This is a genomic window from Pseudomonas sp. FW305-25 (genome assembly GCF_017351415.1).
In the GTDB taxonomy this organism is placed as follows: Bacteria; Pseudomonadota; Gammaproteobacteria; order Pseudomonadales; family Pseudomonadaceae; genus Aquipseudomonas; species Aquipseudomonas chlororaphis.
In genome coordinates, this window is sequence record NZ_JACNDE010000018.1 from 1 (window position 1) to 57671 (window position 57671).

Here is a 57671-nt window from a genome sequence, read left to right on the forward strand (position 1 = left end):
CTTTAAGCAAAATCGCCAGGGCTTTTCTTTCTTTGGCAGAAAGCGTGCCTACCGAGTCGATTAAAGCTTGCATGTACTACCTCTCCTAAGAAATTATTTTTTCAAGATCATCAGGAGATAAACGTTTGAGGGCCTCCAAAGATTTAGCCAATTCATCCTGCAGCGAAGAGGTTGTTTCCCGCAGGGCCTGAACCTTCTCGACAAAGGCCGACAGGCTCTCCGCGCCGAACAGCGACTTGATGGGAATATCCACCCCGAACTGCTGCTTGACCCGGGTCACGACCTGGGCCACCAGCAAGGAATGGCCGCCCAATTCGAAGAAGTTGTCGCTCAGGCCCACCCGGTCCAGTTTCAGCACATCGGCCCAGATCGCCGCGACCTGCTGCTCCAGCTCGCTCTGCGGCGCCACATACACCTGCTGCATCAACTGCGCGTCGACCTTGGGCAAGGCCTTGCGGTCGAGCTTGCCATTCGGCGTCAGCGGCAACGCTTCGAGGAACAGCAGATAGGTCGGCACCATGTAGTCCGGCAGATGTTCTTTCAGGGCAGCCTTGATGTTTTCCCGGAGCGCGGCCTGCGCTTCGATAGCCTCGGTGGTTTCGCTCGGCACGATATAGGCCACCAGTTGCTGGCCGTTTTCACCGTCATGGGCCAGGACGAAGGCCTCGCGCACCGCCGCCTGCTGCACCAGACGCGCTTCGATTTCACCCAGCTCGATACGGAAACCACGGATCTTCACCTGATGGTCGATGCGGCCGATGTACTCGATCACCCCATCGGCGCGGTAACGGGTCAGGTCGCCGGTGCGGTACAGGCGGCCGCCGTCGTTGGAGAATGGATTGGGCACGAACTTCTCGGCGGTCAGCCCGGGGCGCGCCAGGTAGCCGCGGGTCACCCCGGCGCCGGCCAGATAGAGTTCGCCGGCGCTGCCCACCGGTACCGGCTGCAAATCAGGGCTCACGATATAGCTCTGGGTATTGCTGATGGCCCGGCCGATATTGGCCTGGCCGCCGGCCTCGCGCCGGGTGTAGGTCGAGTAGGTGGTGTCTTCCGAAGGGCCGTACAGGTCGTAGACGTGCACCAGACCCGGCTGCTGGTAGAGGCTATCCACCAGCGCCTGTTTCAGCGGCTCGCCCGCCAGGTTGATGATCCGCACACTGGCCGGAATCTGCCCGCTGCGCTGCAACGCGGCAATCGCCGACGGCACGGTGTTGATCAGCCGCACCCGGTCGCGGTCCGCCAGTTCCGGCAGTTCCAGGGCGTTACGCGCCAGGACGATGGAGCCACCGCTGGACAGGGTCACGAACAGCTCCCACACCGACAGGTCGAAGCAGATCGAGGTCGAGGCCAGCACCCCTTGCAAGTCGTCGGCCGAATACACCCGGCTGGACCAGTCGATCAGCGCCAGCACGTTGCGATGGGCAATTGCCACGCCCTTGGGTAAGCCCGTGGAGCCCGAGGTGTAGATCACATAGGACAGGTTGTCCGCGGTCGCTCGCGGCGCCGGGTTTTCTAGTGAATAAGCGTCCAGCCAGCCCGGCTGGGCATCCAGTTGCAGGGTCTGCAAAGACTCCACCGCAGGCAGCAGCGACAGCAACGCGCTCTCGGTCAGGAGGATCTGCGCCTGGCTGTCGCGCAGCATATGAGCCAGGCGGTCCTGCGGATAATCCGGGTCCAGCGGCACATAGGCGCCACCGGCCTTGAGCACCGCCAATAGGGCCACGACCATTTCCGGGGTGCGCTGCATGGCCACGCCGACCCGCACTTCCGGCCCGACACCCAACTCGATCAGCTTGTGCGCCAGGCGGTTGGCCCGGGCATTGAGTTCCCGGTAGCTCAGACTTTGCCCGGCAAACAGCAGGGCTTCGGCCTCGGGGGTTTTCCGCGCCTGGGCCTCGACCCACTGATGCACACAGTGATCGCCCGGGAACTCGACAGACGCCGGGGTCCACTCGTGCAGCAGCTGGTTCTGCTCGGAGGCCGCTAGCAGCGGCAGGTCCCCCAGGCGCTGGCGCGGCTGCTCGACAATGCCCTGCAGCAACTGCACCCAGGATTGGGCCAGGCGCTCGATGGTCGAAGGTTCGAACAGGTCGGTGGCGTAGGTCATGGACGCCCAGAGGCCGTCCTCGGACTCGAAGGTATCCAGGCTCAGGTCGAACTGGGTACTGCTCTCCTCGCCACTGAGCATCTCCACCTGCAAGCCGGGCACCACCAGGCCCCGGGCGCCCTGACGGGCAGCGGCCTGGTGGTTGAACAGCACCTGGAACAGCGGGCTGTAGCTCAGGCTGCGTTCCGGGTTCAGGGCCTCCACCAATTGCTCGAAAGGCAGGTCCTGGTGCTCCTGGGCTTCCAGGGCACGGCCTTTGACCTGGGCGAGGAAATCGCTGAAGTTCGATTGCCCGTCAACCTCGGCCTTGAGCACCTGGGTGTTGACGAAGAAGCCGATCAGGCGCTCGGTCTCGACCCGGTTGCGGTTGGCGGTGGGTACACCAACGCGGATATCCGCTTGGCCGCTGTAGCGGTGCAGCAGCACCTGGAACGAGGCCAGCAACAGCATGAACAGGGTCACCCCTTCGCGCTGCGCCAGTTGTTTCAAGGCGCCCGGCAACGCGCCGTCCAGGCTGATGCCCAGGCGCGCGCCGCGGTGGCTTTGCTGCAACGGACGGGGATGGTCCAGTGGCAGGTCCAGCACCTGGGTGCCGCCTTCCAGTTGCCGCAGCCAGTAGCCCAATTGACGTTCACGCTCGCCGGCGTCCATCCATTGCCGTTGCCAGGCCGCGTAGTCCGCGTACTGCAGCGCCAGCGCCGGCAGCTGTGCCGGCTGCCCCTGGGCATGGGCGCCATACAGCTGGATCAGCTCCTCGACCATCAGTTGCATCGACCAGCCATCGGAGACGATATGGTGCTGCACCAGCACCAGCACATGCTCGTCCGCCGCCAGACGTACCAGGGTGGCCCGCAGCAAAGGCCCCTGGCGCAGGTCGAAGGCCTGGCGTACCTGGGCCTCGATCACCTGCTGGATCAATTGCTCGGCGTTGCCGGCTTGCACCAGCAGCGACAGATCCTGTCGCTCGATCCGCAAGCGGGCCTGGGCCTCGATCACCTGGGTCAGGCCCTGGGAGCCCTCGACAAAGCGTGTGCGCAGGGTTTCATGGCGAGCGATCAGGGCATCGAAGCTGCTCTGCAACGCCGCATCATCCAGGGCACCGCGCAGGCGCAAGGCCATGGGGATGTGGTAGGCGCTGCTGTCGGCATCCAGTTGCCAGAGGAACCACTGGCGTTCCTGGGCATAGGAGACCGCCAGGGGCTGCTGGCGATCCACCAGGGGAATCGGCTGGAGGGGCTGGGCAGTTTCCGGCCCAATCAGGCGGACGAAATCTTCCAGCGACTCGCCTTCGAACAACAGCTTGAGCGGTGCCTCGATGCCCAGCTCCTGACGGATGCGGGACATCACCTGAGTGGCCAGCAGCGAATGGCCACCGAGCTCGAAGAAGTTATCGCTCAAGCCGACCTTTTCCAGTTTCAGCACCTGGGCCCAGATCCCGGCCACTTGCTGTTCGCGCTCGCTGCGCGGGGCCACATGGACCTGCTGTAACAGGCTGCCGTCAATGGCCGGCAAGGCAGCGCGATTGAGCTTGCCGTTGGCGGTCAGGGGCAGCGCCTGGAGGAACAGCACATGGGCCGGAACCATGTAGCCCGGCAGGTGCTCGCGCAGCCCGGCCTTGATGCCGTCGCGCAGTGGCAGTTGCTCGGCAACCGGGTCCTGGCTGTGCCAGTCCAGGCCGGTGGGCACCACATAGGCCACCAGTTGCGGACCGTCCGGCCCTTCCTGGGCCAGGACCACCGCCTCGCGCACCGCCGGCAGTTCCAGCAGGCGTGCTTCGATCTCGCCCAGTTCGATGCGGAAACCGCGGATCTTCACCTGATGGTCGATGCGGCCGATGTAGCCGATCGAACCATCGGCCTGGTAACGCGCCAGGTCGCCGGTACGGTACAGGCGCGCGCCAGGTTCGCCGAAGGGGTCCGGGACAAACCGCGCGGCGCTCAGGTCGCCGCGGTTCAGGTAGCCCCAGGCCAGCCCGGCGCGCCCGACATACAGCTCACCGATGCAGCCCTTGGGCACCGGTTGCAGATTGCCGTCCAGCAGGTACCAGGACATGTCGGGGATCAGCTCGCCGATCGGGCTGGCCCCCGCCAGCGTCACGTCCGCCCGGGACAGCGGGCGGTAGGTCACGTGCACCGTGGTTTCGGTGATGCCGTACATGTTCACCAGCTGCGGCTGGCAGTCGCCGAAACGCTGGAACCAGGGTTGCAGGGTATTGACCTCCAGGGCCTCGCCGCCGAACACGATGTAGCGCAGCGCATGCCCCTGCTCGGCGGCGCAGGCCACGTGCATCAACTGGCGGAAGGCCGACGGCGTCTGGTTGAGCACCGTGACCCCTTCGGCGCAGAGCAGCGGGTAGAAGTCCTGGGCCGAGCGCGCCACCTCCTGGGGCACGATCAACAGGCGCCCGCCATGCATCAGGGCACCAAAGATCTCCCATACGGAGAAGTCGAAGGCATAGGAATGGAACAGGCTCCAGACATCCCGCGGGCCGAAGCGGAACCAGTCGGCGGTCGCCGCGAACAGCCGCAGCACGTTGTGATGGGGCTGCAAGGTGCCCTTGGGCTTGCCGGTGGAGCCGGAGGTATAGATCACATAGGCCAGGTCCTGCGGGGTCACCCCGACCTCGGGGTTGTGCACCCCGTAGTCCTCGAGCGGCTGCTCGAGCAACAGGGTGCTGCCGGCAAATGCCGGCAGCCCCTGCCGCAGAGACGCCTGGGTCAGCAGCAGCCTGATGCCGCTGTCCTGCATCATGTGTTGCAGACGGTCCTGGGGATAGGCCGGGTCCAGCGGCACATAGGCACCGCCGGCCTTGAGGATCGCCAGCAGGCCGATCAGCATCTCCAGGCCACGCTCCGCCGCCAGCCCCACCAACACATTGGGCCCCACGCCCTGCTCGATGAGTTTGTGCGCCAGGCGGTTGGCCCGTTCATTGAGCTGCCGGTAGTCCAGGTGCTGCCCCTGGAACGTCAGGGCGATGGCCTCGGGCGCCTGCGCCGCCTGCGCCTCGATCAGCTGGTGCACGCAGGCCGTCGAGGGGAATGCCTGCGGCTGCGGATTCCACTGGGCCACGATCCGCGCCTGCTCCCCGGCGTCGAGCATCGGCAACAGGCCAATGCGCTGCTCTGGCTGGCGGACCATGCCCTGCAGCAACTGGCGCCAGTGGCCGGCCATCTGCTCGATGGTCGCGGCATCGAATACATCGGTCGCATAGATCAGCGCGGCGGCGATCCGGCCCTGGGTCTCCACGGTGTCCAGGGTCAGGTCGAACTGCGCCGACTGCCCCGCCGAGTCCAGGGCTTCGATGCTCAGGCCCGGCAGGTTGAGGGCGCCGGCTGGAGCCGCGGCCTCGACCTGATGGTTGAACATCACCTGGAACAGCGGGTTGTGGCTCAGGCTGCGCTCCGGTTGCAGCGCCTCCACCAATTGCTCGAAAGGCAGGTCCTGATGCGCCTGGGCCGCCAGGGCGGTTTGCCGCACCTGCTGCAACAGTTGGCTTACGGACATCTGCCCGTCGATCTCGGCCTTGAGCACCTGGGTATTGACGAAGAAGCCGATCAGGCCCTCGGTCTCGACCCGGTTGCGGTTGGCGATGGGCACCCCGACGCGGATATCCGCCTGGCCGCTGTAGCGGTGCAGTAGAACCTGGAACGAGGCCAGCAACAGCATGAACAGGGTCACCCCCTCACGCTGGGCCAGGCTGCCCAGGGCTTCACTCAACGGCTGCTCCAGGATCAGCTCCAGGCGCGCGCCGCGATGGCTCTGGACGGCCGGGCGCGGACGGTCCAGCGGCAGTTCCAGCAGGGGCTGCTCGCCCCCCAGCTGGGCGGTCCAGTAGGCCAGTTGCCGCTCCTTCTCACCGGCTTCCATCCAGTTGCGCTGCCAGATGGCGTAGTCGGCGTAGTGGATCGGCAGCGGCGGCAGCTGGGGCTGTTGCCCCTGGCTGTAGCCGATGTAGAGGCTCATCAGCTCATCCACCATGACCTGCATCGACCAGCCATCGGAAACGATATGGTGCTGGGTCAGGACCAGCACATGGTCATCCTCGGCCACCCGCAACAAGCCGACCCTGAGCAGAGGCCCTTGCAACAGATCGAACAACTGCCGGGTCTGGGCCTGCACGAAGCCCTGCACCGCGGTGTCGATCTCACATTCATCGGCCATGGCCGGCAACGACTGGCGGGCGATTTCCAGGCGCACCTCGGGCAGCACCATTTGCACCGCCGCGTCGGCGTCCTCGACGAAATGCGTGCGCAGGCTTTCATGGCGGGCAATCAGTGTGTCGAAGCTGCGCTGCAAGGCCTCTACGTCCAGCCGGCCACGCAGGCGCAGGGCCTTCGGGATGTGATAGGCGGTGCTGTCTGGCGCCAGTTGCCAGAGAAACCACTGGCGTTGCTGGGCATAGGAAAGCGGCAGGCGCGCCTGGCCCAGGCGCACCTGCGGAATCGGCAGGTTGGCCGGGGAAATGCCCTGCTCCAGCATCTTCTGCAGGTAGACCTTGCGCTTCTCCAGCGGCAGCAGGATGAAGCCTTTGACAATCTTCAGCGCGGTGGCGTTATCCATTACACAGCCTCCATTTCGTCGAGCAACAGCTCGAGCGCACTCAGGTCGGCGCCCTGCGCCTGGCCCGGGGCCTGCTGCAACTGGCTGACGAACAGCCCCAGGGTTGGAAATTCGAACGCCATCTGCACACTGACTTGACGCCCAAGCTTGAGCTGGACTCGAGAGACCATCGCGGTTACCAACAAGGAATGCCCACCTGATTCAAAGAAGTTATCGTTCATGCCCACTCGCTCGACTTCGAGCACCTCGGCCCAGATCGCCGCGACCTGTTGTTCCAGCTCGCTCTGCGGCGCGACATAGGCCTGCTGCAGCAGGCTGGCGTCGGCCTTGGGCAGGGCCTTGCGGTCCAGCTTGCCGTTGGGGCTCAGCGGCAGCGTCTCCAGGAACAGCAGGTGCGCCGGCAGCATGTAGTCCGGCAGCACTGCCTTGAGCGCCGCTTTCAACTCGTCGCGCAACCGGGCCTGGTCGTCCTGGCTGTTTTGTTCCGAGTGCTGCGCCAACACGCCCTCGGCGGCGACCAGATAGGCCACCAACTGCGGACCACCGGCCGCCTCCTGGGCCAGCACCACGGCTTCACGCACCTGGGGCAGTTCCAGCAGGCGGGCTTCGATCTCGCCCATCTCGATCCGGAAACCGCGGATCTTCACCTGATGGTCGATACGCCCGGCGTAATCGATCACGCCCTCGGCGTCGTAGCGCGCCAGGTCACCGGAGCGATACAGGCGCCCGCCGTCCTGGCTGAACGGGTCGGGGATGAAACGCTCCGCCGTGAGACCTGGGCGATCGTGGTAACCCCGGGCCAGCAGCTCGCCGCCGATCATCAGCTCGCCGGTGGCGCCCTTGAGGGTCAGGTTGCCGCTGTTGTCCAGCAGGTAGATGGAACGGCCCGGCAGGCCCTTGCCCAGGGGGATCTGGCTCGGCAGGGTTGCGTCGTCCCGCAGGTAGCGGCTGCAGTCATGGGCGGTGACACTCACCGTGGCCTCGGTGGGCCCGTAGGTATTGAGCAGGCAAACGTCCTTCAACCCGGCCTTTTTCCAGGCGGCCACGCCTTCCGCCGCCATGGCTTCGCCGCCCAGGTTGAGCTGGCGCAGGCGCCCGAAGTCCCGGGGTTCGCGGCTGGCGTAATCCTTGCCGAGCATGAACCAGTAGGCGGTGCTCAAGTCGACGATGCTGATGCCCTGCCCGATCAGCTCACGGTAGAAGGTCTCGCTGTCCCACAGGTCCTTGCCACGGATCACCACCGAGGCGCCGCAGATCAGCGCCGGGTACAACTGCTCGACGAAGGCGTCGAAGTTGAAGGTGGAGAACTGCAGCCCGCGGTCCTCGGCGGTCATCTTGAAATAATCCCGGGAAACCTGGGCGTGCCGGCTCAAGGCAGCGTGGCTGATATCCACGCCCTTGGGCCGCCCGGTGGAACCGGAGGTGTACATCACGTACGCCAGGTTGCCGGCCTCGGCCCGCGAGCGCGGATTGTCCAGGGGGTAGCCGCGCAGGCTGTGCTCATGCGAGTCCAGGCACAGGTGCGGCACCGCTACGCCGTCCCTCAAGCGTTCAAGCAGTGGCGCCTGGGTCAGCAAGAGCTGGATGCCGCTGTCCTGCATCATGTAGTGCAGGCGGTCCTGGGGGTATTCAGGGTCCAGCGGCACGTAGGCGCCACCGGCCTTGAGCACCGCCAGCAGGCCGACAATCATGTCCAGCCCGCGCTCCACGGCGATACCGACCCGGACATCCGGACCGATGCCCTGCTCGATCAGCTTGTGCGCCAGCTGGTTGGCCCGCTGGTTGAACTGGCCGTAGCTCAGTTGCTGGCCATCACACAGCAGTGCCACGGCATCCGGGGTGCGCTGGGCCTGGGCCTCGATCAACTGATGGACAGACTGCGACGCCAGATCCCGCGCCGGGGTCCGGCCGCGCTGCTCGTCGATCAGCCGACGCTCGGTGGCGCCAAGCAACGACAGCTCGCCGAGGCTGCCCTGCGGGCTCGCCAGCATGCCCATGAGCAGTTGCTCCAGGTAGCCGGCCAGTTGCTGGATGTCCGCCTGGGCAAAATGCTCGCGGGCATAGCTGTAGTCGAAGGCCAGGGTCTGCCCCAGGTAGACCGACAGGGTCAACGGGTAGTTGGTCTGCTCGTGGTTGGCCGCCACGCCGAAGCTCAACTGCGCCGGAGCGCCTTGGGCCAGGGCTTCGGACACCGGGTAGTTCTCGAACACCAGGATGTTGTCGAACAGGGCTTCGCCCCCCAGGCCGGCCCAGCGCTGCACGTCATACAACGGCGTGTGCTCGAAATCGCGCAGGGCCAGGTTGCGTTCCTGCACCAGCTGCAGCCAGGCGCTGGCGGCCATGTCCGGACGCGGCGAGGCCAGCACCGGCAGGGTGTTGATAAACAGGCCGATCTGCTGCTCCACGCCTTTGAGTTCCGCGGGACGCCCGGACACCGTGGCGCCGAACACCACCGTGTCCTGCCCGGTGTAGCGTTGCAGCAACAACAGCCAGGCGGCTTGCACCAGGGTGTTGACCGTGACCTTCTGCTGGCGGGCGAACTCGCTCAAGCGCTGGGTCTGCTGCTCGTCCAACTGCTGCTGGTAAGCCCCATGGCCTTTGTCCAGGGTGCTCGACCCGTTGCGGTGGATGGCCTGGGCCAAGCGGGTCGGCTCGTCCAGGGCCGCCAGCTGCTCTTTCCAGAAGGCCTCGCCGACCTGGGCGTCCTGGCGCTGCAACCAGGCGATGTAGTCGCGATAGCGGCCAGGCGCCGCCCCCGCCGATTGCCCCGAGTAACGTTGCAGCACTTCGCCCAACAGCCGCGAGTTGCTCCAGCCGTCCATGAGGATGTGATGGTTGGTGTAGATCAGGTGATAACGCTGGTCGTCGATCCGTACCAGGGTCAGGCGCAGCAACGGCGCCGCCGCCAGGTCGAAACCGCGCTGGCGCTCCTGCTCGGCCAGGGCGTCCAGGTCCTCGGCCGCCGATGCCACGGCACGCCAGTCATGCTCGACAAAATCCAGGGCGATGCGCTTGTGCACCACCTGGATCGGCGCCGGCAACTCGCCCTGCCAGAGGAAACCGCTGCGCAGGATATCGTGACGGTCGATGGCCTCTTGCCAAGCCTGCTGGAAGCGCTCGGGATCGAGCCCGCCCACATCCACCCGCAACTGGTTGATGTAGTCGCCGCCCTGCTGCTCGTACAGGGTATGGAACAGCATGCCCTGCTGCATCGGCGACAGCGGGTAGAGGTCCTCGACCTGGGCCAGGGACAGCGGCAGGCGATCCAGTTGCTGCTGGCTCAGGCCCGCCAGCGGGAAGTCCGACGGCGTCACGCCACGATGCTGCGGCTGGCTGCAATGCTCGATCAGCGCCTTGAGTTCCTCGGCATAGTCATCCGCCAGGCGCTGGATGGTCGAGCGCTCGAACATTGTCTGGCTGAAGCTCCAGCCCAGCTTCAACTGACCACCATAGACCTGGCCATTGATGCTTAGCCAGTTGCCCAGCGGCGCCTCGGCACTCTGGTCTGCGCCCTTGGCTTCGGCGCTTGGGGCAAACCAGGCATCCGGCTCGTCGAAGCTGGCGTCGAACTGGCCCAGGTAGTTGAAGGTGATGCGCGGTACCGCCAGGGCCGCGAGGGTTGCCTGGGCATTGGCATCCCCCAGGTAACGCAGGGCGCCGAAGCCGATGCCTTTGTTCGGCACCGCGCGCAGTTGTTCCTTGATCTGCTTGATCGAGTCGGCCAGGGCCGCCTGCGGTGTCAGCTTGACCGGGAACACGCTGGTGAACCAACCCACAGTGCGGCTCAGGTCGATGCTGTCGAACAGCTCCTCGCGGCCATGGCCTTCCAGTTGCACCAGGGCGTTGGCCTCGCCGGTCCAGCGGGTGATGACCCGCGCCAATGCCGTCAGCAACAGGTCGTTGATCTGGGTGCGGTAGGCCGCCGGGGCATCCTGCAGCAAGCGCTGGGTATAGGCCTGATCCAGCTCGGTGCTGACGTCCAGGGCATCCTTGATCGCCACCCGGTCCGTTACCCGGTCACAGGGCATGCCCGACTCGACGCCCTGCAACTGCGCCTGCCAGTAACCCAGCTCCTGCTGCAGCGCCGTGCTGCTGGCATAGGCTTGCAACTGCCCGGCCCAGGCCTGGGTCGAGCTGGTCTTGGCCGGCAGCCGGATGGCTTGCCCGGCCGCTTGCTGCACCAGGGCCCGATGCAGGTCTTCCAGCAGCACCCGCCAGGACACGCCGTCCACCACCAGGTGATGGATCGCCAGCAGCAGACGCTGGCTGCCGTCCTGCAAAGTGAAGAGCACGGCGCGCAGCAAAGGCCCCTGCTGCAGATTGAGGCTGCGTTGTGCTGTATCGCACAGGGCTTGCAGCGAATCTTCAGTGGCGTCGTCCACCAGCCACAGCAGCGCATCGGCTTGCATCGCGGCCAACGGTGCCGAAGTCACCGGCGCCGACGGCATATAAGTCGCGCTCCAGGCTGCGCCCGCTTCGACAAAATTCAGGCGCAGGCCGTCATGGTGTTCGAGCAAGGCGTGCAAGGCGGGCTCCAGCGCCTTGGCACTCAGGGCTTTCAGCGGCTTGAGCAGCACCGACTGGTTCCAGTGCTGACGCTCCGGCACCGGGGTGTCGAAGAACCATTGCTGGATCGGCAGCAGCGCCATCTGGCCACGCACCGGGCCCTGGTCGATCTGCAACCCGCCCTCGCCCTGCTCCGCCACCGTGGCCAGCCCCTGCACCGTCTGGTGCTGGAACAGGTCTTTCGGGGTGAAACGGATACCGGCCTGACGCGCGCGGCTGACCACCTGGATCGAGATGATCGAGTCGCCGCCCAGCTCGAAGAAGTTGTCGGTGACGCCCACCTGCTCCAGCTTCAGCACATCGGCCCAGATCGCCGCGATCTGCTGCTCCAGCGCGTTTTGCGGCGCCACGTAGGTCTGCTGCATCAACTGTGCATCGACCTTGGGCAATGACTTGCGGTCCAGCTTGCCGTTCGGTGTCAGCGGCAGTGCTTCGAGGAACAGCAGGTAGGTCGGCACCATATAGTCCGGCAGGTTTTCCCGCAGGCGCGCCTTGATGCTCTCGCGCAGTTGCGCCTGACGTTCGGCGCTGTGCGCCACGTCGGCGTCCACCGGCACGATGTAGCCCACCAGCTGCTGGCCGCTCGGCCCGGGCTGGGCAATCACCGCCACTTCCAGTACCGGCTCCTGTTCCAACAGTCGGGCTTCGATTTCACCCAGCTCGATACGGAAGCCACGCACCTTGACCTGATGGTCGACACGGCCGACATATTCCACCAGACCGTCGGTGCGATAGCGGGTCAGGTCGCCGCTGCGATACAGCCGCGCCCCGCTGGTGCTGTAGGGATCGGGAATAAAGCGTTCCGCTGTCAGCCCTGGCCGATCCAGGTAACCCCGGGCCACGCCCAGGCCGCCCAGGTACAGTTCGCCCGCCACCCCAACCGGCAACAGGTTGAGGTTGGCATCGGCCACGTAGGCGCTGCGATTGCCGACGATATTGCCGATAGGCGCATAGGCCGCATCGCACGGATCGCCGGCACGGGCCTTCCAGATCAACGGCGTGACCACCGTCTCGGTTGGGCCATAACCATTGAAAATGTACTTCGGCCGCAGCACGCGCCAGGCCAGGTCGTAGCTGGCCTGCGGCACCGCATCGCCGCCGAAGCAATAGACCCGCACCGCCGGCGGGTTGCCGTCGCGTTCGGCGTGCACCGCCAGTTGTTGCAGGTACACCGGCGGGAATACGCCCACGGTGACGCCATAACGGTGCATCTGTTCGTAGGTGAATTCCGGCGACCATAGGCTGTCGTCGCGGATCAATACGCTGGCACCGTAGATCAGCGGGTGCATCCAGCCTTCATGGGAACCGTCGAAGGCGAAGGACATAAAGTGCAGCTCGCAATCCGCCGGGCTCATTTCATAGCGTTCGCCGGTAGCCAGGCTGTGCATGGCCAACGGACCATGGGACACCGCCACACCCTTGGGCAAGCCGGTGGAGCCGGAGGTGTAGATCACGTAGGCCAGGTTTTCCTCGGCCAGGGTCACCTCCGGGCTGGTCACCGGGTAAGCCGCGAAGTCAGCCGCGCCTTCGACGCTGAGGGTCGGCAAACCGTCGGGGATCGGCAAGCGGTCCAGCAGATGGCTCTGGGTCAACAGCAGCCACGCACCACTGTCCTGCATCATGTAGCGCAGGCGATCCTGGGGGTATTCGATATCCAGTGGCACATAAACCCCACCGGCCTTGAGCACCGCCAGGAAGGCCACCATGATTTCCGCGCAACGCGGCATGGCGATGGCCACCCGCACTTCCGGGCCGACGCCCAGCTCGATCAGCTTGTGCGCCAGCTGGTTGGCCTGAATGTCCAGCTCGCGATAGCTCAGGCGCTGCTCGGCGAACAACACCGCCGGCGCCTCCGGGGCCCTGGCCGCCTGGTCGGCGAACAGCTGGTGGACAAAACGCTGGGTCGGATAGACCGCATCAGTGTGATCCCAGTCCTGGCGAATCCGCCCCTGCTCCTCCCGGCCCAGCATCGGCAATTCGCCAATCGCCTGTTGCGGTTCGAGCATGCCTTGCAGCAGGTTGCGCCAGTGATCGGCAAAACCCTCGATGGTCGACACCTCGAACAACTCAGCGGCATAGATGAACGACGCGTTGATCCCGGCGTCGGTTTCCAGGGTTTCCAGGGTCAGGTCGAATTGCGCGGTACCGCCCTGCAGGACCATTTCCTCGGCGTGCAGGCCCGGCAGGCTGGCGCCGTCGGCGCTTTCCCCGGCAATGCTCAGGTGGTTGTACATCACCTGGAACAGCGGGTTCTGGTCCAGCGCGCGCTGGGGCTTGAGCGCATCCACCAGGCGATCGAACGGCAGGTCCTGATGGGCCTGGGCAGCCAGGGCCGTGGCCTTGACCTGACGCAGCAACTGCCCCACCGCCAGGTTCGGCGCCAGGTCGACGCGCATCACCAGGGTGTTGACGAAGAAGCCCATCACGCCTTCCATTTCCTGGTGCCGACGGTTGCTGACCGGCACGCCGATACGGATATCGGGCTGATCGCAATAGCGGTGCAGCAACAGGGCGAACGAGCCGAGGAACAGCTGGAACAGGGTCATGTCATGCTCGCGCGCCAGGCGCCGCAGGCCCTGCTCCAGGTCCAGCGGCAGGCGCAAACCCAGGCGCTCCTGGCGATGGCTCACCAGGGCCTGGCGCGGATGGTCCACCGGCAGTTCCAGCACCGGGTGCTCCAGCCCCAGCTGCTCGCGCCAGTAATCCAGTTGCCGCTGCTGCTCGCCCTGCTCGAGCCAGGCCCGGTGCCAGCTGGCGTAGTCGGCGTACTGCACGCTCAGTTCATCGAACCGCGGCGCCTGCCCCTGGATGAACCCCCGGTAGAGGGCGACGAATTCCCGGGCCAGCACACTCATGGAGGCGCCATCGGAAATGATGTGGTGCAGGGTCACCACCAGCAGGCAGTCCTGCTCGGCGATCTGCAGCACCCGGGCCCGGCACAGGGGGCCGTGCTCCAGGTCGAACAGCACCTGGGTTTCTTCCAGGGCCCTGGCCTCGACCGCCTCGCGGGACAGTCCCGGGGCCAGGCGTTCCCAGGCCAGGGTAATTTCACCCTGGGGGTGCACTACCTGGCACAGGCTGTCCCGGTGCTGGGTAAAGGTGGTGCGGAAGGCTTCATGGCGTCGGGCCAGGGCGTCGAAGCTGTGCTGCAGCGCCTGCCGGTCCAGCGCCCCCTGGAGCCGGACCACGATCGGCGTGTGGTAGGCGGTGCTCTGGGGATGCATCTGCCAGAACAGCCACTGCCGCTGCTGGGCATGGGACGCCGGCAATGGCTCGTCGCGCCCTAGCGCCTCGATCAACGACAACGAACCCGTGCCGGCGCAAGCCTGCACCTGCTCGACGAACTCATCCAGGCGCGCGGTCTCGAACAGCACCCGCAGCGGCACCTCCGCCGCCAGCAGCCGGCGGACCCGGGAAATGATCTGGGTGGCCAGCAACGAATGCCCGCCCAGGGCGAAGAAGTTGTCGCTCAGGCCCACCCGCTCGACCTTGAGCACGTCCTGCCAGATCGCCGCGATACCCCGCTGCAGCTCGCTGACCGGCGCGACATGCGCCGCCACCGGCGCCTGCTGCTGCAACGGTGGCAAGGCCCGCAGGTCGAGCTTGCCGTTGGCGGTCAACGGCATGCCTTCCAGAGCCATGAAATGCATCGGCAGCATGTAGTCGGGCAACGCCACCGCCAGCTGCCGGCGAATCTCCTGCCAGGCCGCTTCCGGCTCCTGGACACTGGCTTTGGCCAGCACCACATAAGCCGCCACTTGCGGCTCATCCGCCACGCTGACCACCTGGGCCACGGCATCCTCGACCTGCGGCAACTGCTTGAGCGCCGCGGTGATTTCCCCCAGCTCGATGCGGTAGCCGCGAATCTTCACCTGGTGATCGATGCGCCCCAGGTAATCGATGACCCCGCCATCGAGGTAGCGCGCCAGGTCACCGGTGCGGTACAGCCGCTGCCCGTCGGCGCTGAAAGGGTCGGGAACGAAACGCTCGGCGGTCAAGGCCGGCCGGCGGTGGTAGCCCCGCGCCAGGCCGGCGCCCCCCAGGTACAACTCGGCCGGGGTGCCAGGCGCCACGGGCTGCAACGAGGCATCCAGCACTCGGGCGCGAACGTTGGCCAGCGGCTGGCCCAGGGGCACCACCGCCAGGGCCTGATCCACGGCAGCGGCGGCCAGGGTCAGGGCGCCGACCGTGGTTTCCGTCGGGCCGTAGTGGTTGAACACCGCGCACTGCGGCGCCAGGGCCGCGATCTTTCTGACCAGCGCCGCCGGGCAGGCTTCGCCGCCCAGCACCAGGCACTGCCTTGGCAGGGAACGGGCCGGCTCCGCGCCGCTCATCAGCGCCTGCAAATGCGAAGGGACAATCTTCAGCACATCGATTTGCCGGGCGTCCAGGTAGGCCGAAAAGGCCTCGGCGTCCAGGCCGGTATCCAGGTCGATCACATGCAGGCAACTGCCGGAGCACAGGGCGCCAAATAGCGTGGTATGCCCCAGGTCGGCGGCAATGGTGGAGACCACCGCCATGTTGCGCGCGGCCCCCAGCGGCAGGCGCGCCAGGATCGCCTGCACGTAGTTGGCCAGGGCTGCGTGGGTGATGGTGACGCCCTTGGAGGCCCCGGTGGAACCGGAGGTGTAGATCGAATAGGCCAGGTGCCCGGCCTCGACCCGCGGCAGTGGTACCTGCGAGCCGGTGGCCGGCGCCCAGCTGTCCGGCTGGTCCAGCAACAACACGCTGACCCCGGCCGCCAGCGGCAGTCGCGCCTGCACCGCGGTTTCGCTCAGCAGCAGGGTAACGCCGCTGTCTTGCAGCATGTAGCGCAAGCGTTGCTCGGGATACTGGACATCCAGCGGCACATAGGCACCGCCGGCCTTGAGCACCGCCAGCAAGCCCACCACCATCTCCAGGGAGCGCTCCACGGCGATCCCCACCAGCACCTCGGGCCCCACGCCACGCAGTACCAGGGCCGCCGCCAGGCGCGCGGCGCGCTGATCCAGCTGGCGGTAACTCAGGCATTGCTCGCCGAACACCAGGGCCGGGGCCTCGGGCCGTACGCGCACCTGCTCGGCGAACAGCTCGAGCACCGAAACGGCGGCGAACGCCTCATGCGCACCGACGCCCTGGGCCAGGGTGGCCTGGCGTTGCTCGGGGCTGAGCAGCGGCAGTTCGGCGATCGCCGACCGCGGCTCACGCACCATCGCCCACAGCAGGTTCTGCCAGTGGCCGGCCATGCGCTCGACGGTCTGTTCCTCGAACAGCTGGCAGTCGTAGGTGAAGGCGGCCTGCAGCCGGCCACCGCGCTCGAAGGTGTCCAGGGTCAGGTCGAACTGCACCGTGCGCTCGTTGCGCGCCAGGGCCTGCACCTCAAGACCGGAGCGGCTGCGCAGGGTGGTCAGCTCGGTGACCTGCGGCTGGTGGTTGTAGAGCACCTGGAACAGCGGGCTGTGGCTCAGGCTGCGCTCGAGTTGCAGGGCCTCCACCAGCCGCTCGAAAGGCAGCTCCTGGTGGGCCTGCGCGCCCAGGGTGGTCTCGCGGATATCCGCCAGCAGTTGCTCCACCGTCAAGTGCGGGCTCAACTCGCTGCGCAGCACCTGGGTGTTGACGAAGAAGCCGATCAGCCCTTCGGCTTCCTGGCGCGTGCGGTTGGCGATAGGCACGCCCACGCGGATATCCTGCTGGCCGCTGTAGCGCGCCAGCAGCAGCTTGAAACCTGCCAGCAGTACGGCGAACAGAGTCACCCCCTGCTGTCGCGCCAGGGCGCCCAGTTGCTGGGCCAAATCCGGCGCCAGTTCGAAGTCCAGGCGCCGCCCCTGGCGGCTGGAATGGGCCTGGCGCGGATGATCGGTGGGCAGCCTGAGCACCGGATGCTCGTCCCCGAGCTTGGCCCGCCAGTACGCCAGCTGCCGCTCCTGCTCCCCCGCCTCCAGCCAGCTGCGCTGCCACAGGGCGTAGTCGCGGTACTGGATCGGCAGGGCCGGCGCACTCGGCGCCGCGCCCTGGAGCAGCGCGTCGTAGGCTTGCAGGAACTCCTCGATCAGCACGCCCATGGACCAGCCGTCGGCGACGATATGGTGCAAGGTCAGCAGCATGACGTGCTCCTGCTCCCCCAATCCCAGCACACAGCCCCGCAACAGCGGCCCCTGCTGCAGATCGAAGGGCCGGCGCGCCTCGGCGTCGGCCCGCTGCCGTACGCTGGCTTCGCGCAGCGCAGGGTCAAGGTCGCTCAGGTCCTGGTAATCGATGTTCACCTGGGTCGTCAGGATGACCTGCCGCGGCTCGTCCTGCTCCAGGCGGAACACCGTGCGCAGGCTTTCATGGCGCTCCAGCAGCCAGTCGAAGGCCCGGGCCAGCACCGCCCGATCCAGCGGCCCGCTCAGGCGTACCGCGTTGGGCAGGTTGTAGGCCGCGCTCTGCGGGTCCAGCTGCCAGAGAAACCACATGCGCTGCTGCGCGTAGGACAACACCTGGCGGTCAGGCACTGCGACCCCCGCGGGAATAGGCAGCAGAGAGAAGTCGACGCCTTCCTTGTCCAGAGCCTTCAAGAACAGCCGGCGCTTTTCCAGCGGCAGTTCAATGAATCTACGGGCGAGCTTCAAGGAGTCTTCGGCATTCATCGGGGGTCATCCGTACTTGCGTGTGGGGTATCGAGCATTGGCTCGGTCATCCCTACGGAACGGATGAAGGCCCGGGAAAATTAACCCCGCGCGCCACGCCGGCCGCCAACCCCAGGGCCGCGCAGGACAGGCCGACCAGCGGCCCCGACGGTAAATCGGACCCACCCCCCTTCGTTCCTTGCTTATCCCCCCTTGCAACAGGTACCCGCCCATGTCCTCCGCTCAATCGCTGACCGACATCCTCACCCAAGGCTTGCGCAAACTGACGGGCATCGACCGGCCCAGACCCAAGGGCTACCGGGTGATCAACGTCGAGCTCAAGCGGCGCATCGTCCTCAGCCCGTCCCTGGTGCGCCTGGTGTTCGCCGGCGAGGACATCGCCCAGGCCCGCACCCTGGCCCCGGACCAGCGCATCAAGCTGCTGTTCCCCGGCGCCGACGGCAGCGTCCCGCAACTGCCGGTGGAAGGTGACTGGCACGCCTCCCGGCGCAAGCTGCCGGCCGAGCAGCAGCCGCCGATGCGCACCTACACTATCCGCGCCCTGCGCCTGCTACCGGCGGAGCTGGATGTGGACTTCGTGCTGCACGGGGTCAACGGCCCCGCGTCCAGCTGGGCCACCCACGCCCGGCCCGGCGACCGCCTGCAGATGGTGGTACCGAACAAGGCCTACAGCGGCGATCCCGGCGGTTATGAATGGATGCCGCCGGCAGATATCCGCAAAGTGCTGCTGATGGGCGATGAAACCGCCCTGCCGGCCATTGCCGGGATTCTCGAGGAGCTGCAGGAGTATCCGGATTACCCGGATGTGCAGGCGTTTATCGAAGTGCCCCACGAAAGCGACTGCATCGACTTGCGCTGCAACCCCCAGACCCGGCTCAACTGGCTGCCGCGGGACCTGTTGGGCGCCCAGCACGGCGAAACCCTGATCCATGCCGCCCGGGAACTGGCCGAGCTGCCGCCGCCCCACACCGCGCACCGGTCGATCAAGGTCCGCGAGGGCGACGAGGAACAACGCCCCTGGGAGACCGCCACACCGGCCGACAACAGCTTCTACGCCTGGGTGGCCGGCGAGTCCGCCACGGTGATGAGCATCCGCCGCCACCTGATCAACGAACGCGGCCAGGAACGCCGTAACCTGACCCTGATGGGCTACTGGCGCCTGGGCACGTCGTTGGGCTGATAAATCTGCCTGGGCCTTGAGAACGCCGCGGCAGCGGCTACACCCACTCCTGTAGCCGCTGCCGAGCCTGCGAGGCTGCGATAAGGCCCGCAGGGCCTTGCTTGACGATCTTGCGATGGGGCCACCGAGAGCGCCGCGGCCGTGCCGGCCGTTCGCAGCCTGCGGCAGCGGCTACAGGGCCGCCGCGGTTTCCGGTTGCTGGTGACGCCGACGATGCACCTCAAGGTGGCCCTTGATCAGGCTCAGGACCCTGGCTTCGTGTTCGTGGATGAAGAAGTGCCCGCCCGCCAGCATGTCCACGGAGAAGCTGCCCTGGGTCTCCTTCCTCCAGCCAATCAACTGTTCGGTGGTGGCCCGGTCGGCCTTGCCTCCCAGGACATGCACCGGGCAGTTCAGCAACGGTCGCTGCAGCGGGCGAAAACAACCGCACAAAAGAAAGTCGGCGCGCAGGATCGGCAGGGTCAGGCTCATCAACTCCTGGTTGGCCAATACCTCTTCGCTGGTGCCATTGAGGGTGCGCAACTGTTCGATCAGTTGTTCGTCCGTCTTGGGGTCGGCAAAACCTCGGTCGTAGTCGGTGCGCAGGGTCGGCGCCGCGGTTCCCGAAGCGAACAGCGCCACCGGTTCCGGACAACCCAGGGCCCGCAGGGCGTGGGCCAGCTCGCAGGCCAGCAGCGCCCCCAGGCTATGGCCGAACAAGGCATAGGGCGCACGCAGGCCCGCGCGAACTTCCAACGCCAGTTGCCGCGCCAGCTCGCGCATGTCGGTGGCCAGCGGCTCGGCATAACGGGCGCCCCGCCCCGGCAGTTCCACCGGCTGCAATTTCAGCCATTCGGGCAGCTTGCGCCGCCAGCGGCTGTAGACCATGGCGCTGGCTCCGGAATACGGCAGGCACAGCAACGTCAGCTGGGTCACGGTGTTCCCCTTGAAAAAAATGATGGTAAAGACTGGACGTGCCACCTGGCCGGCAAATTAGTAGCCGCCACCGGCCCAATGCCGACCTGTAGGAGCGAAGCTTGCTCGCGATGAACTTGAGAACGCCGCGTTTACCCAATTAAGACGCAGTATCGTTAACGACCATCGCGAGCAATCGAGCGTCGACCGGCTGCTCCTACAGTAGATCCCCTTCGCTTGACCGGTCGTCATTGAGTCAGTCGTCCCCATAAATTTCCCGATACAGCCTTCGTTCCCTGCTGCAGATCAAACCAACCAACAAGAGAGATCGCCGTGGACTTGCAGACCATTCTGTCAAAGCTGTTCGCCAATGCCGGGGCCGTGGGAATCGAAGGCACCTTTCAATTCGTGTTCGGCCCACAGCTGGCATTCTGGTCACAGGTCCAGGCGCACAGCCGCACCGAAGCCGGCCGGCACCCGGCGCCCGACGTCACCATCGAGGTCGCCCAGGCCGACTTTCTCGGGATCATGGGCGGCAGCGCCAACGTCGAGGAGCTGTTCGCCAGCGGCCGCCTGAAGATCGGCGGCAACATGGGCCTGGCCACGCTGCTGCCGCAGATCATCGACCATGCCCGGCATGGCGGTGGCGCGCTGGAAAAGAAAGTCGAGATGAACACCCGCTACCCCACCCCGCCGCGCTACAGCGAGACAGTCTCGGCCGGCCTGCCGACCCAGCGCACGGTGGAACGGCGTCCGCGCAGCGGGCTGTCGGTGGAGGAGTTCAGGACGCATTACCTGCCCCAGGGCATTCCCGTGGTGATCAGCGATGCCCTGCAGGACTGGCCGCTGTTCCAGCTCAGCCGCGAAGAGTCGCTGGTGCACTTCGCCGAACTGCAAGGCATCACCCGCCACGGCGACTACGTGAAAAAGACCTTTTCCACCGAGCGCGATTTCCGCTCCACCTCCATGGCCGAGTTCATCGCCTCGCTGGACAACCCGGCGCCGAAAAACGCCGACGGCGAACCGCCCGCCTACATGGGCAACAACATCCTGCCGGCGCAGTTGCTGGAGCAGATCCAGTACCCGCCCTACTTCGACCGCTCGCTGTTCATCCCGCCGCGAATCTGGATCGGCCCCAAGGGCACCCTGACCCCGCTGCACCGCGACGACACCGACAACCTGTTCGCCCAGGTCTGGGGCCAGAAGTCCTTCATCCTCGCCGCGCCCCATCATCGTGAGGCGCTGGGCACCTGGTCGACCGCGCCCCAGGGCGGGCTCGACGGTTGCGAGGTCAACCCGGACGCACCGGACTACGAGCGTTTTCCAGCCTCGCGGGACGTGACCTTCCTGCGGATCATCCTGGAGGCCGGCGACCTGCTGTTCCTGCCCGAGGGCTGGTTCCATCAGGTGCAGTCGGTGTCCACCTCGCTGTCGGTGAATTTCTGGGTCAACTCCGGGCGCGGCTGGTAAGGCTCAGGCGACCGCCGGCTGGCTGCGGGTCAGCCGGCGACAGCTCTGCACCGCCGCTCCCAGCACCACCACCCCCGCCGCCAGCGCCACCCAGAAGCCGCTGCGCGCGCCAAAGGCATCCACCAGCCAGCCGGAGCTGGCGGCACCGATGGCCACGCCGATGCTGACCCCGGTGACCAGCCAGGTCAGGCCTTCGGTGAGCTTGGCCGGCGGCACGATGTTCTCCACCAGGGCCATGGCGACGATCAGGGTCGGGGCGAAGAACAGGCCGGAGACGAACACCGCCAGGGACAGGCCGAAGATATTGCTCGCCAGCAGCAATGGCAGGGTGGTCACGGCGGTGGCGATGCCGCCGTACATGAACAGCCGCGGCAGCGGGATATTCAGTTTCAGCGCGCCGAAGGCGATGCCCGCCAGGCAGGAACCGATGGCGTACACCGACAGCACGATGCTCGCCGCCGCGGGTTGCCCCTGCTGCTGGGCGAACGCCACGCTGACCACATCCACCACGCCGACGATCATGCCCATGGCGATCATCAGCAGCACCAGCAGCTGCAACTCCAGCGAGCGGATGATCGACACGTCGTGCCGGGCCTCATGGGGATGCACCGGCGGCTCGGTCGCCCGTTGCGCCACCAGCGCGGTGACGCCGATCGCCAGCATCAGCAGCGCCGCCAGCGGCCCGGCCTCGGGGAAGGCCGCCACGCACAGCCCCACCGACAACGGCGGGCCGACGATAAAGCACACCTCATCGAGCACCGACTCCAGGGCATAGGCGGTCTGCAACTGTGGCTGGCCGCGGTACAGCTCGGTCCAGCGGGCGCGGACCATGGCCGGCATGCTCGGCATGCAGCCGGCCAGGGCGGCGAACAGGAACAGCGTCCAGTGCGGCGTCTGCAACCGGGTGCACAGCAGCAACGCCAGCAGTGCCCCGCCGCCCACACCGGCGGCGATCGGCAGCACCCGGCCCTGGCCGAAGCGGTCGACCATGCGCGACACCTGGGGCGCGCAGAAGGCCGTGGCCAGGGCGAAGGTCGCCGCCACCGCACCGGCCAGCGCGTAGCCGCCCTTGAGCTGGGCCAACATGGTGATCAGGCCGATGCCGGTCATCGACATCGGCATCCGCGCAATCATCCCCGCCACCACGAAAGCGCGACTGCCGGGGGCCTTGAACAGTTCGCGGTAAGGGTTTGCCATTGCGAGGTCTCTGCAAAATCGTGCACGTTGCCACAGATACCTCTACATGAGAACGTACTCCGCCCCAAAAACGACCACACAATCACAAACAAATAACAGAAAGCCTTTTAGAGCATGCGTCCGATAAAGTCCGCCCTCACGTTCATTAACAAAAATTCCATTTTCATTGCCATAGGATTGATCCTGCCCCTGCTGGCATTGAATCTTTGGTACTTCCTGCAACTGGCCATTGAGAAAAAAGAGGTACCACGGCTTCATGAGCTCGCAGTAAGTTCTTTCACTTCAGGCTCAAGCGCACTCATTGGCGTATTGATAGCGGCCTATCTTGCTTATCGCTACAACACCCGCATCGAGAACAAGAAACTCGAGGACTCTGAAGTCAGGGCATTGAGAAAAGCCGTATTCTGCATAGCAATAAAGCTGAACAAGATCGCTGGAATTTATAACAGTTTCCTTAAAGAGAACGAGTTAAACGAACACCGTTGGGCACGTACCCCGGCAGCAGGCCCGATTGCTCTGAACATTGTGGAAATTGATTTCAACGAACTGGGCTTTCTTCATGAAGAGCACGGCAAGGCCCTGCTCGAGTTATCTGTCGCGGAAGAAAGCTACATTGCAGCTGTCAACGCCATTAATGAGCGTTCAAGACTGGTTTCAGAAAAGCTTGAGCCCGCGCAAAAAACTGCTCAGGAAAGGTTCAAAGCCACACTGGCCGAAGGCGACAAAAATCAACTTGGATATAGTCGCCTGAAAGAATTCGTGGATGCTGACATCTATCAAATCATGAGCAAGGCAACTGACAGCTGCTACTTGGTGTTCCATAGCACAATAAAAAACTACGCTGATATACAGCCTCGCATCCTGGAAATAGCAAAGAAGCGTTTTCCAAATATAAAGTTCATGGATCACCAGAAGATACTTGCAGAGTTGAATGCCGCCGCGGCCACCGCCTCGAACTCGAAGCCCGAGTAGCGATCCCGTTCAAAACAAGAGTGATCATTCTCCGCTGAACTCTTGTCCTGCAAGGTCAGTCAACCAGTCAACGACAGTTTTTCAGGTTGACCAATCATGCAGATCTCCCTCAACCAACAAGTCGCCCTGGTCACCGGCGCCAGTTCCGGCATCGGCGCCGCGGCGGCCACCGCCCTGGCCGCGGCCGGGGCCTCGGTGGTGCTCAATTACCATCGGCAGGCGGCGCCCGCGGAAAAACTCGCCGCCGACATCAACGCCTGCGGCGGCCGGGCCATTGCCGTGGGCGCCGACATCTCCCAGGAAGAGCAGGTCCAGCACCTGTTCGACAGGGCCCTGGAAGCCTTCGGTTTCCTCGACATTCTGGTGGCCAACTCGGGCCTGCAAAAAGACGCCGCCACAGTGGACATGACCCTGGAGGACTGGAACCAGGTGATCAGCGTCAACCTCACCGGCCAGTTCCTCTGCGCCCGCGCCGCCCTGCGCATTTTCAATCGCCAGGGCATCCGCACCGGCGTGTCGCGCGCCGCCGGCAAGATCATTCACATGAGCTCGGTGCATCAGCGGATTCCCTGGGCCGGGCACGTCAACTACGCGGCGTCCAAGGGCGGCGTGGACATGCTGATGCGCAGCCTGGCCCAGGAGGTCAGCCACCAGCGCATCCGCGTCAATGCCATTGCCCCGGGCGCGATCGCCACGCCGCTCAATCGCAAGGCCACCGAGGGCGCGGCCGAGCGCAAGCTGCTCGAACTGATTCCCTACGGGCGCATCGGCGACGTCAAGGACGTGGCCAACGCCGTGGTCTGGCTGGCCAGCGATGCGTCCGACTACGTGCTCGGCAGCACCCTGGTGATCGATGGCGGTATGAGCCTGTACCCGGAGTTTCGCGACCATGGCTGACACGGAACGACAGGCGCCGATCGACGCCCACGGCATCATTGGCGACCTGCGCAGCGCCGCGCTGGTCAACGACAAGGGCAGCGTGGATTTTTTCTGCTGGCCGGAGTTCGACAGCCCGTCGATCTTCTGCTCGCTGCTCGACACCCCGGACGCCGGCATCTTCCAGCTGGCGCCGGACCTGCCCGACGCCCGCCGCGAACAGATCTACCTGCCCGACAGCAACGTGCTGCAGACCCGCTGGCTGAGCGAACGGGCCGTGGTGGAAGTCACCGATTTGCTGCCGATCGGCGACAGCGAGGACGACCTGTCGCTGTTGATCCGCCGGGTGCGGGTGGTCAGCGGCCGCGCCACACTGCGCCTGCGCTGCGCGGTGCGCCATGACTATGCCCGCGCCACCACCCGGGCGCGGCTGGACGGCGACGCCGTGTGCTTCGAGGCCGAGCGGCAGCCGGGCCTGCGCCTAATCGCCAGCCAGCCCCTGCGCATCGACCGGCAGGCGGCGGTGGCCGAGTTCGAGCTGGAACAGGGGCAGAGCGCCGAATTCATGCTGGGCGGGCTCGACGATCCGCGGCTGGTCACCGGCGGCAGCGAGCTGTGCCTGGAACGCACCCTGAAGTTCTGGCGCGACTGGATCGGCCAGTCCAACTACCGCGGCCGCTGGCGCGAGATGGTCAACCGCTCGGCCCTGGCGCTGAAGCTGCTGACCTCGCGCAAGCACGGGGCGATCCTCGCCGCCGCCACCTTCGGCCTGCCGGAAACCCCGGGCGGCGAGCGCAACTGGGATTACCGCTACACCTGGATCCGCGACGCGTCGTTCACCGTCTACGCCTTCATGCGCCTGGGCTTCGTCGCGGAGGCCAACGCCTATATGCGCTGGCTGCGCGGGCGGGTCAGCGACTGCCGCGGCCAGCCGGCCAAGCTGAATATCCTGTACGCCATCGACGGCCGCCAGCAGTTGCCGGAAACCCGGTTGCCGCACCTGTCCGGGCATGGTGGCGCGACGCCGGTGCGTATCGGCAACCAGGCCTATGAACAGGTCCAGCTGGACATCTTCGGCGAGCTGCTGGACGCGGTGTACCTGGTCAACAAATACGGCGAGGCGATTTCCCACGAAGGCTGGAAGCACGTGGTGGACGTGGTGGATCAGGTCTGCAGCAGCTGGGACGGCGAGGATGTGGGCATCTGGGAAATGCGCGGCGAGCAGCATCATTTCCTGCATTCGCGGCTGATGTGCTGGGTCGCCCTGGACCGGGCCATCCGCCTCGCCTCGAAGCGCTCGCTGCCGGCGCCGTTCGCCCGCTGGGACCAGACCCGCCAGGCGATCTACGACGATATCTGGAGCAACTTCTGGAACGCGGAACGCGGGCATTTCGTCCAGTACCGGGGCGGCACCGCGCTGGACGGCTCGATGCTGCTGATGCCGCTGGTGCGCTTCGTCGGCGCCCGCGACCCGCGCTGGCTGGCGACCCTGGAAGCCATCGAGAAGACCCTGGTGCGCGACGGCATGGTCTACCGCTACCGCAACGAAGACAGCCAGATCGACGGCCTGGCCGGCACCGAAGGCGCATTCGCCGCCTGCTCGTTCTGGTACGTCGAATGCCTGGCCCGCGCCGGCCGGCTGGACCAGGCCCACCTGGAGTTCGAGCAACTGCTGCGCTACGCCAACCCGCTGGGGCTGTACGCCGAAGAGTTCGACAGCCATGCCCGGCACCTGGGCAACACCCCCCAGGCACTGACCCACCTGGCCTTGATCAGCGCCGCGAGTTTTCTCGATCGCCGGCTCAGTGGCGAGAAGATCCTCTGGCAGCCTTGACCCGCGGAAAAAAGGCGGATCGCGTCATCGTTCATCGCGAGCAAGCTCGCTCCTAACACAGTCCGCTGTAGGAACGAGTTCCAACGGATCTAATGATCCCGGACACCTCTTTAGAGCGAGACGCATGATCCAGGCACTGGCACGCCTGATCAACGGCAGCCTGGTGGATGCTGCATTATGGATTGCCCACGACAAACATCCGGCACCGACTACGACAGGCCCTCGCAAACCTGAACCTGTTGCTGCAAGGGCTAAAGCGCCAATACTCCCCAAAAAATCACTGTCGCCAATAGCGCCGGTAGCGCCGAGAACTGGCAGGTACTCAATCATCATTCAACTTGTCTAGCCTTAGTTACACCACCCCGTTTGCTCTCGCCATACTTACAACAACTTACGTCCCATATGAGCTTATATCGGACCTTGCGTCATTTTATTGCCGACCGCTGCACTACCATTATTTCCAACAACTGCTTGCGCTGTGCATCACATCCAGAGAACCGCATCCCAACACCCTTTCCAGCGTGCCCAACAGCCCGCCGAGGCCAGCGCCCCAGAAAACTCCAAAGGCATGAAAACCGAACAATTCGCTATAATAATTAGCGCGAAACTCCATATAAGGATCCGCCCAAACGCATACAACAGACGCTGCAAACCATTCAACTTTCCCGCATTTAATCCAAGCACTATCTCTTGCAACGAATGACTTGAAAAAGTCAATAACCAGCATTAAATTTCGTTGTCGATAAATGAAAGTGTCTGATATTTCCTACGTAGTCTGACCAGTAATAACCTCCAATAGCGACGAAGTCATGGAGTCTGTCTGTGGAAGAAACACTTATTCTCGTCAATGCCAATGACGATGAAACTGGCACAGCGCACAAGTTACCTATCCACAAGCAAGGATTGCTGCACCGAGCGTTCTCGATCTTCATTTTCGATGACCACGACCGGCTGCTGCTGCAACAGCGTGCCTTCGGCAAATACCATTCCCAGGGTCTGTGGACCAACACCTGCTGCGGCCACCCGCGCCACGGCGAACAGACTCTCGCTGCCGCCAGACGCCGATTGCGCGAAGAAATGGGGCTGTCCTGCGAACTGTTGGAAGTCGCCACCCTGCTGTACCGCGAACAGGTGTCGAACCAACTCATCGAGCATGAATACGACCATGTGTTCGCCGGTATCAGTCACGTCGATCCGCAAGCCAATCCCGTAGAGGCCCACGCCTGGCAGTGGCTGGACCTGGCCGAGATTCCAGAACGCATTGGCACGGCGCCGGACAGCTTCACCGTGTGGTTTCGCAGGCTGTTCGAAACCCCAGGACTGGCCGGCATACGCGACTGGCAAACACTCGCGCGGAACAACCGGTAGGCACCTCTTCTGCCACCCACAAGGGAATCACTATGCCCCCATAGCGGCTGCGGATAACCGTTCGCCGCGCGCCAGAACATAACGTGAACGTACACAAGGAGATCGCAATGAGCACTCAAGCCGCCACGCAGCCTCTCGAGACCTATGATCCCCGCCTGCCCTACCGGATCATCCAGGGTTCCAGTGTCGACACCTATCAGGAAAAGGTCGTGTACACCTATCGCGACAGCCCCGATGACTGGCGCAAGGCGATTGGCGATTACCTGCTGTTCCAGTTCGGCATCTACGACGATCCGCGCTCGCCGCAACCGATCAGCCTCGACGAGTCGGGGATCCGCTACTTCGAACGGCAACTGAAACTGGCCGGCCTGGAAGAGCCGGACCGCCCGCCGCTCAGGCGCATCCTCGATATCGGCTGCGGCTGGGGTTACATCCTCAAGTATCTGGCCGAGCGTTTTCCTGAATGCCGGCGCCTGGAAGGCGTGAACGTCAGCCATCGCCAGCTCGATTTCTGCGCAAAGTTCCACGCCGAGCAAGGCCTGTCCGAGCGGATCAGCCTTTATCTGTGCAACGCCAAGGACATCGAGCTGCTGCCCGACGCCGACGAACCCTACGACCTGGTAATCATTCGCGGAGTGATCTCGCACTTCCCCGACGCCCTGTATGAAACCACCATGCGCGCACTCTCCAGCCGGGTCCGCGAAGGGGGTAGCGTGATTATCTCGGACAACCTCTACAACACCGATCCCCAGACCTACACCTCCGATATCCCGGATGAAATCGATCGTCTGGCCTGCAAGCACCGCAAGACGCCGCAGTACTTTCTCCAGGTACTGGAGCAGAGCGGTTTCGCCCTCCAGGACATACGCGTGCTGCCCGCCAATATCGATGTCGTGCACTGGCTGATGGACGCCAAGGCCAATATCGAAAACAAGGCGCTGTTTCCCCATGGCGTGACGGGCGCGCTGGAAGAGTTGCGGGTACTGGCAGAAAACTGGTCGGTGGCGCTGCTCAAGAACAAGGTCTCGACCTATAGCGTGATCGTGAAACAGCCGAGTCGCCCGGGAGACTCTCTATGAGTACGTTGACCTTGCCCCCTATAGCTTGCCCCCTGCCCTACAGGATCTATCCGTACAGCGAAAGGCTTGAAGCCAGTACCAGGGAGTGGATGGACAGATGGCAACTCTACAGTGACGAACAGCATCGCCAGCGGCTGAGCAAGATCGGTTGCGGGCGTCTGGCCGCGCTGATGTACCCCAGTGCCGCGACCCCTGAGATCGCACAGATCATGTCGGATTATGTGCTCTGGGCCTTCTCGTTCGACGATGAGTATTGCGACGAAGGCCTGATGAGCCAAAGGCCCGAGCTGTCGATCGCCGCGATGCAGCAGATGCAACGCGCGATCGAGTCGCCCGAGGTCCCTGCCTTTCCTGAAAACCGCTACGCCATGGCCCTGCGCGATATTCGTCGACGGCTGGATCGGTACACCACTGCGCTGCATGTTTCGCGCTTCGTCAATACTCAGCGCGGCTACTTCATGGTCGAGGTCGGGAAGCTGGTCAACCCGCGGCCGAACTTGAGCGAGTGCGTGCTGCTAAGGCTCTGCTCCGGCGGCGGCATGGTTTTCCCGACGTTTGGCCATATGAGCACACTGGTTGAGATCAGTCAGTCCGATGTCGAGGACCGGCGTCTGTGTGCGTTGAGTGAAATGGCCGGGATGATGATCGTCTGGGAAAGCGACTTCTTTTCCTATGCCAAAGAGCTGGAACGCGAACCTGAAGACCGCCAGCACAATATCGTTTCGCTGATTCGCCAACAGCATGGCGTTTCTCATGCCCAGGCCCTGGCTCAAGCCTTCAGCCTGCGGGACAGGACAGCCGGCCTGTACCTGCGTTTGCGGGCATCGGTATTGTCACAGGCCTCGCCCGAGGTCGCCGCCTATATCGAAAGCCTGGACTGTTACTGGCGTGGTGGACTGGAGTGGATCAGCGAGAACCCGCGCTACCGCTATCTCAATGGTGTCGACGGAGCAGCGGCCTATCAGGGTGGCGTACTTACCGAAACGCTGCCGGACGATCGCTTCGGGACGATCGACATCCCCAGCATTGCCTGGTGGTGGCACTACGATCCGGCCCGGCAGTGAATCGCCATCGAAAGGAGTCCACGGCACCTGGGGCTGACTGAAGCAGGCATGGGCTCCAGGAGTATCGTCACCTCATCCACTGCATTGGCGGTGCTGTTGTAGGGTCGAACAGCTTCTCGGAACGCGGATGCACGACTTTCAGCCCTCGCCTGCAATCGCGTCCGAGGGCAGAATGCTCCAACGATGAAGCACCACCTGCTTTATCAAGCGTTGTATAAAGAATCTCATGCGCCAGGTATTACTGATCATCGATGTGCAACCCTCATTCAACCCGCCGGACTGGCTGGTGAACGGCATCAACGCCCTGCTCGGCCAGTTGCCCTCGGTGGCCACCGTCGAGCGTCATGACGAAAGTCGCACGCCCTTCGTCCGCCAGCTCGGCTGGTGCCCCGCCGCCGATGACCACAGCCTGGTCGCCGCCGACCGCGTGTTCATCAAGCACGGCTACGCCCCCACGCCGGACACCATTGCCTACCTGCGCAGCCTGGCCCCGGACCGCGTGCTGGTCTGCGGCATCCAGACCGACACCTGCGTGCTCGCCGCCGGCTTCGCCCTGTTCGACGCCGGCCTGCAACCGACGCTGATCACCGACCTGACCGTAGGCTCGTCACTGGACCGCAGCGGGCAGTTGGGCGTGCGGTTGTGGCAGCACCATTTCAAGCACCTCACGACCAGCGCCGAGCTCGCCTTCCTGTAGCCGCTGACTGAGGTCTGAAGCATTCGTCAGCGCTTCATGCCATCAGGGCAAAGCCCACGAACGAGGTCCTGGCGCGACACTGGCCAGGCATGCAGTTTGAGCTAAGGTTGCTGTTTTCCCTGTCGCCGGATCCGTCATGAACAGCTCGCTCTCTGTCCAGTACATCCAGACCCCGTCCCTGCACATCGCCTACGAACACCACGGCCCCGCCGACGGCGAGCCGGTGATCCTGCTGCATGGTTTTCCCTACGACCCGCGCAGTTACGACGAGATTGCCCCCGAGCTGGCGGTGCGCGGCTATCGGGTGATAGTGCCGTACCTGCGCGGCTACGGCCCGACCCGTTTCGCCGGCCCGGACATCCTGCGTTCCGGGCAACAGGCGGCGCTGGCCCAGGACCTGCTGGACCTGATGGACGCCCTGGAGATCCCCCGGGCCGCCCTCGCCGGTTTCGACTGGGGCGGTCGCGCCGCCTGCATCGTCGCGGCCCTGTGGCCGGAGCGGGTGCGCTGCCTGGTGAGCGCCGACGGCTACAACATCCAGGACATTGCCCGCTCGACCCAGCCGCGACCGCCCGAGACCGAGCACCGGCTCTGGTATCAGTACTACTTCCACACCCAACGCGGGGTCGACGGCCTGACCGCCAACCGTCGCGAACTGTGCGCACTGCTGTGGCGACTGTGGTCGCCGACCTGGGATCGCGGCTGCGAACTCTATGGCCGGAGCGCGCCATCGTTCGACAACCCGGACTTCGTCGAGGTGGTGATCCACTCCTACCGGCATCGCTTCATGTACGCGCCGGGCGACCCGAGCCTGGAACACATCGAGCAGGCCCTGGCGCAACAGCCGCCGATCCGCGTGCCGACCCTCTCGTTGTGCGGCGGCGATGACGGGGTCGGCCCGGCGAGCGAAGAGGACGAAGACATCGGCCTGTTCACTGGCCCTTACCAGCGCCGGGTCTTGCCCGGGGTCGGCCACAACGTGCCGCAGGAAGCGCCGCACGCCACCTTGCAGGCGTTGCTGGAGCTACTGGAAGCCTGACTCCCCCTCCGGCGAAAAGCGCTCCCGATAGGCCTGCGGCGTCACGCCGACGACCCGCAGGAAGCTGCGGCGCAGGGTTTCTTCGCTGCCGAAGCCACACTGCACGGCGATACGCTTGATCGCCACGCCGCTGTCGCCGAGCAGGCGCCGGGCGCTTTCCACGCGGATCTGCTCGATGGCCCGGGCCGGGGTCTGGCCGGTGTCGGCGCGGTAGTGGCGGACAAAGCTGCGTTCGCTCATGCCGGCCCGCTCGGCCAGGGCCGGGATGTTCAGGTCGCGACCGAGGTTTTCGGCGATCCAGGCGTGCAGGTCGTCGAAGCGGCTGCCCTGTTTTTGCAGGGCCAGGGTCGCGCTGAACTGCGACTGGCCGCCCGGGCGCTTGAGGAACACCACCAGTTGCCGGGCCACGTCCAGCGCCATGGCGTGCCCCAGGTCCGCCTCGACCAGGGCCAGGGCCAGGTCGATACCGGCGGTGACGCCGGCCGAGGTCCAGACCGGCCCCTCGTTGATGAAGATCGGATTGGCTTCCACCCGCAGCTGCGGATATTGCCGCGCCAGTTGCTCGCAGCGGGTCCAGTGGGTGACCACCCGGCGCCCGTCGAGCCAGCCGCTGGCGGCCAGCAGGAACGCTCCGGTGCACACCGACGCCACCCGCCGCGCCAGCGCCGCCTGCTGGCGGACCCAGGCCACCAGCGCCGGATCTTCCGCCGCGGCGTACACGCCCCAGCCGCCGGCGATGACCAGGGTGTCGCAAAGCGTGCCCGGCGCCGGCAAGGGCTCGGCCAGCAGCGCCAGCCCGGCCGAGGTGGTCACCGGCCCGTCGCCCGCGGCGATCACATTCACCGCGTAGGGCAGCGGCAGGCCTTTGTGCCGCGCCAGGTCGTTGGCCGAAGCAAACACCTGCAGCGGGCCCGTGACGTCGAGTACCTGGGCGTTGACGAAAGTCAGTACATGAACGGTTCTGGCGGTCTGGGACATGATTGGCGTAAATCGTGGGTAGGTTGGCGTATTCGCCAAAGCCTAGGGCGCTAGAGTCGAACCGTCCAGCCACATAAGAGCGGACACCTTCGAACTTCTCCAGGGAGATACCCCATGACGCTGCAGATCGGTTTCCTGTTGTTCCCCAACGTCCAGCAACTCGACCTGACCGGCCCCTACGATGTGCTCGCGTCGCTGCCGGACGTGCAGGTGCATCTGGTCTGGAAGGCGCGCGGGCCGGTCACCGCCAGCACCGGCCTGGTGCTGCAGGCGACCACCAGCTTCGCCGATTGCCCGCCGCTGGACGTGATCTGCATCCCCGGTGGCGCCGGTGTCGGGCCGTTGATGGAAGACCCGCAGACCCTCGACTTCATCCGCCAGCAGGCGGAGCAGGCGCGTTATGTCACCTCGGTCTGCACCGGCTCCCTGGTGCTTGGCGCCGCCGGGCTGCTGCGGGGCAGGCGCGCCACCACCCATTGGGCCTACCACCATTTGCTGGAGACTCTGGGGGCGATCGCGGTACAGGAACGCGTGGTGCGCGATGGCAACCTGTTGAGCGGTGGCGGGATTACCGCCGGGATCGATTTCGCCCTGACCCTGGCCGGCGAACTGTTCGGCGATGCAACGGCGCAGCGGGTCCAGCTGCAACTGGAATACGCCCCGGCTCCGCCGTTCGCGGCCGGTAGCCCAGAGACAGCGCCCAAAGCGGTGGTGGAACAAGCCCAGCGGCTCGCGGCGAACTCCATCCAGCAGCGCGGCGAGATCGTCGACAGGGTCGTGGCGCAGTGGCAGCAGGCCTGAGACGGCGCTTACAGAAGCTGAAGAAAGATGCGGACCAGGGCAACCTTATCGGCCAGCTGAGCCCTGGCCGCATCTTCGATGAACCGGCGTCAGGCCGGGACTGCTTGCTCACTGGCCTGTCGGAGGTAGTCGATCGCCTGCTGCACGGTCTGCAGACCATCGGCTGCGTCGTCCGGGATCGTGAGGTCGAACTCGGCCTCCAGGGCCGACACCAGTTCCACCCGGGCCAGCGAGTCTGCTCCCAGGTTCTCGACGAACGAGTCCTGGTTGCCGATCTGCGCCAGGTCGACGGCCAGTTCGGTCGCCACCACTCTTTTCACGCGTTGTTCGAGGGTTTCCATATTCATTCCCTTGCAGTTGGATGCGTACCACGAAACAGTGGCCGACCCGCGCCGGCCACCGGGTTCTTGCGCCTTGGCGAGGCGCCTCAGACCACCGTCAGGTGCATGAAGCCGCCGGAGAAGCGCCCGCTTTCCGGGACGAAACACAGCACGCGCTGCCCCTTGTGCAGGCGTCCAGACTCCAGCAGTTCGTGGATCATGATGTAGATCGACGCCGAGCCGGTGTTGCCGCGCTCGGACAGGTTGGTGAACCAGCGCTCCTGGGGAATCGCCAGTTCGGTGTTTTCCAGGCACTCGGCAATCGGCTTGCGAAAGTATTCCGATGACATGTGCGGCAAGAACCAGTCGATGGCCTCGGGCGACAGGTTGCGCTTGATCATCACCTCCTTGAGCGGCTTGCCGAGGGTGTACTTCACCACGTTCTCGTTCAGCAGCCGCACGTCCTGCTTGATCGCGAAGATCGAGCGCGAGGCCCACTCCTCCGGGGTCAGCAGCTTCCAGCCGATCAGGCTGTCGTCCTCGGCCTTTTCCGCGCCGGCGTACATGCAGGTCGGCAATTCGTTGGCGTAGGAGAAGATGTCAATCCAGTCGATGCGCAGCGACAGGCCGCCGGCCCGTGGCTGGTTCTCGAGCAGGAAGGCCCCGGCCCCGTCGGACAGCATCCAGCGCAGGAAATCCTTATCGAAGGCGATTTCCGGGCGGGCTGCCATCTGCGCCACCAGCGCCTCGTTTTCCGCATCGAAATTGCGCGCATGCAGCACCGGCGAAGGCACCTCCGAGGCGGTGGCCACGGCATTGCGGCTGGCCCCCGCAAGCACCGACAGGTAGGCATATTTCAGCGCGGTGAGGCCAGCCAGGCAGATGCCGGCGGTGGACACCACCTCACAAGGCTTGTTGCCCAGTTCGCCATGCACCATCACGCCATGGTTGGGCATCAACTGGTCCGGCATGGTGGTGCCGGTGGACAGGCATTCCATGGCGTCCAGGGTAAAGCCGTCGCCCACCAGGCCCTTGATCGCCTCGGCGGTTATTTGCGCGTTAGTGAAACGGGGAATACCGGTCTGCGGGTCCAGCACATAATAGCGCTGCTTGATTCCGTTATTACGCAGCACTACTTGCCGAGACCGCGAAGGTCGCCCGCCTACATACCCGAGAATGCTCTCCATCGTATCGTTATCCACTGCCTCTCCCGGCATATAAGTGGATGTTTTCGTGATATAGACAAACAATTCACTCATGATGATTTCACCCTTCGGATTCAAGATTTAGTTGCGAACCGGACGGCTGCTCGTAATAACGCTGTAACTTATCGAGCCGCGTCCGGATAAAGGGATGAAGCAAACGGCGTAACACCAGTGAAACAGGCAGGACAGTCAAGATGACCAGTAATAGATAAACGATGAACAGGCACAGCAAGAGTCGCCGTAGCCATTGCCCATACTTGCCGAAACGGCAAATTATTCCCGACCAGAACTTGAAGCCTCTATAGGCCGCCCGCTCGCTGAGTATCAGCCCGGGGTTGACGGTCGCCGCCCCCAGCCCTGCCAGCATCGGCCCTTCGGCTTGCTCTTTATTGGCCTGCAAGGCGGCATTCAATGCCCGCCCGAAACGTGCGGCGCCCTGGACATCCTCGGCGCTGATCCCGGCCTTGGGCAGGCCGAGGAAGGACTCGCGGCTGCCGGTGAACATCCAGCGCGGCGTGGTAATCAGGGTGGCGAAGGTGTTGGCCCGGTCGGTCAGCACCACGTTGTCGAGCAACCGCGCGCCGGCCTCGTGCAGCAGGCGCTTGACCGCCTCCTGGGCCATCAGCCACATGTTGCGGCAGGCGATCACCGTGACCACCGGGCGCCCGGCCAGCAGGCGCTTGCCTTCCGCGCTCTGGAGAAACGCGGTGATCAGCGGCGACGGCGACAGGTACCAGACCTGATACGCCAGGATCACCAGGTCGAAGGGCCCGGGATGATCGGTATGCAGCGGTTCGATGGCCGGCGGGCTGAGCTGCACGGTCTCGGGAAACACGTCGAAAAACCGGCCCACCGGCCAGGGAAACGGATAGGCGACCCGGGGCTTGAGCACCATCTCATGCACCTTGACCTCCCGCGTCGAACGCAGGGGCGAGATCAGGCTTTCGACCACGTCGTTCAACTGACCGCTTTGCGAATAACGAACCACAAGAACATGCTTCATAAGTGCGGGGACCTTTGGCTTTTCAACCACCCAGACACGCCAGAGATTCACTTGAATGTGAACTTCAGCATGAAAGGCAGTTTTTATAAGTTGGGCACGACGAGAAAGACGCGCACTGTATTCGTGGCTGTTCGAACTTAAAAAACAAAACATGATGCACGACAAAAACAGCAGCACCCGGAGCAGCGGCCTGGTGACGAACTGAACCCGGAAATCGCCCACCCCGCATGACAAATACTTTCTGCCTGTTTTTGACAGAAAGAACCTGTAGTGGGACAGAACCCGTCTTCTGGTTGAAACTCTATCTGCAATCGGACGCTTGTAAACCTACCAACTCTGGTAGGCCCTTCGCGCTACCCAACGGACGAACTTACATGCTCTTATCGGAACTTTTTTAATCTAAGCAGGGCACATTCAATACTGGCTACTGGCCTTAATCAAAAAGTTTTCCCGCTAATGTCCGGGCAGCTTCTACACTCTGGCCCAGCCTTCCCTCAGGAGCCTTGCCATGCACAAGACTTACACCGGCAGTTGTCATTGCGGTGCAGTGCGCTATGAAGCCGAGATCGACTTGAGCCAGGGCACCCACAAGTGCAATTGCTCGATCTGCAGCAAGACCCGCAACTGGAACGCGATCATCGCCCCCAAGGCCTTTCGCCTGCTCAGTGGCGAACAGGCGCTGAGCGACTATCAGTTCAACACCGGCAATACCCATCATCTGTTCTGCAAGCATTGCGGCGTACGCCCCTTCGGGCGCGGTCATGTGCAGGAGATCGGCGGCGACTATGTCGCGGTGCAAGTGATGACCCTGGATGACATCGACCTGCAGGAACTGCTTGCGGCCCCGGTGCATTACGCCGATGGGCGCCATGACAACTGGGGCAACGTGCCGGAGGAAACCCGCCACCTCTAGCTTTTCCACAGGCGAAAAAAAACCCCGCCGAAGCGGGGTTTTTTCAAGACCATTACGACATCCTGTCGCTGCATCCTTGCACATGGTCGGTCATCCATGACCCTGAGCGCGTCCTGCGCTGCAGTTGGTGGGTGAAGATTAAGCCTGTCGCCCAATCGGCAACAGGCGAGATAGCAACCAGCGCATGTAAGCCTTTCGCCATAGATCGACCTGCCAAAACCCCTAGGCCGCGCCTTCCAGAGCGTGGATGGCCAATTCCGCCACTTGCAGTTGGTGTTCCGCGCTGGGTACGTCGCCGTCCTCCAGGAACCAGGCGGCGGACAGCCCGGTATAGGCCAGCACCCATTGCAGCAGGCGCTTGCGCTCCAGCCCGGCGGCCTGGGCGATGACCTCGACCTGGCGGGTGAAGCGCCGCGGATCGCTGCTGGTCGCCAGGTCCGGGTTACAGATCAGGTTGGCGAAATCGAAACCGCGCTCGCCCATGACCCGCTTGGGATCGATCACCAGCCAGCCGCGTTCCTCGAAATCCAGCACATTGTCGTGATGGATATCGCCGTGCAGCACCACCTGCTCCCGAGGGGTAGCCAGCAGTTCATCGGCCGTGGCCAGGCAGCGCAGGAAAACCCCACCCTCGCGCCGGGCGGCCGGGCGCAGGGCCTTGAACCATTCCTGCAGGCTCAACAGCGGCGGCAAGGGCGTCGCGCGTGGCGCATGCAGGCGTGCCAGGCTGGCGCAGACGACCCGGCTGACCTCGTCGTCTTCGCCGGCCAGGGCCATCTGCATCAGCGAGCGCCGGCCCATGGCCCGCTCCATCAACAAACCATCGCCATGGTGCGCGTAGACCCGGGCGGCACCCTCCCCGGCCCACCAGACCATCAGGCGGTTACCGTATTTTTCCTCGTCGTCGAGGGCGATCTTCAGCATCGCCGGCGCATCGTCCAGGCGCACCGGCAACAAGTGGCTGCCAGGGGTGACGATGGGCGCGCCATCGACCTGCAGGTTCCAGCGTTTCAGGTAAAACTCGAACATCCGTGACTCTTTCCGTTATGACTCGACAAAGGCCTGCAATTGACCCAGGGCATGATCCCATTGCTGGCTGATCACCTCCAGCGAGCGCCGAGCCTCGGCCAGCCGGTCCGGCTCGAAGGCCCACAGGCGCTCGCGCCCCAGCTTGGCGTCGCGCACCAGCCCGGCCTGCGCCAGCACCTGCAAATGCTTGGTCACCGCCTGGCGGCTGATGTCGGTGCCGAGGGTCAACTGGCTGATCGACAGGGCGCCACCGCCACACAGAATGGCGACGAGCCGCAGGCGGGTCTCGTCGCCCAGTGCCGCGAAGATCATGGCCGAGCCGTCCAGCGATGCCGCCACTGGCAGCAGGGATGTGGAAGGGGTATCAGGGGCCAAGGTAGGTCTCGATATTGTTCATCTGCTCGTCCCAGCCGCGGCTGTTCATGCGAAACGCCTTGAGCCGTCGTTCGGGTGGAATGCCATCGAACCCCGACTCGACCACCCGCAGCAAGGTGCCGCCGTCCAGGTCTTCGAGCTCGAATTGCACCAGGGTGCTGGGCTCGGCGCAATAGTCGACTCCAGGCTCCACCGCGTACGGGTGCCAGCTGAAGGCGAACAGATGTTCGGGCTCCAGCCGCTCCACCAGCACATCCCAGACAAGGTGTTCATACCCGGGATAGGTAATCTGCCCCCGGGTGCGTTGCCCGACGACAAAACGCTGGCCCGCGAGCGCCACGCCGAACCAGCTGCCGAACGCCTCGGCATTCGCCAGCGCGGCCCAGACACGAGAACGGGTTGCCTTGAGCAGGATCTTTCTTTCGATGCGATCTGATGAGTTCATGGGTCACCTCCAGTGATCACACCCTAGACGCTTTCGTGAAAAACGCAACCTTATAGTTGCGTATTTTTTTACCGCCCGGCCAAGCACGGATTGAAATCCCTCGCCCTGCCGCCGAAAAACAGGGCTAAGCTCGCCACTCGCCAATGGCTACCTCGCCGCTGCCCAACGCGGTAGTGAGAACAGCGGACAACAGAAATGGAATGCCTCCGATGACCCAGACATCCCCCGCAATCACCCTGGAAAAACTGCGCCGGGCGATCAGGCTGATCGACGAGCCGCTGATCGAACTGACACCTCAGTCGCTGACCTACCTGCGCTCCTACCCCGCCCTGCTGGCCGCCTCCAGGACCCTGGCCGGTTCCCACAACAGTGGCGACCTGCTGCTGCAGCTATCGGCAATGTGCTACGGCTGGATGCCCAGGGTGGCCCGGGTGAATGCCAGACATGTCGATAAAGCCTCGGCCGCCCTCGCCTGTGCCCTGGAGTCAGACGTCCTGATCGACACGGCGCAGATGCAGGATCTGGCCAACAGCCTGCACTCGGTAGTGGGCACCTCCAAGCTCCTGCACTTTCTGCGCCCGCAGCTCTACCCGATCTGGGATTCGAAGGTCGCGCGAGTCTGGGCAACGAGCGATGCCACGACCAACATGAGCAAGGTTGAAAACTACCGTTCCTACATCGAGGACATCAGAACCCTGATCGCGTCTGCCGATTTCGCCGCGTTTCATGACGACTTCAACCAGGCATACGGCCGGCGCCTCGACAGGCTGAAGATCGCGCCCTATAGCCTGTCACCGGTCCGCGCGGTCGAGGCCGCGGCCTTCGAGTTGTCCGGCGGCGATTATGACGACGATTGACCGGCGGCCCTTGCCGCGCGGCGCCAACATCGAGCGATGCCCATTGTCGGCGTGTCCCCCTTCACTGTGAGAGTCCCTATGAACCCACGTATTTTCCTGGCCCTGGCGCCGCTGCTGCTCACCCCGCTGGCCCAGGCCGCCGACTGTGCCAACGCCAGCACCCAGGCCGCCATGAACCAGTGCGCCGCCGAGCAGCACCAGGTGGCGGACAAGGAACTGAATACGCTCTACCAGCGCATCACCCAGCGCCTGAAGGACAACCCGGACGGCAAGAAGCTGCTGGTCGGCGCCCAGCGCGCCTGGGTGGCTTTTCGGGATGCGGAATGCGGGTTCGCCGCCTCCGGGGTGGCCGGTGGCAGCGTCTACCCGTTGATCTACAGCAACTGCACCACCGACCTGACCAAGGCCCGGGTCGAGGCGTTCAAGACCTACCTCAAGTGCCAGGAAGGCGACCTCGGCTGCCCGGTGCCGGGGAATTGAATCGGCGGCGATCTTCAGATTTTTCGCGAGCAAGCTCGCTCCTACAGGGCGTCGCCGTTCCTGTAGGAGCGAGCTTGCTCGCGATGGCTAGCGCTCGAACACCTGGGCCGTGGTGATCGCCATGTCCCCGCCCGGCAGCTTGATGCTGCCGATCTGCTTCAGGCTGTCGGCATCGAAGATCGCCACGTCGTTGAAGGTCCCGGCCAGGTAGATCTTGCTGCCCGCCTTGTTGAACGAAATGCAGTAGTAGGAATGGTCCAGGGTGGCGGCCTGGAGCAGTTTTTTCTGCCGGATATCGTACTTGGCCAGGCGGTTGAGCACACCGAACATCAGGTTCGGGTCCTTCGGCGAGCGCATGCCGCTGAAGTAGATTTCCGTCAGCGGACCGAAGTCGGTGGTTTCGCTCTTGCCGGTTTTCAAGTCGATGCTGAACAGGCCGTACAGGTACTCGGCGCTGGCCGGGTCCTGTTTCTGGTCCTTGAACTTGGCGGCGGTGTAGAGCAGCGAGAAATCATGGCGCCAGGTCTGCTGGTTCCACACGTAGAGCACGTCCGGCGCGCTGTAGTTCGGGCGTTTCCAGTGGCGGCTGGGGATCAGTACATCGAACTTGCCGGTCTTGACGTCAACCTTGTACACATCCGCCCCGGCCACATAGAGCGAGCCGTCGTCACCGCTCTGCATGATGGTCAGCTGCCGTGGCGCCGGGAAGCTGCGCACCGGCTTGGCCTTGAGCCCGTCGTCGGTGGCATACACATCCAGCCGCGGCGGCTTGACCTCATAACGGTCGTTGAGCATCAGCGTCGGGTTGGCCACGGTGTACAGCTCCTTGCCGTCGTGGCTGACGGTGAAGGCGAACATCGAGCGCGCCTTCTCCCCCGGCTGCTGGGTGATGCTGGCGTGGAACACCTGCTTGCAGCTGTCCAGCTCGACGCCATAGACATCGGCGTAGTGGTTGTTCAGCACGTAGGCGACCTTGCGGTCCGGCGCCAGCTGCACGGTGCCGGGGCCGAAGGCGTCGGGCATCTTGCAGGTCTTGTACAGCGTGTCGCTGGCCAGGTCGATCACGTGCAGGTTGTTCGGATAGTTGGTGGTGACCATGTATTCATGGCCGGCGTTGAGGGCCTTGTCACTGTTGTCATCGGCCAGGACGCTGAGGGAACAGGCCCCCAGGACGGCGGAAGCGGCCAGGCCGCAGGCATTGATCAAGCGCATGCTGGAATCCTTCTACTGACCGATTACTTGTCTTTAGGGAACACGGTGCCGAGGTTGCGCCAGTTCTCGTTGGAGGCCTGGGCATCCTTGTTCCAGTCGGGGTAGGTGCTCATCATGTCCGGCACCTGGGCCGGCCACCAGCAAGGGTCGGAGCAACCGTAGAGGTCGGCCTCCATCGGCTGGCACAAGGACGACACGCCACCGAAGGCATCGATTTCCCAGCCCGGGTCGGTGGTCGAGGCACAACCGGCCACCGAACTCATGGCGACCACCTCTTCGATACGGTTCTCGTCGGCGGCCTGTTCCAGTTTCTGGGCTTTGTTATTGATCGGCTTGAGATGTTTCATGTCAGTGGGCCTTGCGCGGAGTGATGTAACTGCTGATGAACGCAGGGTTGCGGGCCATGATCCGGCTGTAGACCTCGATGCCGAAATCCACCCAGTCACGCATCAGTTCGCAATAGTGATAGGTCGGGTGCGCCGGGTCGCCGTAGCGGGCGTAGCTCTCGTGGTAGCAGCCGCCGGAACACAGGTTGCGGATGCGGCAGCTGTCGCAGCCGGTGTTGCTGCGGTCCAGGCGCTGGGACAGGAAGTCGTTGAGCTCCATCTGCTTCACCCCGCCCTCGCGCACGTTGCCGAAGGTCGGCAGCGATGAGCCGGTAAAGCGGTGGCACAGGTTCAGCTCGCCCTTGTGGTCGACCGCCAGCATCTTCAGCCCGGCGCCACAGGGCAGCGCCTTCTTGTGGCCTTCGTGGATATCGGTGATCAGCTGGTGCAGGTTGGAGAAACCGATATTGCGATGCTCCAGGGCCGCCTCCAGGTAGCGCCGGCCCAGGCGCTTCATGCTGGCGAAGACTTCGATCAGTTCTTCGCCTGTGAGGTTGAAGCTGCTGATGTCGCCCGAGGTCACCGGGGCAAACCCGACTTCGGCGAAACCCAGTTCGTTGAACAGGTGATCCCAGATGGTTTCCACATCGGTGACCCCGGTGGTCAGGGTCACCCGCGCGCCGACCGGGCGGCTGTCGTAGCGCGCCAGCAGCATCTGCGCCTTGCGCCGCACCACGTCATAGGTGCCCTGCCCGCCCACGGTGATGCGGTTGCGGTCGTGCACGGTCTTCGGCCCGTCGATGCTCACCGACAAGCCAAAGCGGTGGGCATTCAGGTAGTCCACCGTCTCTTCGGTGAGCAGCGTGGCGTTGGTGGTCATGACGAACTCGACGAACTTGCCCGCCTCGCGAAAACGCTGCTCGCAATAGTCGACCATGTACTCGATCAGCTTGCGATTGCTCAGCGGCTCGCCACCAAAAAACACCACGGTGAAACGCTCCTCGTCGGGGGACTCCTTGAGCAGCATTTCCACCGAGGCGATGGCCGTCTCGACGTCCATCTTCTTGCCCGCCGAGGGCTTGTCCAGGTCTTCCTTGTAGCAGTAGGTGCAACTCAGGTTGCAGCCGGTGTTGACGTTGAGCACCACGGTGTTGATCGCCGTACGCTCGACCCGCTTGACGGTCCATTCCTCAGTCAGTGGCGAGCCGTCGCTGACCAGCTCCAGGGCGATCAGCTCGCGCAGGGTCTCGTTGATTTCCTCGCCGTCGTACTGGCTGGCCAGCCGCTGGATCAGGTCAGTGGAAGAGCAGCCCGGCCCGCGCAGGGCATCGATGATGCTGCCGGTCAAGGCATCGCTGGCGAACAGCGAACTGCTGGGGATATGGAACAACATGCGGTCGGCATCGACCTGCACTTCGTGCAGGTTGCGTTCGACCAGATTCAAGATAGCGCCCATTGCAAACCTCCTGTGCCGGCCCCCTTTTGGCGGGGGCCTGCGGTCATTCCGAAAGGGTGTCGTCAATCACGGACCGCGCCTTAGGGGATGGGTGGATTGTTCCAGCGTTGCACGGTGACGATCAGGTGGCCTTCGCCGGTCAGGGATTTCCCAGCGTCGTCGACGGCGGCGATCACCTTGAGGTTGCCGGCGTTGTTGGTGGACATCTTGCGCTGCGGGTTCGGCCCGGCATCGCCCGGAATGAATACACCGCTGTCGGCCTGCATCTGGCCTGCGAACTTGACGTCCTCGTCTTCCCTGGCGCGCTCGTCGAAGGGCTCGACCTTCCACTGCGCCGGGAACACGCCGATGCGATACGGCTTGCCATCGGCGCCCTTGCCCCAGGCTTCGGCATCGAAGCGGCCCTGGACTTTCGGCGTCGAGCCACCGCCCTCGCCGATCCGCGCCACCGAGAACTCCGGCACCACCTTGACTTCGGAGATGCTGCTGTAGACCGACAGCGTCGGGCCTTTCAGCGTGCCGACGGTGACATTGCGCAGGCCCGGTTGGGCATTGGCGGCCGCCTTGAGCCTGACCTTGATCCGCTCCGCGCTCTGCTCGATGACCTCGACCACTTCCACGCCTTTGCCAAAGCCCGGCTTGCCGGTGAGGCCGCTACCGATCAGGGTGACTTCAGCTTCTGCGCCGGCCTTCAGATAACCCGGCTGCACCGCCAGCAAACGGCTGCTGCCCTGCTTGGCGGCGATAAAGTCCAGGCCGCGCTCGTCGTGCTCGGCCTCGAACATCCGGCCCTGCAATGCATTGCCTTTGGCAGCGAACACTTGGCGCAGGGTCACGCCGTCGATGCTGACATTGCCGCGCCATTCGTAGCCGCTGTAGAGGATCGCGCTGCCTTCGCCGTTGAACGGGCTACCGTCGGCGTACTGGCCCTTGATGCCGACCTTGAAGGTGTCGTTGCCATCGGCAGCGACGCTCATCACCCCGGCCAGTTCGCCCTTGCCCGGCAGATGGCCGCTGAAGCTCCAGTCGCCCACCAGGGTCTCGGCCTTGGGCGCGCTAGCCAGCCATTTGGCCCAGGCCGGGTTGTCCAGCGGATAACGCTTGGCCAGCAGCGGCACCATCTCCTTGCGCGCCAGGTCGAACCAGTCGCGGTCGCGGGACAGCGCCTGGTATTCCAGGGACGGCCATTGGCCGAGGTGGAAGTTCACCAGGCGTTCCCACTCCTGGGCCGGACGCCGTTGCAGGGCGACCCGCGCGCCGGAGTGGCAGCGGCCGCACATCTGGCTGGTCTGTTCGTCGAACTTCTCCACCGTGTTCAGGCGCCGCTCCAGGGCGTAGCGCACGCCGTCGGTTTCGCTCGGCGCCAGGCCCTGGGTGTCGGCCAGGTATTTGACCAGGGTGCGGCGATCGTCGTCGCTGATCTGCAGGCCATGCATGACCTGCATGCGGGCGATGCTCATCAACCAGCCTTCCGGGGTCTTGCGCTGGTGGCTGATGCGACTCAAGCCGCCCGCCGTTTCCGGGGTATGGCAGCCCTGGCAGGTCTCCTTGAGGATGGCCTGGGCATCACGCGCCGCAAGGCTGGGAGGGGAGTGCAAGGCGGCGCAGACCGCCAGCGCCAGCAGGCCGCTGGACGTGCCTGCTCGGAGTGTTCTCTTGATCAAGGTCGGACCTCCACGGAGCTTTTTATTAGCGAGCTTTATTATTGTTGTGCGTCGTTTTTATGGTTTCTGCCATGCCCGGTGGCGCCGGGCACGGAGGCAAGAGAAACGGCTGGGTTGAGCAATACACGGAGCGTGCCAGCTTACAAATGATGTTTTTTATCAAGGACTTGCTGAAACACCAGGACGCATCCCCCAGGCAACCGCCTACCAGCCGCGTTTAATTTCGCGACAACTGTTCCACTCTGAGACATACACGGCGATGAGGGAACCAATCAGCCATCGCAGCGATGGCGCCAGCACGTTTCAGAATCGTCCTAAAGCCTTGCCTTGGTGCGCCTGAATAAGCTCGCGAAGCTCTACAACGAGCCATAGCCCCACGGATCAGTCAACACACAAGGATGATGTCCCCCCATGCTTTCTTCCGCTCGCCTGGGCGACAAACATGTCTGCCCTCTTCCCGGTCACGGCACCACCCCGATTGCTTCCGCTTCCGGAGATATAAACATCAACTCCATGGGTGCGGCCCGAGTCGGCGACATGTGCGGCTGTGGTGCGGTCATTACCACAGGGTTTCCCTCAATCATCCTAAATGGCCGCCCCATGGCCCTCTTAGGAAGCCCTACCACTCACGGCGGGACAATCATCACGGGCAGCCCCAATACCTTCGGTGGCTTTGTCATGGAGCCTACTCCTGGGGCTGCCATCATCAACTTCGCAGCGCTCGGAGTGTTTCGCTCAGATGGCTCGGTAGACGATGAAAAGATGGCGACCTTGTTGGCTGATCCGAAGCTGACCGAGAAGGCCGCCGCTGCGAATGCTTTGGTTGATCCCAATGCGGCCTCTAAGGCATCTGAAGAGAAGCCTGAACCGAACGATGGGCCTGAAGGGTGTACTCACCCGAACATGATGGAGAAGCTGGCGAGCTACATCGCAGATGAGATGAATAGCAACATCCACCACTCTTCCGTCTTGAAGATGAAAGAGCTGCTCAGCTATGACGTTGCGGAAGAGACTCGCAAGCAAATGGGCCTGCCGTGGTATGCCCAAATCGGAAATACCAGCCCTCAAGCTATCGGCGCTTCAAACGTTGCGGCAGCTATGACCCTTTGGACTGAACGAGTAGGCCAGGGTCGTGATTGGGACCACAAACCGAAGATTCATGCAAAATTTGGCAGGTATCGCCACAGGCAAGGCAAGTACGACTACTTCTACGATATTTGGTCGAACATTCACTACGGCTATGTGGGTATGGCTGGAGGACTCACTGAAGGCGTCCTTTTGGATGGTGCTGGGATCGAGCAGATTGTTTCAGATCAATTACGACGGTGGGGAGAACAGATATTCGTCGCCAAAGAAGATCAGAGGCTCAAAGGACCTCATGCCACAGAAGGCGTAGAAGGGATGCGCGCATGGGATGACGTCCCTGATCGAATTTCGATTAGTATCGGCATGAAACTCTACAACAAGTATCCAAATGGGGGCATCACGGCACATACAATCATGGCCGAAGTGCTTGCAGTCACACCGGAAGAATGGGGGGATGGCGCCAGTGTCCATGTATGCGAGAAATATTAAAACCCGACATGTTATTGGGGCACTCATTGTTTTCCCATTGTTGTTCTGGTACGTGGCGACCCCCGTCGTACGTGTCCATTACTCCAAAGAAGGTACAGACGAACTTCGGCTAATCTGGAACACGCAGCACAACATCCATAAAGAAGGAATGCTTCCGGGGCAAGCCACATATGATACTGGGCATATTTTTCCCAATGAGAAGTTCTTCATGAACTTCGATTGGTGGAATGAAAATAGTCTGCGGAGATGCATAAACATCACGCCAAAATGGGGGAGCGCAATAGACATTTACCTTGATGGCAAAGGCCGCATCGACACAGCTAAAACCGGCCCTGACGTTATTGCTCGCTTAAAACGATGTGAGGGTGATGCTGATCCTTTCCGCCCTTAAAGTTCTCTACCAGCACCAATATGAGGTCATCCAACACAACCGCCAAGTAGAATGCAGACGACATCCCCAAGGCCTTTACAACTGGTGACGGAGCATCACGACAATGAAGTGGCCCAAGCGACGCCTCGAACTTCGCGATTTCGGCATGGCCCTGTACCTGCTCAGCCTTGCACTACCAGCGGTGTATCAAGAAGATGATAACTGGCTGCATGGGACGCTCACCCAAGACACTTTACCTGGATGGTTTGCATTCATATCGGGGTTACTGTCAATGGTCTACGGTTACTCTGCGTGGTTAGCAAACCCCTTATTCATCGCTGCTTACCGGACTCGGAACGTCAAGCGAAGCTTCATCTATGCAGCACTCGCATTACTGGCGGGACTATCGGTGCAATTACAGCTCGTTACTTGGTACGACGAAGACGGCAGGTTCACTGTTACTGGTTATACCTACGGTTACTACGTCTGGTTGCTTTCCTTCTCTTGGATGGTCGGATTGGCTATAACTAATTGGAGAAAAGGTGTCCGTGTCCACATATGTAAATAAGCTGAGCAAAGGACGCATCGACATTGCTAAAACTGGCCCTGACGTTATTGCTCGCTTGAAACAATGTGAGGGTTTTCTTTTTGAAGGACTCGGACAAGGAGCCAGCCAAGGAGGCGCTGATAGCCATAACGGGCATACGCGACTGGTATAAGAACCTGCGCTACCGCTACTCTGCACTGGATGAGAACAGCGATTTAAATTCCCATGAGTTCTATCTGGCCGCACAGCACGCTGGCCGTACATGGGCCGTGGTGGTTGACCAATCAATCAGCTACTACGGCAAATCCAGCTTTAGCGTAACCGCTGAGCCCTACGATCCGAAAACCTACGTGGATTACGCCAAGGCGCTCCAGGCCGCCACCAAGAGCTGTCCTGTTCCACAATAAAGGCATCAGTCTGTCGATTGTGATCTACCAGTCAAGGCTGCGCAGTGTCCGTTATGCAGGGCTTCAAACGATCTGCGTCTGCACCACGCAGCTGCTACGATGCCTGGCTTAACCGCTTCAGCCCCCGGCCCTGACAGGAATCGCGCCATGCTCAATGCCCTGCTTTTCGATCTCGACGGCACCCTGACCGACACTGACCAATTGCACCTGCTGGCGTTGCAGCAGTTGTTGCTGGAGGAAGAGGGCCGGGTGTTCACCCAGGAAGAGTTTGCGGCCCATGTCAGCGGCCAGGCCAATGCCAATATGTGCCGCTACCTGTTTGCGCAGCGCTCGGTGGCCGAGCACGAGGCTTTCGCCGACCGCAAGGAAGTGCGCTTTCGCCAGCTGTCGCCACGACTGACGCCGATGCCGGGCCTGCTGCGCCTGTTGGATTTCGCCCGGGAACGCGGCATCGGCGTCTGCGTGGTGACCAATGCGCCACGGGCCAATGCCGAGCACATGCTCGACGTGCTGGGGCTGGGCGATCGCTTCAACAGCGTGCTGGTGGCCGAGGAATTGCCGCGGGCCAAGCCCGACCCGCTGCCCTATCTCACCGGCCTGGAATGCCTGGGCGCCAGCGCCGAGGCCGGGATAGCCTTCGAGGACTCGATCCCCGGCTTGACCGCCGCGGTCGGGGCCGGGGTCTTCACCGTCGGCCTGGCCACCAGCCAGAGCCCCGAGGTGTTGCTGGCCGCTGGCGCGCATCTGGTGGTCGAGGATTTCAACGACCCGCGATTGTGGGCGGTGATCGAGCGGATGCTCGGCTCGCGCTGAAGCTGCGCCCAACGGTCTGATAGGAAAACTCAGAAATAACCCAAGGCTTTTTCAGTTGTGTCTGATGGTCCGGCGCGCGTTGGCTCTTGAAGATAGCGCCCCGCACGCCTGTCGTATCAAGGACCTTCATGAACGCCCTCACCTCCCTTTCCCTGCTGGCCCTGCTGGGCCTTGCAACCAGCACAGGCCACGCCCAGGAAGACCTCGAACCGGCCCCGCCGGAAGCCACCAGCAGTTGCCTGACCCGGGGCGAAGCCATCAAGAGCAGCCTGGAAAAACTCCTGCCCGATCCTGAGCAGCGCCAACTGGCCGGCCTGCAACGGGCGCTGGAACCGCTCAGCGACTATTGCGACGGCCTGCACTTCGAGCACAACCCGCCCCTGCGCCAGGCCGAATACCAGGTGATATTGCGCCAGATGGAACTCGACGCCGCACAGCGTTATGGCGACCCAAGCATCATCGACAAACGCAAGGCCCGGCTGACCCACGCCCTGCAAGTCCTGCAATACGCCCTTGGCGCCCACGGCAACTGAAGCGGTTTCTTGCCCGACAAGCTTCATCACCGGCTCGCTTCGGCGGGCCCGGGCCTGCTTCAGCGCCAGACTTTCCCAACAGATTCAACGACCTGTGAAATCCACTCGGGAGTATTCAGAATTCCTCGTGAATGGGAATGCAACCAATTGTTATGCAAGGAATTTTCTAATATTTAGCTAAGATTGTTCTGACTCGTGCCGATGGATTTTGTAGGACACAGGGAGCAATCTGGAAATGAGAAACAATCAGCCCGTTACACAACGTGAAGTGGCTTTAGGGTCAAACCAGAAACTCATCTCCACCACCGATGCCCATGGCGTCATCAGCTACTGCAACGATGCCTTCGTCGACATCAGCGGTTTCGACCGCGACGACCTGATCGGCGCTCCACAGAACATTGTCCGCCACCCCGATGTCCCCCCCGCGGTATTTGCCCATATGTGGGCGGCGCTGAAACAGGGCCAGCCGTGGATGGGCATCGTCAAGAACCGCTCGAAAAACGGCGACCATTACTGGGTCAACGCCTACGTCACGCCGATTTTCGAGGGCAGCCGGATCGTCGGCTACGAATCGGTCCGGGTCAAACCCAGCGCCGAACAGATCCGGCGCGCGCAAGGCCTCTACCAGCGTCTCAACCGCAAGCAGCCGGCCATCCCCCGTCGGCATCGCTGGCAACCGGCCCTGCTGGGCTGGGCGCCGTTCCTGGCCACGGGCCTGGCCGGTGGCCTGAGCGGCCTCTGGCTGGCGCAGCCTCTGGCGCTGGCGGTGGCCGCCGGGATCTCCGTGCCCCTGGCGCTGCTGGCGATGCAGCGCCAGAACCATGCCGCCCGGCGCCTGCTGCAACTGGCCGACTCGTCCACCTGCGACCCGTTGATCGCGCAGATGTACAGCGACGCCCACGGCCCCCAGGCATGCCTGGAAACCGCCTTCGTCAGCCAGGATGCGCGGCTGCAAACCTGCCTCACCCGCCTGCAGGACAGCGCCGAACAGCTCAATGCCCTGGCCAGCCGCTCCGATACCCTTGCCAGCGACAGCTCCCGTGGCCTGGACCGCCAGCGGGTGGAAACCGAGCAGGTGTCCGCCGCGGTCAACCAGATGGCCGCCACCACCCAGGAAGTAGCCAGCCATGTGCAGCGCACCGCCGACGCCACGCAGGCCGCCAACCAGTTGACCGGCCGTGGGCGCGAAGTGGCCCGCGATACCCGTGAAGCCATCGAACGCCTGTCCCAGGTGGTCGGCGAAACCGGGCAGAACGTGGCGCAACTGGCCAGGGACAGCGACGAGATCGGCACCGTGGTCGATGTGATCAAAAGCATCGCCGACCAGACCAACCTGCTGGCGCTCAACGCGGCCATCGAAGCGGCCCGCGCCGGTGACATGGGCCGCGGTTTCGCGGTGGTGGCCGACGAGGTGCGCCAGCTGGCCCAGCGCACCGCGCAATCCACCCAGCAGATCCATGAACTGATCACCCAGTTGCAGAGCTCCTCGCAAAACGCCGTGCAGAGCATGGAAAGCGGCCAGCGCCAGGCCGAGGAAGGCGTGGCCCGGGTACTGGAGGCGGACCAGGCGCTGCTGGGCATCAGCGAGGCGGTGGCCAACATCACCGAGATGACCACCCAGATCGCCGCGGCCACCGAGGAGCAGAGCGCGGTCGCCGAGGAAATCAGCCGCAATATCAGCACCATCGCGCAACTGGCCGACCAGACCTCGGAGCAGGCCCATCACTCGGCCGAACTGAGCAAGGAACTGACCCGCACCGCCACCACCCAGTACTCGCTGGTGGAGCGTTTCAACCGCTAGGTTCGATGTGTGTGTACGGGTTTATCGCGAGCAAGCTCGCTCCTACAAGTAATGCGCAAACCCTGTAGGAGCGAGCTTGCTCGCGAAAAACGTCAACGATAACGCGTATTGCCCGGTTTAACGCGGTGTGCTGGAGCTCTTCGTCGGAACGCAGCCCGGAGACAAGCTCGCGCTTACAAAAGGCCTTAACTGATCGGCATTACGCCAATGCGCGGGCTTTTTTATTCTTCAAGGGCCGTCTCAGTCGGCCGCCAGCTGCTGCCGGTATTCCTTCACATAACCGTTGGCCAACTGGTCCTTCTGCTTGTCGTCGAGGATCTTGCCGGCCATCTGGAAGAACTTCTGTTCTTCTTCCTCCAGGTGGTGATGCACCTTGTCCACCAGCTTCTTCGCCGTGGCCAGCCAGGCCGGGCTGGACATCTCGGTGTCGTCCAATGCCTCCATCAGCTCGTCCATCGCGTGGTGCTCGGCAATCGCGTGCCGGCTCAGGTCGACGCCGTTGTCGTGCTCCATCAACGGCAGGTAGAAGAAGCGTTCCTCCGCCGTCTCGTGGGCCTGTACTTCGGCCTTGAGCTGGGCGTAGGCCGTGCTGCGTTCGGGGCTGTCCCCCGAGGTGCGCATCAGTTCGGCAGCGTAGCCGCGCTGGCGTTCATGGCTCTCACGCAGGGCTTCGAATATGTTCACGGGTACATCTCCACGGCAGGCTTGTCTTGACTAGACACTGGCCGTTCGACGGCAGTTCAACCGCAGATAATGGCCGTCCCCCCTCTGTAGGAGCAGCCGGTCGACGCTCGATTGCTCGCGATGACGGACTGGCGTTCGACGCGAAAACCAGAGGGTCCGTGCCGACCTCTCGCCAGCAAGCTGGCTCCTACAGGCGGATGGGGGCCAGGCGTTACTGCTCCTCGGTCTTCTGCTCCTGGCAGTCCTTGAGCAGTTGCTGTTCCTTGGCGGTGTGGTCGGCTTCCAGGAAGCTCAACAGGCCGCTGTCGCCCTGGGTGTGCCAGCGGTAGCTGTTCTGCTCGTCGTCGGCGACATACAGCGCGCCGGAGGCTGCGCGGGCGATATGCATCGGTATCAGCTGGCCCTTGTAATACAGGGTGGCGAACGAGGCGCCGTTATCGATGTTCAGGTACGCCGCCTGCACCTCTACCCCACCCTCGCAGCGGTAGCTGGCCAGGCTGCTCTGGTACGCCGGCAGTTCCGGCTCGGCCGGGGTCGTCGCGGCCTGGGCGAACAACGGCGCCAGCAGCAAGGTGGTTCCCAGAATCGTTGCAATCTTCAATGTACAGCTCCTTGTTCAGTGCACCTTCATGACAGGCCCCTTTACGACGAAGCAGGCCCCCATAAGTTCAGGCCGGGGTGTCTCAAGGCATTCGCAATTTGCGACAGCTTGTATCTGCCGTCCTTCCGTCACCGCAAAGAAACCTTATTAAAATCATTTAGTTAAACACCAGTCAAAACTGGCACAGCGGTTGCGAAAGCCCTCGCCTCACGCATAACAAGAGGTTCTGTCATGGCTATTGCAACCCTGCTCCCCGCCACCACCGCCTTTATCCAGCGCGCCCCACGCATGTTGATCGGCGCCGAATGGGTCGAGGCCGCCGACGGCCAGACCATGCCGCTGCACAACCCGGCCACCGGCGAACAACTGTGCGTGGTGCCGCGGGCCACGGTGGACGATGTCGACCGCGCGGTGCTGGCCGCGCGCCAGGCCTTCGACGATTCGCCCTGGAGCCGCACTCGCCCGCGGGAGCGGCAGAACCTGCTGTGGAAGCTCGCCGACCTGATGCAGCGCGACGCCGAGCTGCTGGCGCAACTGGAATGCCTGAACAATGGCAAGAGCGCCGCGGTGGCCCAGGTCATGGACGTGCAACTGGCCATCGACTTTTTGCGCTACATGGCCGGCTGGGCGACCAAGATCGAAGGCAGCAGCGTCGAGGTCTCCGTGCCGCTGATGCCCGACCAGCAGTTCCACAGTTTCATCCGCCGCGAGGCGGTGGGCGTGGTCGGCGCCATCGTCGCCTGGAACTTCCCGCTGCTGCTGGCCTGCTGGAAGCTCGGCCCGGCCCTGGCCACCGGCTGCACCGTGGTGCTCAAGCCGGCCGACGAAACCCCGCTGACCGCGCTGAAGCTCGCCGAACTGGTGCAGGAAGCCGGCTACCCCGACGGCGTGTTCAACGTGGTCACCGGCACCGGCATCACCGCGGGCTCGGCCCTGACCCACAACCCACGGGTGGACAAGCTGACCTTCACCGGCTCCACCGCGGTGGGCAAGGAAATCGGCAAGATCGCCATGGATTCCATGACCCGGGTCACCCTGGAACTGGGCGGCAAGTCGCCGACCATTGTCATGGCCGATGCCGACCTGGGCAGCGCCGCGGCCGGCGCCGCCAGCGCGATCTTCTTCAACCAGGGCCAGGTTTGCTGCGCCGGCTCCAGGCTGTATGTGCAGCGCAAGCACTTCGACAATGTGGTGGCCGATATCGCCGGCATTGCCAACGCCATGAAACTCGGCAGCGGCCTGGACGCCAGCGTCGACATGGGCCCGCTGATCTCCGCCCGGCAGCAGGAGCGGGTCTGGCGCTATATCGAGATGGGCCGGGACAGCGGCGCCACTATCGCCTGCGGCGGCGAGCGGTTCGGCCCCGGCTATTTCGTCAAGCCGACGGTGATCGTCGACGTCGACCAGCAGCACTCGCTGGTGCAGGAAGAGATCTTCGGCCCGGTGCTGGTGGCCATTCCTTTCGACGACGAAGCCGATGCCCTGCGCATGGCCAACGACAGCCCCTACGGCTTGGGCGCGAGCATCTGGTCCAACGACCTGGCGGCGGTGCACCGGATGATCCCGCGGATCAAGTCCGGCTCGGTCTGGGTCAACTGCCACAGCGCCCTCGACCCGGCGCTGCCGTTCGGTGGCTACAAGATGTCCGGCGTGGGCCGGGAAATGGGTTACGCGGCGATCGAGCATTACACCGAGCTGAAATCGGTGCTGATCAAGCTCTGACGACCCGCGATAGCCCATAGCGCAAGCGCTCCTCAACGGCGGCGCCGGGGTCTGCCCGGCGTCTCCCGACGACTGGTTTAGCGTCGCCGACCCGCTGCCCGGCCCACGCCCCGAACGGCTGCTACGCTCAGCCCGAGCCGGCTCGACAGCTGCCCTGCGAGCCAGGCTCACCCACCTTCAACCCACACCTCATCACCACCGAAAACCCGAGGGAAGCATCATGGGATCAAATGGATATGATCACGACGGGGTCCAATGCGGATGCCACAACCCCATCTGGAACGCTCTGAAGGACACACTCGACCCGGCCAGCCATACCGCCAGCCAGCCACAGGACGCCAATGAGCTGGCCAAGGAACCGGCCGGCGAGTCCATCATCTTTACCAACGGCACCATCTACCCCTTGCGCGACGGCAACATGGACGAACGGGTCGAGGCCCTGGGCATCCACGCCGGCGACGTGGTCGCATCCGGCACCCTGGCCGCCGTCGAAGCCCGCATGAAAACCCTGGGCATCACCTACAAAAAGCAGTCGTTGAACGGCAGGACCCTGTTGCCCGGCCTGATCGAACCCCACGCCCATATCGTGCAGAGCTGTGCCATGGAAGGCTGGCTGAACCTGGGGGCCATCGATACCGACAACCCCGATGAGCACAAGAACCAGCGGCTACGGCCCACCTATGACTGGCTCTGGTTGAAAAGCACCATCCAGGCCAACCTGCCCAAGGACAACTCGACCTGGATCCTCGGCCATCAGGTCGATCCGGCGCTGATGCCCTTCCAGGTCGTACCCCACGGCCTGAACAAACTCATCACCTTCCACTGTGGCCCCGGCGACGACATCGGCAACCTGGACACCATCGACAAGCAGCATCCGATGCTGCTGATCAGCGCGTCCATGCACACCGCCTACCTGAACACCGCGGCCAGCGATGCGGTGTTCAAGAAGACCGGCGTCAGGGCCGACAACGGTGTCCTGCAGGAAGCCCAGGTGCTGGCCGCCATCAAGAGCATTCCCCTCAGGCAACAGCTGGAAATACTCAATATCTTCAAGCACCTCGAAGACTACTTCGACAAGGCGTCGCGCCGCGGGATCACCCTGCTCTACGACGCGATGATGGACCCCCAGTCGAAGCTGGTACTGGGCGCCTACTTCCTGACCCGCCCCAGGAAGCTGCGGATCGGTTACGCCGCCGCCTGCGATGGCACGCCCGAGGCCATCGGCAAGCTGCCGCGCTACCAGCCGGTCAGCCGGGAACAGGCCAAGCGCTTCTACCAGGGCTCGGTCAAGCTGGTGTCGGACGGCTCCAACCAGGGGCTGACGGGCTATCAGGCCACGCGCTACTGCTGCGAGGCGACGCGGCCGGTGGGCAACTTCAACTTCTGCGACCAGGACCACACCCCGGTCACCACACCCGATACCTACAAGACCGTGGTGCGCAATGCCGTCGAAACCGGCTGGCCGCTGATGATCCACGCCAACGGCGACCGGGCCATCGAGTTCACCCTGCAAGCCTACGAGGCGGCCTTGCAGGGCGGCAGCGCCCTGGAAAAACGCCACCGCATCGAGCACTGCTCGCTGCTGACCGCGGGCACCCTGCAGACCATGCAGCGCCTGGGCCTGTCGCCAAGCTTCCTGATCGGTCATGTCGGCTACTGGGGCTACGCCTTCAAACAGGCGATCTTCGAAGGCAAGGCCGAACAGATGCTCGACCTGTGCCAGTCGGCCCTGGACCACAACCTGAGAATGACCCTGCACAGCGACTGTTCGGTAACGCCGTTGGGGCCGCTGCGCTCCATGGAGCAGGCGGTGACCCGCAAGATGGAAGGCATTCGCGATGCCCAGGGGCGGTTCGTCCATGACCCAAGGCTGCAACCGATCCTCAATGAAGCCGAGTGCCTGACGCGCAAGCAGGCCCTGAAAGCCATCACCTATGACGCGGCCTGGCAGTGCCACGCCGAAGGCTGGACCGGGTCCCTGCAGGACGGTTATTTCGCGGACCTGGTGATTCTCGAGCAGGATCCCCTCGACGAGAAAGTGCCGGCCACCAGCATCAGGGACATCAAGGTCTGTGAAACCTGGAAAGGCGGCCACCGGGTGTACGTCAATCCCGATAGCTGACCGTCAGCTGTCGCAAGCCGGGCGGCGGGGTTTGGATGGCCGCTGCGCGGATCGCGGGCAAGCCTCGCTCCTACAAGGGCGTCTCATCTTCTGTAGGAGCGAGCTTGCTCGCGATCAATCGTCCAGGCGCCCACGCATCCGGCGATCGATCGCGGGTGCCTTTGCGGCGGCTGCGCCGCCGATCGCAGCCTGCGGCAGCGGCTACAAAAGCCGCCACCGTCGCATCAGGGCTGGTATCCCTGCCCCAGCAACCAGCCGCGCACGGCCTTGTCCTGCTCCGCGCTCAGACCCGCCAGCAGCTGTTGCGCCGGTTCGTTGGGCAAGCGGCGCAACAACGGTGCCAGCTCCACCCCTTGCACATGCCAGATGCCCAGCGGCTGGTCCGGGGTGATCACCACCTCGGCTTCGTCCACCAGGCCGTCGCGCAATACCGGGGCGCGCTCGATACGCAGGGCGGAAAAGTCCGCGACGCGATGCGCCGGCTCGCGGTCCGGCCATTGCCGGCGCGCCTGCCAGAACGGCTGTTCGGCCCAACTCTGCTCGTCGGTGTAGAAATCGCGGCCGATGCGGGCAAAACGCAGGAACAATTGCTCCACCCGGCGGGCATGGAAGCGCTGCGCCAGGGCCGCCCGTTCGGGCCGTTGCAGCAGCGTGTTGATCACCGCCGGCGCCTGCAACGCCGAGGACAGCGACTGGAAGATACCGTTGCCCGACAGCGGGTCCACGGCCATGGCCGCATCGCCCACGCGAATCCAGTTGGCGCCACACACCTGCGGGCAGAGGATCGCCGTGCTGCTGCGCGCGTGCAGCTGCACATCAAGCTCCGGCCCTGCTCCGAAAAACGCCCGCGCCAGGGCCGAAGCCTGTCGTCGCTGGCGGCAGTAATCCAGCAACTGCGCCTTGCCCGGCAGCGCGGCGCTGGCCACGTCCACCGTCAGTTGCCAGTAACACTGGCCGTCGGCCTGGCGCGCCATCCAGGCCCAGCCGTCTTCCAGGCTGTGCACGGCGCTGGCGGTGCTGCCCGGCGCGCCCTGCCAACGGTTGAGCAGGCTGAGCGTTTCCGGGCCCCGCAGGCCTTTGCCCAGTTCTTTACTCAATGCAGGCGCCTGGCGCCCACGGGCCTCCACCAGAAAGTCCGCGAAACGCTCGGCCTGCCCCTCGATCCGCAGCCGATGCCCGCTCGCCGTCGACTGCACCTCCAGCACCCGCCCCTCGATCAGCTCGACCCCAGCCTCGCGCAAATCCTCGCGCAGGCCGCGATCGAAACGCGGGCGATCCAGCAGGTATTCGACATTCTGCCCATGGCTCTGGCCGTTCCACGCCACCTGACGCTGGGACGCCTGCAACGCCGCCTCCAGCCCACGCCCCAGGCCGGCGCCACGCAGGGCTTCGAGCACCCGCAGCGACACCCCTTCGAGCGCCGGGAAACGCCGCCACTCACTGACCAGCGCCACCTCATAGCCCAGGCGGCGCAAGCCCAGGGCCACCGCCGCACCCGCCGGGCCGGCGCCGAGCACCAGGATCGGCCTCATGTCCAGCCGCGCCGTTCGGGGCCGTGATAGCGGGCGTGGGTCCGCAGCCACTGGACCACCTGCGGGTTGTTCGCGTCGCGGTGTTCGCCGAGATAACAGGCGATATGCCCGCTCAATGCCGCGCAGCCCAGGCTGGCGCCGGACTGGCCGGGGTGGCTGCCCTGCACACAGGCGGCGAAGTCGGCCTGCTGGCTGTCGAGCCACGACCATTCGCCGGGGGTGCAACGGGCATCGCCGGTGACCCGCAGCACCCCCGGGTAACGGGCCGGGTACACCCCCTCGCCCTGGGCCGGCGTCGAGGCGCACAACAGCACGCCACGGGCCAGGGCGGCCGCGCAGGCTTCGCGCAACAGGCGGCGGTCCTGGCGCAGCCCCAGGCTGAGGTTGAC

General features: G+C 64.0%; 43 protein-coding genes (1 of these 43 running past the window's edge). 23 read left to right on the plus strand and 20 right to left on the minus strand.

Annotated features, from left to right (window positions below; all coding sequences use genetic code 11):
- Positions 1-85: 85 nt before the first annotated feature.
- Both J4E58_RS17760 and J4E58_RS17765 read right to left on the minus strand, forming a co-directional pair.
- A complete protein-coding gene (locus J4E58_RS17760) occupies positions 86-6667 on the minus strand; it encodes a non-ribosomal peptide synthetase (protein WP_087091760.1) in 6582 nt (2193 codons plus the stop codon).
- Positions 6667-17841, minus strand: a complete 11175-nt coding sequence (locus J4E58_RS17765) for a non-ribosomal peptide synthetase (RefSeq protein ID WP_087091761.1) — start codon at positions 17839-17841, stop codon at positions 6667-6669. Before J4E58_RS17765 ends, J4E58_RS17760 begins: the two co-directional genes overlap by 1 nt.
- 211 nt (positions 17842-18052) lie before the next feature.
- Here J4E58_RS17765 and J4E58_RS17770 point away from each other — a divergent pair, with 211 nt between their 5' ends.
- The gene (locus tag J4E58_RS17770) at positions 18053-19021 is read left to right on the plus strand and encodes a siderophore-interacting protein (RefSeq protein ID WP_087091762.1); all 969 of its coding nucleotides are present in this window, start codon (positions 18053-18055) and stop codon (positions 19019-19021) included.
- Between the two features lie 171 nt (positions 19022-19192).
- On the opposite strand, the gene J4E58_RS17775 is transcribed toward J4E58_RS17770, so the two are convergent.
- A complete protein-coding gene (locus J4E58_RS17775; protein WP_087091763.1) occupies positions 19193-19936 on the minus strand; it encodes a thioesterase II family protein in 744 nt (247 codons plus the stop codon).
- 312 nt (positions 19937-20248) lie between these two features.
- Here J4E58_RS17775 and J4E58_RS17780 point away from each other — a divergent pair, with 312 nt between their 5' ends.
- Complete coding sequence (locus J4E58_RS17780; protein WP_087091764.1) at positions 20249-21385, plus strand: cupin-like domain-containing protein; 1137 nt, start codon at positions 20249-20251, stop codon at positions 21383-21385.
- A gap of 3 nt (positions 21386-21388) precedes the next feature.
- On the opposite strand, the gene J4E58_RS17785 is transcribed toward J4E58_RS17780, so the two are convergent.
- Positions 21389-22582, minus strand: coding sequence for an MFS transporter (locus J4E58_RS17785; RefSeq protein WP_087091765.1), 1194 nt, complete (start codon positions 22580-22582; stop codon positions 21389-21391).
- A 114-nt stretch (positions 22583-22696) separates the two neighbouring features.
- Between J4E58_RS17785 and J4E58_RS17790 the strand changes: the two genes are divergently transcribed.
- From J4E58_RS17790 to J4E58_RS17800, 3 genes are all read left to right on the plus strand, one after another.
- Entirely contained in the window at positions 22697-23554 is an 858-nt protein-coding gene (locus J4E58_RS17790) for a hypothetical protein (RefSeq protein ID WP_087091766.1), read from the plus strand.
- Between the two features lie 96 nt (positions 23555-23650).
- Positions 23651-24451 (plus strand): glucose 1-dehydrogenase, encoded by an 801-nt coding sequence (locus J4E58_RS17795; protein WP_087091767.1) that lies wholly within the window; start codon positions 23651-23653, stop codon positions 24449-24451.
- Complete coding sequence (locus J4E58_RS17800) at positions 24444-26264, plus strand: glycoside hydrolase family 15 protein (RefSeq protein ID WP_087091768.1); 1821 nt, start codon at positions 24444-24446, stop codon at positions 26262-26264. The genes J4E58_RS17795 and J4E58_RS17800 overlap by 8 nt, the downstream gene beginning before the upstream one ends.
- A 454-nt stretch (positions 26265-26718) precedes the next feature.
- Here the strand turns inward: J4E58_RS17800 and J4E58_RS17805 are convergent, their stop codons facing one another.
- A complete protein-coding gene (locus tag J4E58_RS17805; protein ID WP_143481898.1) occupies positions 26719-26991 on the minus strand; it encodes a hypothetical protein in 273 nt (90 codons plus the stop codon).
- A gap of 95 nt (positions 26992-27086) precedes the next feature.
- On the opposite strand from J4E58_RS17805, the gene idi reads away from it, so the two are divergent.
- The 5 genes from idi to J4E58_RS17830 all read left to right on the plus strand — a co-directional run bounded on the left by idi (position 27087) and on the right by J4E58_RS17830 (position 31511).
- Entirely contained in the window at positions 27087-27632 is a 546-nt protein-coding gene (gene idi, locus J4E58_RS17810) for an isopentenyl-diphosphate Delta-isomerase (RefSeq protein WP_053262029.1), read from the plus strand.
- A 107-nt stretch (positions 27633-27739) separates the two neighbouring features.
- Positions 27740-28711: a cyclopropane-fatty-acyl-phospholipid synthase family protein gene (locus J4E58_RS17815; protein WP_087091769.1), complete on the plus strand. Its 972-nt coding sequence runs from the start codon at positions 27740-27742 to the stop codon at positions 28709-28711.
- Positions 28708-29775: a terpene synthase family protein gene (locus J4E58_RS17820; RefSeq protein WP_143481899.1), complete on the plus strand. Its 1068-nt coding sequence runs from the start codon at positions 28708-28710 to the stop codon at positions 29773-29775. The genes J4E58_RS17815 and J4E58_RS17820 overlap by 4 nt, the downstream gene beginning before the upstream one ends.
- A gap of 226 nt (positions 29776-30001) precedes the next feature.
- On the plus strand, positions 30002-30472 hold the full coding sequence (locus J4E58_RS17825) for an isochorismatase family protein (protein WP_007921939.1): 471 nt from the start codon (positions 30002-30004) through the stop codon (positions 30470-30472).
- A gap of 136 nt (positions 30473-30608) precedes the next feature.
- Positions 30609-31511 carry an alpha/beta fold hydrolase gene (locus J4E58_RS17830; RefSeq protein ID WP_087091771.1) on the plus strand — a complete coding sequence of 301 codons (903 nt, stop codon included), beginning with the start codon at positions 30609-30611 and terminating at the stop codon, positions 31509-31511.
- On the opposite strand, the gene J4E58_RS17835 is transcribed toward J4E58_RS17830, so the two are convergent.
- Entirely contained in the window at positions 31497-32489 is a 993-nt protein-coding gene (locus J4E58_RS17835; protein WP_087091772.1) for a GlxA family transcriptional regulator, read from the minus strand. The genes J4E58_RS17830 and J4E58_RS17835 overlap by 15 nt on opposite strands.
- Before the next feature lie 114 nt (positions 32490-32603).
- On the opposite strand from J4E58_RS17835, the gene inhA reads away from it, so the two are divergent.
- Positions 32604-33290 carry an isonitrile hydratase gene (gene inhA, locus J4E58_RS17840; protein ID WP_053262035.1) on the plus strand — a complete coding sequence of 229 codons (687 nt, stop codon included), beginning with the start codon at positions 32604-32606 and terminating at the stop codon, positions 33288-33290.
- An 89-nt stretch (positions 33291-33379) separates the two neighbouring features.
- Here the strand turns inward: inhA and darC are convergent, their stop codons facing one another.
- The 3 genes from darC to darA all read right to left on the minus strand — a co-directional run bounded on the left by darC (position 33380) and on the right by darA (position 35818).
- Positions 33380-33631 (minus strand): 2-hexyl-5-propylresorcinol biosynthesis acyl carrier protein DarC, encoded by a 252-nt coding sequence (gene darC / locus J4E58_RS17845; protein ID WP_053262036.1) that lies wholly within the window; start codon positions 33629-33631, stop codon positions 33380-33382.
- 86 nt (positions 33632-33717) lie between these two features.
- The gene (gene darB / locus J4E58_RS17850; protein ID WP_007921929.1) at positions 33718-34869 is read right to left on the minus strand and encodes a beta-ketoacyl synthase DarB; all 1152 of its coding nucleotides are present in this window, start codon (positions 34867-34869) and stop codon (positions 33718-33720) included.
- A 7-nt stretch (positions 34870-34876) separates the two neighbouring features.
- Positions 34877-35818 (minus strand): 2-hexyl, 5-propylresorcinol biosynthesis aromatase DarA, encoded by a 942-nt coding sequence (gene darA / locus J4E58_RS17855; RefSeq protein WP_087091773.1) that lies wholly within the window; start codon positions 35816-35818, stop codon positions 34877-34879.
- A 508-nt stretch (positions 35819-36326) separates the two neighbouring features.
- On the opposite strand from darA, the gene J4E58_RS17860 reads away from it, so the two are divergent.
- Positions 36327-36731: a GFA family protein gene (locus tag J4E58_RS17860; protein ID WP_053262038.1), complete on the plus strand. Its 405-nt coding sequence runs from the start codon at positions 36327-36329 to the stop codon at positions 36729-36731.
- A 222-nt stretch (positions 36732-36953) separates the two neighbouring features.
- On the opposite strand, the gene J4E58_RS17865 is transcribed toward J4E58_RS17860, so the two are convergent.
- The 3 genes from J4E58_RS17865 to J4E58_RS17875 are packed head-to-tail and all read right to left on the minus strand — an operon-like array spanning position 36954 to position 38580.
- Positions 36954-37760: an aminoglycoside phosphotransferase family protein gene (locus tag J4E58_RS17865; protein ID WP_087091774.1), complete on the minus strand. Its 807-nt coding sequence runs from the start codon at positions 37758-37760 to the stop codon at positions 36954-36956.
- A 15-nt stretch (positions 37761-37775) separates the two neighbouring features.
- Positions 37776-38135, minus strand: a complete 360-nt coding sequence (locus J4E58_RS17870) for a helix-turn-helix transcriptional regulator (protein WP_081002323.1) — start codon at positions 38133-38135, stop codon at positions 37776-37778.
- On the minus strand, positions 38125-38580 hold the full coding sequence (locus J4E58_RS17875) for an SRPBCC family protein (protein WP_087091775.1): 456 nt from the start codon (positions 38578-38580) through the stop codon (positions 38125-38127). The genes J4E58_RS17870 and J4E58_RS17875 overlap by 11 nt, the downstream gene beginning before the upstream one ends.
- Before the next feature lie 209 nt (positions 38581-38789).
- Here J4E58_RS17875 and J4E58_RS17880 point away from each other — a divergent pair, with 209 nt between their 5' ends.
- Positions 38790-39437 (plus strand): hypothetical protein, encoded by a 648-nt coding sequence (locus J4E58_RS17880; RefSeq protein WP_087091776.1) that lies wholly within the window; start codon positions 38790-38792, stop codon positions 39435-39437.
- A 78-nt stretch (positions 39438-39515) separates the two neighbouring features.
- A complete protein-coding gene (locus J4E58_RS17885) occupies positions 39516-39917 on the plus strand; it encodes a lysozyme inhibitor LprI family protein (RefSeq protein ID WP_087091777.1) in 402 nt (133 codons plus the stop codon).
- Positions 39918-40004: 87 nt separating this feature from the next.
- On the opposite strand, the gene peaD is transcribed toward J4E58_RS17885, so the two are convergent.
- The 4 genes from peaD to peaA form a co-directional block, all read right to left on the minus strand.
- Positions 40005-41129 (minus strand): quinohemoprotein amine dehydrogenase subunit beta, encoded by a 1125-nt coding sequence (gene peaD / locus J4E58_RS17890; protein WP_087091778.1) that lies wholly within the window; start codon positions 41127-41129, stop codon positions 40005-40007.
- Between the two features lie 23 nt (positions 41130-41152).
- Complete coding sequence (gene qhpC, locus J4E58_RS17895; RefSeq protein WP_007921889.1) at positions 41153-41476, minus strand: quinohemoprotein amine dehydrogenase subunit gamma; 324 nt, start codon at positions 41474-41476, stop codon at positions 41153-41155.
- A gap of 1 nt (position 41477) precedes the next feature.
- Positions 41478-42911: a quinohemoprotein amine dehydrogenase maturation protein gene (gene peaB, locus J4E58_RS17900; protein WP_087091779.1), complete on the minus strand. Its 1434-nt coding sequence runs from the start codon at positions 42909-42911 to the stop codon at positions 41478-41480.
- A gap of 80 nt (positions 42912-42991) precedes the next feature.
- On the minus strand, positions 42992-44572 hold the full coding sequence (gene peaA, locus J4E58_RS17905) for a quinohemoprotein amine dehydrogenase subunit alpha (RefSeq protein ID WP_087091856.1): 1581 nt from the start codon (positions 44570-44572) through the stop codon (positions 42992-42994).
- A gap of 414 nt (positions 44573-44986) precedes the next feature.
- Between peaA and J4E58_RS17910 the strand changes: the two genes are divergently transcribed.
- The 7 genes from J4E58_RS17910 to J4E58_RS17940 all read left to right on the plus strand — a co-directional run bounded on the left by J4E58_RS17910 (position 44987) and on the right by J4E58_RS17940 (position 50621).
- On the plus strand, positions 44987-46150 hold the full coding sequence (locus J4E58_RS17910) for a polymorphic toxin type 44 domain-containing protein (protein WP_087091780.1): 1164 nt from the start codon (positions 44987-44989) through the stop codon (positions 46148-46150).
- Positions 46131-46541, plus strand: a complete 411-nt coding sequence (locus J4E58_RS17915; RefSeq protein WP_087091781.1) for a hypothetical protein — start codon at positions 46131-46133, stop codon at positions 46539-46541. Before J4E58_RS17910 ends, J4E58_RS17915 begins: the two co-directional genes overlap by 20 nt.
- 103 nt (positions 46542-46644) lie before the next feature.
- Entirely contained in the window at positions 46645-47088 is a 444-nt protein-coding gene (locus J4E58_RS17920) for a hypothetical protein (RefSeq protein ID WP_087091782.1), read from the plus strand.
- Between the two features lie 80 nt (positions 47089-47168).
- Positions 47169-47474 carry a hypothetical protein gene (locus J4E58_RS17925; RefSeq protein ID WP_143481900.1) on the plus strand — a complete coding sequence of 102 codons (306 nt, stop codon included), beginning with the start codon at positions 47169-47171 and terminating at the stop codon, positions 47472-47474.
- Between the two features lie 147 nt (positions 47475-47621).
- Positions 47622-48287, plus strand: a complete 666-nt coding sequence (locus J4E58_RS17930; protein WP_087091784.1) for an HAD family phosphatase — start codon at positions 47622-47624, stop codon at positions 48285-48287.
- Between the two features lie 128 nt (positions 48288-48415).
- Positions 48416-48820 carry a DUF1090 family protein gene (locus J4E58_RS17935; protein WP_087091785.1) on the plus strand — a complete coding sequence of 135 codons (405 nt, stop codon included), beginning with the start codon at positions 48416-48418 and terminating at the stop codon, positions 48818-48820.
- Between the two features lie 295 nt (positions 48821-49115).
- Positions 49116-50621, plus strand: coding sequence for a PAS domain-containing methyl-accepting chemotaxis protein (locus J4E58_RS17940; RefSeq protein WP_404943269.1), 1506 nt, complete (start codon positions 49116-49118; stop codon positions 50619-50621).
- Positions 50622-50861: 240 nt separating this feature from the next.
- Here the strand turns inward: J4E58_RS17940 and J4E58_RS17945 are convergent, their stop codons facing one another.
- The gene (locus tag J4E58_RS17945; protein ID WP_087091787.1) at positions 50862-51305 is read right to left on the minus strand and encodes a hemerythrin domain-containing protein; all 444 of its coding nucleotides are present in this window, start codon (positions 51303-51305) and stop codon (positions 50862-50864) included.
- A 211-nt stretch (positions 51306-51516) separates the two neighbouring features.
- Positions 51517-51906, minus strand: a complete 390-nt coding sequence (locus tag J4E58_RS17950) for an MliC family protein (RefSeq protein WP_007921876.1) — start codon at positions 51904-51906, stop codon at positions 51517-51519.
- 231 nt (positions 51907-52137) lie between these two features.
- Here J4E58_RS17950 and J4E58_RS17955 point away from each other — a divergent pair, with 231 nt between their 5' ends.
- Together J4E58_RS17955 and J4E58_RS17960 are read left to right on the plus strand one after the other, a co-directional pair.
- Positions 52138-53628, plus strand: a complete 1491-nt coding sequence (locus J4E58_RS17955; RefSeq protein ID WP_087091788.1) for an aldehyde dehydrogenase — start codon at positions 52138-52140, stop codon at positions 53626-53628.
- Between the two features lie 220 nt (positions 53629-53848).
- Positions 53849-55750 (plus strand): amidohydrolase, encoded by a 1902-nt coding sequence (locus J4E58_RS17960; protein ID WP_087091789.1) that lies wholly within the window; start codon positions 53849-53851, stop codon positions 55748-55750.
- A gap of 224 nt (positions 55751-55974) precedes the next feature.
- On the opposite strand, the gene J4E58_RS17965 is transcribed toward J4E58_RS17960, so the two are convergent.
- Together J4E58_RS17965 and J4E58_RS17970 are read right to left on the minus strand one after the other, a co-directional pair.
- Entirely contained in the window at positions 55975-57282 is a 1308-nt protein-coding gene (locus J4E58_RS17965) for an NAD(P)/FAD-dependent oxidoreductase (RefSeq protein WP_087091790.1), read from the minus strand.
- On the minus strand, positions 57279-57671 hold the 3' portion of the coding sequence (locus J4E58_RS17970; RefSeq protein WP_087091791.1) for a S8/S53 family peptidase. It continues 285 nt past the right edge of the window; only the last 393 of its 678 coding nucleotides appear in the window; its start codon lies off the right edge, out of view; the stop codon is at positions 57279-57281. The genes J4E58_RS17965 and J4E58_RS17970 overlap by 4 nt, the downstream gene beginning before the upstream one ends.

Bases quoted from the DNA above. Each gene is read 5' to 3' on its own strand.
- J4E58_RS17760 (WP_087091760.1), bottom strand. From the start codon at position 6,667: ATGGATAACGCCACCGCGCTGAAGATTGTCAAAGGCTTCATCCTGCTG.
- J4E58_RS17765 (WP_087091761.1), bottom strand. From the start codon at position 17,841: ATGAATGCCGAAGACTCCTTGAAGCTCGCCCGTAGATTCATTGAACTG.
- J4E58_RS17770 (WP_087091762.1), top strand. From the start codon at position 18,053: ATGTCCTCCGCTCAATCGCTGACCGACATCCTCACCCAAGGCTTGCGC.
- J4E58_RS17785 (WP_087091765.1), bottom strand. From the start codon at position 22,582: ATGGCAAACCCTTACCGCGAACTGTTCAAGGCCCCCGGCAGTCGCGCT.
- J4E58_RS17790 (WP_087091766.1), top strand. From the start codon at position 22,697: ATGCGTCCGATAAAGTCCGCCCTCACGTTCATTAACAAAAATTCCATT.
- J4E58_RS17795 (WP_087091767.1), top strand. From the start codon at position 23,651: ATGCAGATCTCCCTCAACCAACAAGTCGCCCTGGTCACCGGCGCCAGT.
- J4E58_RS17800 (WP_087091768.1), top strand. From the start codon at position 24,444: ATGGCTGACACGGAACGACAGGCGCCGATCGACGCCCACGGCATCATT.
- J4E58_RS17805 (WP_143481898.1), bottom strand. From the start codon at position 26,991: ATGCTGGTTATTGACTTTTTCAAGTCATTCGTTGCAAGAGATAGTGCT.
- J4E58_RS17815 (WP_087091769.1), top strand. From the start codon at position 27,740: ATGAGCACTCAAGCCGCCACGCAGCCTCTCGAGACCTATGATCCCCGC.
- J4E58_RS17820 (WP_143481899.1), top strand. From the start codon at position 28,708: ATGAGTACGTTGACCTTGCCCCCTATAGCTTGCCCCCTGCCCTACAGG.
- J4E58_RS17825 (WP_007921939.1), top strand. From the start codon at position 30,002: ATGCGCCAGGTATTACTGATCATCGATGTGCAACCCTCATTCAACCCG.
- J4E58_RS17830 (WP_087091771.1), top strand. From the start codon at position 30,609: ATGAACAGCTCGCTCTCTGTCCAGTACATCCAGACCCCGTCCCTGCAC.
- J4E58_RS17835 (WP_087091772.1), bottom strand. From the start codon at position 32,489: ATGTCCCAGACCGCCAGAACCGTTCATGTACTGACTTTCGTCAACGCC.
- inhA (WP_053262035.1), top strand. From the start codon at position 32,604: ATGACGCTGCAGATCGGTTTCCTGTTGTTCCCCAACGTCCAGCAACTC.
- darC (WP_053262036.1), bottom strand. From the start codon at position 33,631: ATGGAAACCCTCGAACAACGCGTGAAAAGAGTGGTGGCGACCGAACTG.
- darB (WP_007921929.1), bottom strand. From the start codon at position 34,869: ATGAGTGAATTGTTTGTCTATATCACGAAAACATCCACTTATATGCCG.
- darA (WP_087091773.1), bottom strand. From the start codon at position 35,818: ATGAAGCATGTTCTTGTGGTTCGTTATTCGCAAAGCGGTCAGTTGAAC.
- J4E58_RS17860 (WP_053262038.1), top strand. From the start codon at position 36,327: ATGCACAAGACTTACACCGGCAGTTGTCATTGCGGTGCAGTGCGCTAT.
- J4E58_RS17865 (WP_087091774.1), bottom strand. From the start codon at position 37,760: ATGTTCGAGTTTTACCTGAAACGCTGGAACCTGCAGGTCGATGGCGCG.
- J4E58_RS17875 (WP_087091775.1), bottom strand. From the start codon at position 38,580: ATGAACTCATCAGATCGCATCGAAAGAAAGATCCTGCTCAAGGCAACC.
- J4E58_RS17880 (WP_087091776.1), top strand. From the start codon at position 38,790: ATGACCCAGACATCCCCCGCAATCACCCTGGAAAAACTGCGCCGGGCG.
- J4E58_RS17885 (WP_087091777.1), top strand. From the start codon at position 39,516: ATGAACCCACGTATTTTCCTGGCCCTGGCGCCGCTGCTGCTCACCCCG.
- peaD (WP_087091778.1), bottom strand. From the start codon at position 41,129: ATGCGCTTGATCAATGCCTGCGGCCTGGCCGCTTCCGCCGTCCTGGGG.
- qhpC (WP_007921889.1), bottom strand. From the start codon at position 41,476: ATGAAACATCTCAAGCCGATCAATAACAAAGCCCAGAAACTGGAACAG.
- peaB (WP_087091779.1), bottom strand. From the start codon at position 42,911: ATGGGCGCTATCTTGAATCTGGTCGAACGCAACCTGCACGAAGTGCAG.
- J4E58_RS17910 (WP_087091780.1), top strand. From the start codon at position 44,987: ATGCTTTCTTCCGCTCGCCTGGGCGACAAACATGTCTGCCCTCTTCCC.
- J4E58_RS17915 (WP_087091781.1), top strand. From the start codon at position 46,131: ATGTATGCGAGAAATATTAAAACCCGACATGTTATTGGGGCACTCATT.
- J4E58_RS17920 (WP_087091782.1), top strand. From the start codon at position 46,645: ATGAAGTGGCCCAAGCGACGCCTCGAACTTCGCGATTTCGGCATGGCC.
- J4E58_RS17930 (WP_087091784.1), top strand. From the start codon at position 47,622: ATGCTCAATGCCCTGCTTTTCGATCTCGACGGCACCCTGACCGACACT.
- J4E58_RS17935 (WP_087091785.1), top strand. From the start codon at position 48,416: ATGAACGCCCTCACCTCCCTTTCCCTGCTGGCCCTGCTGGGCCTTGCA.
- J4E58_RS17955 (WP_087091788.1), top strand. From the start codon at position 52,138: ATGGCTATTGCAACCCTGCTCCCCGCCACCACCGCCTTTATCCAGCGC.
- J4E58_RS17960 (WP_087091789.1), top strand. From the start codon at position 53,849: ATGGGATCAAATGGATATGATCACGACGGGGTCCAATGCGGATGCCAC.
- J4E58_RS17965 (WP_087091790.1), bottom strand. From the start codon at position 57,282: ATGAGGCCGATCCTGGTGCTCGGCGCCGGCCCGGCGGGTGCGGCGGTG.